This window comes from Pseudomonas sp. DWP3-1-3b3 (assembly GCF_049896305.1).
Classification (GTDB): Bacteria; Pseudomonadota; Gammaproteobacteria; order Pseudomonadales; family Pseudomonadaceae; genus Aquipseudomonas; species Aquipseudomonas azotoformans_A.
The window spans coordinates 337,376-392,568 of sequence record NZ_JAFCUA010000002.1 but is presented as its reverse complement, the minus strand read 5'-3'; the positions used below and the strand labels follow the sequence as shown (position 1 = coordinate 392,568).

The 55,193-nt window shown below is 60.7% G+C and carries 52 protein-coding genes, 1 other RNA gene and 1 pseudogene (2 of these 54 running past the window's edge); 29 read left to right on the top strand and 25 right to left on the bottom strand.

Going from position 1 to position 55,193, the window contains the following annotated elements:
• On the top strand, nt 1–91 hold the end of the coding sequence (gene hemB / locus ACP7BX_RS08195) for a porphobilinogen synthase (protein WP_426127156.1). 923 nt of this gene lie to the left of the window's left edge; only the last 91 of its 1,014 coding nucleotides appear in the window; the start codon falls outside the window, past its left edge; its stop codon occupies nt 89–91.
• An 18-nt stretch (nt 92–109) separates the two neighbouring features.
• Nucleotides 110–2,332: a polyphosphate kinase 1 gene (gene ppk1 / locus ACP7BX_RS08190; RefSeq protein ID WP_028618415.1), complete on the top strand. Its 2,223-nt coding sequence runs from the start codon at nt 110–112 to the stop codon at nt 2,330–2,332.
• A gap of 193 nt (nt 2,333–2,525) precedes the next feature.
• Here the strand turns inward: ppk1 and ppx are convergent, their stop codons facing one another.
• On the bottom strand, nt 2,526–4,028 hold the full coding sequence (ppx, locus tag ACP7BX_RS08185; protein ID WP_033897523.1) for an exopolyphosphatase: 1,503 nt from the start codon (nt 4,026–4,028) through the stop codon (nt 2,526–2,528).
• Nucleotides 4,029–4,494: 466 nt separating this feature from the next.
• On the opposite strand from ppx, the gene ACP7BX_RS08180 reads away from it, so the two are divergent.
• From ACP7BX_RS08180 to ACP7BX_RS08165, 4 genes are all read left to right on the top strand, one after another.
• The gene (locus ACP7BX_RS08180) at nt 4,495–5,148 is read left to right on the top strand and encodes a DUF1120 domain-containing protein (protein WP_426127158.1); all 654 of its coding nucleotides are present in this window, start codon (nt 4,495–4,497) and stop codon (nt 5,146–5,148) included.
• A gap of 139 nt (nt 5,149–5,287) precedes the next feature.
• Nucleotides 5,288–5,980 (top strand): fimbria/pilus chaperone family protein, encoded by a 693-nt coding sequence (locus ACP7BX_RS08175; protein ID WP_426127361.1) that lies wholly within the window; start codon nt 5,288–5,290, stop codon nt 5,978–5,980.
• Between the two features lie 7 nt (nt 5,981–5,987).
• On the top strand, nt 5,988–8,510 hold the full coding sequence (locus ACP7BX_RS08170) for a fimbria/pilus outer membrane usher protein (protein ID WP_426127160.1): 2,523 nt from the start codon (nt 5,988–5,990) through the stop codon (nt 8,508–8,510).
• Nucleotides 8,500–9,030 carry a hypothetical protein gene (locus tag ACP7BX_RS08165; RefSeq protein WP_426127162.1) on the top strand — a complete coding sequence of 177 codons (531 nt, stop codon included), beginning with the start codon at nt 8,500–8,502 and terminating at the stop codon, nt 9,028–9,030. The genes ACP7BX_RS08170 and ACP7BX_RS08165 overlap by 11 nt, the downstream gene beginning before the upstream one ends.
• On the opposite strand, the gene ACP7BX_RS08160 is transcribed toward ACP7BX_RS08165, so the two are convergent.
• Genes ACP7BX_RS08160 through ACP7BX_RS08145 form a run of 4 tightly spaced genes read right to left on the bottom strand, consistent with a single transcriptional unit; the run spans nt 9,011 to nt 11,853 of the window.
• Complete coding sequence (locus tag ACP7BX_RS08160; protein WP_177110419.1) at nt 9,011–9,748, bottom strand: amino acid ABC transporter ATP-binding protein; 738 nt, start codon at nt 9,746–9,748, stop codon at nt 9,011–9,013. The two genes, ACP7BX_RS08165 and ACP7BX_RS08160, sit on opposite strands and share 20 nt — an antisense overlap.
• Complete coding sequence (locus ACP7BX_RS08155) at nt 9,735–10,385, bottom strand: amino acid ABC transporter permease (RefSeq protein ID WP_033897527.1); 651 nt, start codon at nt 10,383–10,385, stop codon at nt 9,735–9,737. Before ACP7BX_RS08155 ends, ACP7BX_RS08160 begins: the two co-directional genes overlap by 14 nt.
• Nucleotides 10,382–11,050 (bottom strand): amino acid ABC transporter permease, encoded by a 669-nt coding sequence (locus tag ACP7BX_RS08150; RefSeq protein WP_005792409.1) that lies wholly within the window; start codon nt 11,048–11,050, stop codon nt 10,382–10,384. The genes ACP7BX_RS08155 and ACP7BX_RS08150 overlap by 4 nt, the downstream gene beginning before the upstream one ends.
• A gap of 17 nt (nt 11,051–11,067) precedes the next feature.
• On the bottom strand, nt 11,068–11,853 hold the full coding sequence (locus ACP7BX_RS08145; protein ID WP_033897528.1) for a transporter substrate-binding domain-containing protein: 786 nt from the start codon (nt 11,851–11,853) through the stop codon (nt 11,068–11,070).
• A gap of 255 nt (nt 11,854–12,108) precedes the next feature.
• Between ACP7BX_RS08145 and ACP7BX_RS08140 the strand changes: the two genes are divergently transcribed.
• The 5 genes from ACP7BX_RS08140 to ACP7BX_RS08120 all read left to right on the top strand — a co-directional run bounded on the left by ACP7BX_RS08140 (nt 12,109) and on the right by ACP7BX_RS08120 (nt 17,342).
• Nucleotides 12,109–12,804 (top strand): FadR/GntR family transcriptional regulator, encoded by a 696-nt coding sequence (locus tag ACP7BX_RS08140; protein ID WP_426127165.1) that lies wholly within the window; start codon nt 12,109–12,111, stop codon nt 12,802–12,804.
• A 121-nt stretch (nt 12,805–12,925) separates the two neighbouring features.
• On the top strand, nt 12,926–13,255 hold the full coding sequence (trxA, locus tag ACP7BX_RS08135; RefSeq protein WP_015886460.1) for a thioredoxin TrxA: 330 nt from the start codon (nt 12,926–12,928) through the stop codon (nt 13,253–13,255).
• Between the two features lie 235 nt (nt 13,256–13,490).
• Nucleotides 13,491–14,750: a transcription termination factor Rho gene (gene rho / locus ACP7BX_RS08130; RefSeq protein WP_016973082.1), complete on the top strand. Its 1,260-nt coding sequence runs from the start codon at nt 13,491–13,493 to the stop codon at nt 14,748–14,750.
• Nucleotides 14,751–14,907: 157 nt separating this feature from the next.
• Nucleotides 14,908–16,374 (top strand): 4-hydroxy-3-polyprenylbenzoate decarboxylase, encoded by a 1,467-nt coding sequence (gene ubiD, locus ACP7BX_RS08125; protein ID WP_003176824.1) that lies wholly within the window; start codon nt 14,908–14,910, stop codon nt 16,372–16,374.
• Nucleotides 16,374–17,342: a CDP-6-deoxy-delta-3,4-glucoseen reductase gene (locus tag ACP7BX_RS08120; protein WP_426127167.1), complete on the top strand. Its 969-nt coding sequence runs from the start codon at nt 16,374–16,376 to the stop codon at nt 17,340–17,342. Before ubiD ends, ACP7BX_RS08120 begins: the two co-directional genes overlap by 1 nt.
• Nucleotides 17,343–17,379: 37 nt before the next feature.
• On the opposite strand, the gene ACP7BX_RS08115 is transcribed toward ACP7BX_RS08120, so the two are convergent.
• Nucleotides 17,380–17,862 carry a sn-glycerol-3-phosphate transporter gene (locus tag ACP7BX_RS08115; RefSeq protein WP_426127169.1) on the bottom strand — a complete coding sequence of 161 codons (483 nt, stop codon included), beginning with the start codon at nt 17,860–17,862 and terminating at the stop codon, nt 17,380–17,382.
• A 327-nt stretch (nt 17,863–18,189) separates the two neighbouring features.
• Between ACP7BX_RS08115 and ACP7BX_RS08110 the strand changes: the two genes are divergently transcribed.
• Together ACP7BX_RS08110 and ACP7BX_RS08105 are read left to right on the top strand one after the other, a co-directional pair.
• Entirely contained in the window at nt 18,190–20,577 is a 2,388-nt protein-coding gene (locus ACP7BX_RS08110) for a TonB-dependent receptor plug domain-containing protein (protein WP_426127171.1), read from the top strand.
• Nucleotides 20,578–20,603: 26 nt separating this feature from the next.
• Nucleotides 20,604–21,257, top strand: coding sequence for a gamma-glutamylcyclotransferase (locus ACP7BX_RS08105; RefSeq protein WP_095013950.1), 654 nt, complete (start codon nt 20,604–20,606; stop codon nt 21,255–21,257).
• Here the strand turns inward: ACP7BX_RS08105 and glpT are convergent.
• Entirely contained in the window at nt 21,254–22,591 is a 1,338-nt protein-coding gene (gene glpT / locus ACP7BX_RS08100) for a glycerol-3-phosphate transporter (RefSeq protein ID WP_133075523.1), read from the bottom strand. The two genes, ACP7BX_RS08105 and glpT, sit on opposite strands and share 4 nt — an antisense overlap.
• Nucleotides 22,592–22,782: 191 nt before the next feature.
• Nucleotides 22,783–23,760 carry an NADPH:quinone oxidoreductase family protein gene (locus tag ACP7BX_RS08095; RefSeq protein ID WP_177110425.1) on the bottom strand — a complete coding sequence of 326 codons (978 nt, stop codon included), beginning with the start codon at nt 23,758–23,760 and terminating at the stop codon, nt 22,783–22,785.
• Between the two features lie 150 nt (nt 23,761–23,910).
• Here ACP7BX_RS08095 and ACP7BX_RS08090 point away from each other — a divergent pair, with 150 nt between their 5' ends.
• On the top strand, nt 23,911–24,318 hold the full coding sequence (locus ACP7BX_RS08090; protein ID WP_016978962.1) for a flagellar basal body-associated protein FliL: 408 nt from the start codon (nt 23,911–23,913) through the stop codon (nt 24,316–24,318).
• A 17-nt stretch (nt 24,319–24,335) separates the two neighbouring features.
• Here ACP7BX_RS08090 and ACP7BX_RS08085 read toward each other — a convergent pair whose 3' ends face one another.
• The 4 genes from ACP7BX_RS08085 to ACP7BX_RS08070 all read right to left on the bottom strand — a co-directional run bounded on the left by ACP7BX_RS08085 (nt 24,336) and on the right by ACP7BX_RS08070 (nt 29,649).
• Nucleotides 24,336–25,451 (bottom strand): ABC transporter permease, encoded by a 1,116-nt coding sequence (locus ACP7BX_RS08085; RefSeq protein ID WP_426127174.1) that lies wholly within the window; start codon nt 25,449–25,451, stop codon nt 24,336–24,338.
• Nucleotides 25,451–28,168 (bottom strand): ribosome-associated ATPase/putative transporter RbbA, encoded by a 2,718-nt coding sequence (gene rbbA, locus ACP7BX_RS08080; RefSeq protein WP_426127176.1) that lies wholly within the window; start codon nt 28,166–28,168, stop codon nt 25,451–25,453. Before rbbA ends, ACP7BX_RS08085 begins: the two co-directional genes overlap by 1 nt.
• Complete coding sequence (locus tag ACP7BX_RS08075; protein ID WP_426127178.1) at nt 28,165–29,130, bottom strand: HlyD family secretion protein; 966 nt, start codon at nt 29,128–29,130, stop codon at nt 28,165–28,167. The genes rbbA and ACP7BX_RS08075 overlap by 4 nt, the downstream gene beginning before the upstream one ends.
• Nucleotides 29,131–29,199: 69 nt before the next feature.
• Entirely contained in the window at nt 29,200–29,649 is a 450-nt protein-coding gene (locus ACP7BX_RS08070) for an EVE domain-containing protein (RefSeq protein WP_426127180.1), read from the bottom strand.
• A gap of 195 nt (nt 29,650–29,844) precedes the next feature.
• Here ACP7BX_RS08070 and ACP7BX_RS08065 point away from each other — a divergent pair, with 195 nt between their 5' ends.
• Entirely contained in the window at nt 29,845–29,994 is a 150-nt protein-coding gene (locus ACP7BX_RS08065; protein ID WP_010207387.1) for a hypothetical protein, read from the top strand.
• 8 nt (nt 29,995–30,002) lie between these two features.
• Here the strand turns inward: ACP7BX_RS08065 and ACP7BX_RS08060 are convergent, their stop codons facing one another.
• The 4 genes from ACP7BX_RS08060 to ACP7BX_RS08045 all read right to left on the bottom strand — a co-directional run bounded on the left by ACP7BX_RS08060 (nt 30,003) and on the right by ACP7BX_RS08045 (nt 31,422).
• Nucleotides 30,003–30,632 carry a 5-formyltetrahydrofolate cyclo-ligase gene (locus tag ACP7BX_RS08060; RefSeq protein ID WP_033897543.1) on the bottom strand — a complete coding sequence of 210 codons (630 nt, stop codon included), beginning with the start codon at nt 30,630–30,632 and terminating at the stop codon, nt 30,003–30,005.
• A gap of 57 nt (nt 30,633–30,689) precedes the next feature.
• Nucleotides 30,690–30,868, bottom strand: a non-coding RNA gene (gene ssrS, locus ACP7BX_RS08055) — 6S RNA.
• A 30-nt stretch (nt 30,869–30,898) separates the two neighbouring features.
• The gene (locus ACP7BX_RS08050; protein WP_003176812.1) at nt 30,899–31,216 is read right to left on the bottom strand and encodes a cell division protein ZapA; all 318 of its coding nucleotides are present in this window, start codon (nt 31,214–31,216) and stop codon (nt 30,899–30,901) included.
• Nucleotides 31,213–31,422: a TIGR02449 family protein gene (locus ACP7BX_RS08045; RefSeq protein ID WP_007982902.1), complete on the bottom strand. Its 210-nt coding sequence runs from the start codon at nt 31,420–31,422 to the stop codon at nt 31,213–31,215. The genes ACP7BX_RS08050 and ACP7BX_RS08045 overlap by 4 nt, the downstream gene beginning before the upstream one ends.
• 138 nt (nt 31,423–31,560) lie before the next feature.
• Between ACP7BX_RS08045 and ACP7BX_RS08040 the strand changes: the two genes are divergently transcribed.
• The 9 genes from ACP7BX_RS08040 (at nt 31,561) to gcvH (ending at nt 40,904) form a co-directional block, all read left to right on the top strand.
• Nucleotides 31,561–32,118, top strand: coding sequence for a YecA family protein (locus tag ACP7BX_RS08040; RefSeq protein WP_021492630.1), 558 nt, complete (start codon nt 31,561–31,563; stop codon nt 32,116–32,118).
• Nucleotides 32,119–32,138: 20 nt separating this feature from the next.
• The gene (gene pepP / locus ACP7BX_RS08035) at nt 32,139–33,461 is read left to right on the top strand and encodes a Xaa-Pro aminopeptidase (RefSeq protein WP_426127182.1); all 1,323 of its coding nucleotides are present in this window, start codon (nt 32,139–32,141) and stop codon (nt 33,459–33,461) included.
• Nucleotides 33,458–34,645, top strand: a complete 1,188-nt coding sequence (ubiH, locus tag ACP7BX_RS08030) for a 2-octaprenyl-6-methoxyphenyl hydroxylase (protein WP_269132265.1) — start codon at nt 33,458–33,460, stop codon at nt 34,643–34,645. Before pepP ends, ubiH begins: the two co-directional genes overlap by 4 nt.
• Nucleotides 34,638–35,123: a DUF4442 domain-containing protein gene (locus ACP7BX_RS08025; RefSeq protein ID WP_016978971.1), complete on the top strand. Its 486-nt coding sequence runs from the start codon at nt 34,638–34,640 to the stop codon at nt 35,121–35,123. Before ubiH ends, ACP7BX_RS08025 begins: the two co-directional genes overlap by 8 nt.
• Before the next feature lie 9 nt (nt 35,124–35,132).
• Nucleotides 35,133–36,350, top strand: coding sequence for a 2-octaprenyl-3-methyl-6-methoxy-1,4-benzoquinol hydroxylase (locus ACP7BX_RS08020; protein WP_167351277.1), 1,218 nt, complete (start codon nt 35,133–35,135; stop codon nt 36,348–36,350).
• 95 nt (nt 36,351–36,445) lie between these two features.
• The gene (locus tag ACP7BX_RS08015) at nt 36,446–37,450 is read left to right on the top strand and encodes an extracellular solute-binding protein (protein WP_426127185.1); all 1,005 of its coding nucleotides are present in this window, start codon (nt 36,446–36,448) and stop codon (nt 37,448–37,450) included.
• A gap of 161 nt (nt 37,451–37,611) precedes the next feature.
• Nucleotides 37,612–39,228: an ABC transporter permease gene (locus tag ACP7BX_RS08010; protein WP_426127187.1), complete on the top strand. Its 1,617-nt coding sequence runs from the start codon at nt 37,612–37,614 to the stop codon at nt 39,226–39,228.
• Between the two features lie 156 nt (nt 39,229–39,384).
• Nucleotides 39,385–40,467, top strand: coding sequence for a glycine cleavage system aminomethyltransferase GcvT (gene gcvT / locus ACP7BX_RS08005; RefSeq protein WP_314529627.1), 1,083 nt, complete (start codon nt 39,385–39,387; stop codon nt 40,465–40,467).
• Nucleotides 40,468–40,520: 53 nt separating this feature from the next.
• A complete protein-coding gene (gene gcvH / locus ACP7BX_RS08000) occupies nt 40,521–40,904 on the top strand; it encodes a glycine cleavage system protein GcvH (RefSeq protein WP_033897550.1) in 384 nt (127 codons plus the stop codon).
• 42 nt (nt 40,905–40,946) lie between these two features.
• On the opposite strand, the gene ACP7BX_RS07995 is transcribed toward gcvH, so the two are convergent.
• The 7 genes and pseudogenes from ACP7BX_RS07995 to ACP7BX_RS07965 all read right to left on the bottom strand — a co-directional run bounded on the left by ACP7BX_RS07995 (nt 40,947) and on the right by ACP7BX_RS07965 (nt 47,035).
• A complete protein-coding gene (locus ACP7BX_RS07995) occupies nt 40,947–42,086 on the bottom strand; it encodes a DegT/DnrJ/EryC1/StrS family aminotransferase (protein ID WP_426127190.1) in 1,140 nt (379 codons plus the stop codon).
• Between the two features lie 153 nt (nt 42,087–42,239).
• A pseudogene (locus tag ACP7BX_RS07990) lies at nt 42,240–42,905 on the bottom strand (outer membrane protein).
• A gap of 188 nt (nt 42,906–43,093) precedes the next feature.
• The gene (locus ACP7BX_RS07985; RefSeq protein ID WP_003176799.1) at nt 43,094–43,408 is read right to left on the bottom strand and encodes a DUF2388 domain-containing protein; all 315 of its coding nucleotides are present in this window, start codon (nt 43,406–43,408) and stop codon (nt 43,094–43,096) included.
• Nucleotides 43,409–43,477: 69 nt separating this feature from the next.
• Complete coding sequence (locus tag ACP7BX_RS07980) at nt 43,478–43,924, bottom strand: NfeD family protein (RefSeq protein ID WP_033897552.1); 447 nt, start codon at nt 43,922–43,924, stop codon at nt 43,478–43,480.
• A 10-nt stretch (nt 43,925–43,934) separates the two neighbouring features.
• Nucleotides 43,935–44,855 carry an SPFH domain-containing protein gene (locus tag ACP7BX_RS07975; protein ID WP_010207363.1) on the bottom strand — a complete coding sequence of 307 codons (921 nt, stop codon included), beginning with the start codon at nt 44,853–44,855 and terminating at the stop codon, nt 43,935–43,937.
• 77 nt (nt 44,856–44,932) lie between these two features.
• Nucleotides 44,933–46,612: a GspE/PulE family protein gene (locus tag ACP7BX_RS07970; protein WP_426127192.1), complete on the bottom strand. Its 1,680-nt coding sequence runs from the start codon at nt 46,610–46,612 to the stop codon at nt 44,933–44,935.
• An 84-nt stretch (nt 46,613–46,696) separates the two neighbouring features.
• Nucleotides 46,697–47,035, bottom strand: coding sequence for a hypothetical protein (locus tag ACP7BX_RS07965; protein WP_426127194.1), 339 nt, complete (start codon nt 47,033–47,035; stop codon nt 46,697–46,699).
• A gap of 127 nt (nt 47,036–47,162) precedes the next feature.
• On the opposite strand from ACP7BX_RS07965, the gene ACP7BX_RS07960 reads away from it, so the two are divergent.
• Nucleotides 47,163–47,633: an Lrp/AsnC family transcriptional regulator gene (locus ACP7BX_RS07960; RefSeq protein WP_426127196.1), complete on the top strand. Its 471-nt coding sequence runs from the start codon at nt 47,163–47,165 to the stop codon at nt 47,631–47,633.
• 19 nt (nt 47,634–47,652) lie between these two features.
• Here the strand turns inward: ACP7BX_RS07960 and ACP7BX_RS07955 are convergent, their stop codons facing one another.
• The gene (locus ACP7BX_RS07955) at nt 47,653–49,020 is read right to left on the bottom strand and encodes an inorganic triphosphatase (RefSeq protein ID WP_033897556.1); all 1,368 of its coding nucleotides are present in this window, start codon (nt 49,018–49,020) and stop codon (nt 47,653–47,655) included.
• 158 nt (nt 49,021–49,178) lie between these two features.
• Between ACP7BX_RS07955 and argE the strand changes: the two genes are divergently transcribed.
• Both argE and argA read left to right on the top strand, forming a co-directional pair.
• Nucleotides 49,179–50,327: an acetylornithine deacetylase gene (argE, locus tag ACP7BX_RS07950; RefSeq protein WP_426127198.1), complete on the top strand. Its 1,149-nt coding sequence runs from the start codon at nt 49,179–49,181 to the stop codon at nt 50,325–50,327.
• Nucleotides 50,328–50,463: 136 nt separating this feature from the next.
• Complete coding sequence (argA, locus tag ACP7BX_RS07945) at nt 50,464–51,765, top strand: amino-acid N-acetyltransferase (protein ID WP_016978985.1); 1,302 nt, start codon at nt 50,464–50,466, stop codon at nt 51,763–51,765.
• A gap of 39 nt (nt 51,766–51,804) precedes the next feature.
• On the opposite strand, the gene tauA is transcribed toward argA, so the two are convergent.
• Nucleotides 51,805–52,791, bottom strand: coding sequence for a taurine ABC transporter substrate-binding protein (gene tauA, locus ACP7BX_RS07940; protein ID WP_426127200.1), 987 nt, complete (start codon nt 52,789–52,791; stop codon nt 51,805–51,807).
• Nucleotides 52,792–53,161: 370 nt separating this feature from the next.
• Here tauA and ACP7BX_RS07935 point away from each other — a divergent pair, with 370 nt between their 5' ends.
• A complete protein-coding gene (locus ACP7BX_RS07935) occupies nt 53,162–54,529 on the top strand; it encodes an OprD family porin (protein ID WP_314529608.1) in 1,368 nt (455 codons plus the stop codon).
• Nucleotides 54,530–54,820: 291 nt separating this feature from the next.
• Nucleotides 54,821–55,193: the 5' portion of a peroxiredoxin gene (locus ACP7BX_RS07930; RefSeq protein ID WP_426127202.1), read on the top strand. 266 nt of this gene lie beyond the right edge of the window; only the first 373 of its 639 coding nucleotides appear in the window; the start codon lies at nt 54,821–54,823; its stop codon lies beyond the right edge, outside the window.

The following is a 55,193-nucleotide window of genomic DNA, read 5'->3' as shown; positions in this document are numbered from 1 at the left end:
ATCCCTGACAGCCTTAAAACGCGCCGGGGCTGATGGCATCCTGACCTACTTCGCCGCCCGCGCCGCCCAATTGCTTAGAGAGCAACAATAGCCCTCACAGGAACATTCAATGAATACCGAAGGACTCTCAGAAGTTGCCGTAAAAGACGCTCACCCGGTGGTTGAACAAGTCACCGAGACCCCGCCGGAGCATGAGCCCGCCGCGCCTGCCGTGGTAGCCGAGCCGCCAGTGCCGGCCCCGGTGGCTGCGGTGACCAACCTGGATGACAGCAGCCTGTACATCCACCGCGAGCTGTCACAACTGCAATTCAACATCCGCGTGCTGGAACAGGCGCTGGATGAGTCCTACCCGCTGCTGGAGCGGCTGAAGTTCCTGCTGATCTTCTCCAGCAACCTGGACGAGTTCTTCGAGATCCGCGTCGCCGGCCTCAAGAAACAAATCACCTTCGCCCGTGAACAAGCTGGCGCCGACGGCCTGCAGCCGCACCAGGCCCTGGCGCGCATCAGCGAGCTGGTGCACGGCCATGTGGACCGCCAATACGCGATCCTCAACGACATCCTGTTACCGGAACTGGAGAAACACCAGGTCCGCTTTATCCGTCGCCGTCACTGGACCACCAAGATCAAGACCTGGGTGCGTCGTTACTTCCGTGACGAGATCTCGCCGATCATCACCCCGATCGGCCTCGACCCGACGCACCCGTTCCCGTTGCTGGTGAACAAGAGCCTCAACTTCATCGTCGAGCTGGAAGGTATCGACGCCTTCGGTCGCGATTCCGGCCTGGCCATCATCCCGGCCCCGCGCCTGTTGCCACGCATCATCAAGGTACCGGAAGAGGTGGGGGGCGCTGGCGATAACTATGTATTCCTTTCGTCGATGATCCACGCCCACGCCGATGACCTGTTCCAGGGCATGAAGGTAAAGGGTTGCTACCAGTTCCGCCTGACCCGTAACGCCGACCTGGCGCTGGACTCCGAAGACGTCGAAGACTTGGCCCGTGCCCTGCGCGGCGAGTTGTTCTCACGGCGCTACGGCGATGCGGTGCGTCTTGAAGTGGCCGACACCTGCCCGAAACACCTGTCGGACTACCTGCTCAAGCAGTTCAACCTGGCCGAATCCGAGTTGTACCAGGTCAACGGCCCGGTCAACCTGACGCGCCTGTTCAGCATCACCGGCCTGGACAGCCATCCGGAGCTGCAATACACGCCGTTCACGCCGCAGATCCCGAAACTGCTGCAAAACAGCGAGAACATTTTCAGCGTGGTGAGCAAGCAGGACATCCTGCTGCTGCACCCCTTCGAGTCCTTCACCCCGGTGGTCGACCTGCTGCGCCAGGCTGCCAAGGACCCGCACGTCTTGGCGGTACGCCAGACGTTGTACCGTTCCGGCGCCAACTCGGAAATCGTCGACGCCCTGGTCGACGCTGCGCGTAACGGCAAGGAAGTCACGGCGGTGATCGAGCTGCGTGCGCGGTTCGACGAAGAATCCAACCTGCAACTGGCCAGCCGCCTGCAAGCTGCCGGTGCAGTGGTGATCTACGGCGTGGTCGGCTTCAAGACCCACGCCAAGATGATGCTGATCCTGCGCCGTGAAGCCGGTGAAATCGTGCGTTACGCCCACTTGGGCACCGGCAACTACCACGCCGGCAACGCCAAGCTCTACACCGACTACAGCCTGCTGACCTCCGACGACGCCCTGTGCGAAGACGTCGGCAAGTTGTTCAGCCAGCTGATCGGCATGGGCAAGACCTTGCGCATGAAAAAGCTGCTGCACGCGCCGTTCACCCTCAAGAAGGGCATGCTCGACATGATTGCCCGCGAGACCCAGTTCGCCCTCGACGGCAAGCCGGCGCACATCATTGCCAAGTTCAACTCGCTGACCGATCCGAAGATCATCCGCGCGCTGTACAAGGCCAGCCAGTCAGGCGTACGCATCGACCTGGTGGTGCGCGGCATGTGCTGCCTGCGTCCGGGCATTGTCGGCGTTTCGCACAACATCCATGTGCGCTCGATCATCGGTCGCTTCCTGGAACACACGCGGGTGTTCTACTTCCTCAACGGCGGCGAAGAGCAGATGTTCCTCTCCAGTGCCGACTGGATGGAGCGCAACCTCGATAAGCGTGTCGAGACGTGCTTCCCGGTGGAAGGCAAGAAGCTGATCATGCGGGTCAAGAAGGAGCTGGAAAGCTACCTCACCGACAACACCCACAGCTGGAGCCTGCAGTCGGACGGCCGCTACGTGCGCAACACACCGACTGGCAACCAGAACCCGCGCAGTGCGCAGGCGACGTTGTTGGAGAAGCTGGGTAGCCCGATTCTAACGGTGAATTGAGTAGCGGTGTGTACGAGCAGGCTTGTGTGGTGAGCGGGCTTGCCCCGCGCTGGGTGGCGAAGCCGCCCCAATAAAAACGCCGCATTCTGTCAGGCAGAATGCGGCGTTTGGCTTTAGGGCTGCTTCGCAGCCCAACGCGGGGCAAGCCCGCTCGCCACAGCAAGCACAACCAGCCGCTCCGGCCGCCTGCGCGTTAGCGCAGGTTCAGGCTGAACCCCACCCGCGTCAACCACTCGGCTTCCTGGGCAAAGTCCGCCTGGGTCAGTTGGTTTTCATCCAGCCAGCCCTTCGGGAACACCACATCCAGGCTGTCGCCATTGGCGCGCAGGGTCACCTGGGGCATTTCCTGGGTGCCACGGATGTGGTGGAACAGGATCGCAAAGCGCAGCAGCACGCACAGGCGGATCAGCTTGATGCCTTCGTCACCGAACTCCGCAAACTTGTCCTTGGGGATGTTACGGCGATGGCCACGTACCAGCAGGGCGAGCATTTGCTGGTCTTCGCGGGAGAAACCGGCAAGGTCCGAGTGCTCGATCAGGTAGGCGCCGTGCTTGTGGTAATGGTAGTGGGCGATGTCCAGGCCTACTTCATGCACCTTGGCGGCCCAGCCCAGCAGCTCGCGCCAGACGCCGTCCTCCAGGTCCCAGTCCTCGGCCACCTGGTCGAAGGCGTGCAGGGCTTTGCGTTCGACGCGGGCGGCTTGTTCGAGGTCGACGTGATAACGCTCCATCAACGACGTGAGCGTGCGCTCACGCACGTCTTCGTGATGGTGGCGACCCAGCAGGTCATAAAGCACGCCTTCGCGCAGGGCGCCGTCACAGTGGTCCATTCGTTGCAGCTCAAGGGCGTCGAAGATCGCCTCGAGAATCGCCAGGCCGGCCGGGAAAATGGTGCGGCGATCGGGCTTGATGCCATCGAAGTCGATTTTCTCGGCGTCCCCCAGCTTGAACAGCTTGCGCTTGAGCCACGCCAAGCCTTCGGCATTCACTTCGCCGGTGCCATGGCCGCCGGCTTTCAGGGCCAGGCCGATGGCGCGAATGGTGCCGGACGAGCCGATGGCTTCATCCCAGGTCAGGCGGTGCAGGGCGTGCTCGATGCTCATGATCTCCAGCCGCGCCGCCGTATAGGCCTGGGCGTATCGCGCCGGGGTGATCTTGCCGTCCTTGAAATAGCGTTGGGTGTAGCTGACGCAACCCATCTGCAGGCTTTCGCGCAGCAATGGCTCGAACCTTTGCCCAATGATGAATTCGGTACTGCCGCCGCCGATGTCGGCGACCAGGCGTTTGCCGGGGGTGTCGGCCAGGGTGTGGGACACGCCCAGATAAATAAGACGGGCTTCTTCACGACCGGAGATGACTTCGACGGGATGCCCAAGAATCTCCTCGGCGCGGCGGATGAATTCGCCACGGTTGCGCGCTTCGCGCAACGCGTTGGTGCCGACGATTCGCACGGCGCCCAGGGGCATGCCGTTGATCAACTGGGCAAATCGCTTGAGGCAATCGAGCCCGCGCTGCATGGACTCTTCATTGAGCTGGCGCTCGTCGTCGATGCCGGCAGCCAGTTGCACTTTCTCGCCGAGCCGCTCAAGGATGCGGATTTCGCCGTTCTGGGCCTTGGCCACGACCATGTGAAAGCTGTTGGAGCCCAGGTCGATGGCGGCGATCAGGGACAGATTCTTGGCTTGGGATTGCGGCATGGTAAGGGGGTCTCGGTCGATAACCCAGCCATCGTGCCACGATCGACCTTTGGTGCCAACGCGTACGGCTTCGGTAATTTTTCTGCGGGTGTCTGTGAGGGATTCTTGTGGGAACTGTAGGGCGGTTTTCTAAGTTAAAAGAGAAGTTGAGGTTGTCTTTGTAGGATTTATTAACGACTGATTGTAGTAGTAGTATTTACGACTTTGCCTACGCGGTGGAAGTTATTGGCTTATCGGATTTTAGTTTAAACCTACTCGGTACTTAGGTTTGGCCCACTTTTTATTTTTACGCCTCCCACATTTATTGGCGTGTTCTCTGATTCATTAATGAGGTGCCAAAGCCACAGACTGTCATTCGGCAATTTCGCCGTGGTGTTATTTATTTATGGTCGAGTGTTTCCAGGGATTGTTGGATGCTCGGGCCATTTATAGAAAACACCTGCCTATTACAGATGACAGGTAAAACATGAAAAAAAATATGTTTGGTTTGGCAATTGGCACTCTTTGCTTGGTCGCGAGTATCGGTGCTCATGCAACTACAGCGGCTGAGCTGATTGTGCGCGGGACCATCAAGCCGTTGGCGTGCAACCTGAGCCTGGCCAGCGGCGGCATCGTCGATTACGGCGTCATTCCTTCCGGTAGTCTGTCTGCTACCGCCTTCAATCCTCAGGTAGAGAAACCTGTTAGCTTGACCGTCAGCTGCGGCAATACGCCTGCGAAGTTCGGCTTGACGCTGTCTGACCTGCAATCGGGCAGCAAGGTGACGGGGATCCTTGGCACTGGCTTCACCGAGGCGCAGAACTACGGGCTGGGCCTGGTCAATGGCAAGCGTACCGGTGGCTACTCCGTCACCCTCAAGAACCTGCGCTCATCCACCGGTACGCTGAACCCCCTCGTGCGCGTTGGCACTTCAGCTTCGTGGCAGAACAGTGACGGCAAAGTCGCTCAGCGACCTAGCCAGTATTCGTGGAGCAGCAGTACCAGCCCGGTGCCAGCCTCCATCACTCAGCTGACAGGCACGCTTGAAGTAAAAGCGGTTATCAACCGCGCGCAAGATCTGGATCTGACCCGCGATGTCACGCTGGATGGCCGCGCCACACTGGAACTGAGTTACATCTAAATACGTTATGAGCGGCCGACATTAAATCAAGAGTAGTTACCTGTCTTGGTTAATTGTCGGCTGTTTTTGCGTGAGCGTTCGTTAATTGTTGGCTTTGTGGTTGTGGGGGAATTCCGTGAAGGGTCTATCAAGTACAATGATGTCGTTGCTATGGGTTATAAGTGTGTGCCTTGGTTTATGTGGCATTGCAGTAGCTGACGGAATGCAGCCCGAGACAACGGTTGTCATTCTGAATGAGGAAGACGGGGAGGCGACACTTAATATAAAGAACACCGACCCTGGCCCGGCGCTGCTTCATTCTGTTGTACAAAATATCCCCGAAGACCAGGAGCCGTTATTAATTGTCACCCCCCCAATTACTCGGGTCGAAGCGGGTGACACGCAACTTGTTCGCTTCATCAGTACGGCGAAGGCCCCCCTCAAGACGCAGCGACTGAAGCGAGTGTCATTTGAAGGTATTCCCCAGGCCCGTACGCCCGGCGGTGCGACCATTGGTATCACCCTGCGGCAGAACCTGCCCGTGATCCTGCATCCCAAAGGCCTGCCCAGGAACGATGCGCCCTGGCAGCTGCTGACGTGGAAGCGGGAAGGGGACCAGTTGAACGTTCACAACGACAGCGCTTATGTGGTGCGCCTGGCGTTGGAGGTGCAGTTGCATCCGCAGGCACGCGTGGCGACGTTGCCTCGTACCTACATCCTGCCGGGCGAAGTGCTGACGGTCGGGTCGGCCGGCTCAGTGGCGGGAGTGACTGCCGTGGAGATCCAGCCCGCCACGGTCTACGGGTTCACGGTGGACAGCTACCGTGCACCCGTGACGGCTGGCGCGGACTGACTGACCTATGAAAAAGATCAGGCAGCCGAGTCGCGCAGCCACGCGTGCGTATAGCCATGGGTTTCAGGCGCACTCCAGGGTCCTGTTGGGTCTTGCGACGCTGTGGGGCCTGCCAGGCACCAGCGCAGCCGTGGGCCTGGGGGAAGGTTTTGACCTGGCTGCGTTGACAACCCTTGGGATTGATCCGCAGGTATCCGAATACTTTCGCAGCGAAGCGCGCTTTCGCGAAGGTGTTCATGTGGTCGGGCTACGGGTCAATGGCACCCCGCTGGGTCTGGTCGACGCACGTTTCGATTACCGGGGCCAGTTGTGCTTCACCCCGGCGTTGCTGGCCAAGGCCGGTCTGGTCACGCCGTCCAGGGTGCTGCGCGAGGGCATCACCCCTGATCAGGCCTGCCATGATTTTGTTGGCGAATACCCGGCGACCATGGTGCGCCTGCGCCCGAGCAGCGATGAAGTCACCCTGGTGGTGCCTACCCAATCCCTGCGCGCGCCAGAATGGGAGGCCGGGAATTTCTCCCAAGGCGGCGCGGCGGCCATCTTCAATTACGACGTATTGGGCTTCGATACCCACTCGCGCAGTGGTCCGAGCCGCTTCGTATCGGCCTATACCGAGGCCGGGTTCAACCTGGGCAACTGGATCGTTCGCAGCCGCCAGTTCTATATCTCCGACAATGGCCGCACGCGAACCGAGCAGGTAGACGCCTACGCCCAGCGTGATATCGCGGCGTTGCAGTCAACCTTCCAGGCCGGGCAGATCTCCAGCAATAACCCGATATTTGGCGGCGTTCAGTTGGCCGGCGTGCAGTTTTTTCCGGATGGCCAGCAGCGTACGAGTGCGGGCAATGGCGAGGTGGTGGTTGAGGGATTGGCCCAAAGCCAGTCACGGATCGAGGTTCGTCAGTCGGGCGCGTTGATCCACTCCACCCTGGTGCCGGAAGGTCCGTTCCGGCTGACCGGTTTGCCTTTGCTCAACAGCACCAGCGACCTCGATGTCAGCGTGATCGACGTGCGGGGCGCAAAGCGCAGTTTTGTCGTGCCTGCCGCGTCCTTCCGAGGTGGAGCACCCGTCACGCCGGGCTACTATTTTTCCCTTGGCAAGGTGCGTGATACATCTATTGATACGCGAGGGGTGCAAGCGCCCGTGGTTGCCATGGGGAGTGGAACCTGGGGGCTGGGCCAGCGTTCGTCGGTAGGTTTCGGGTTGCTGAGTACCGACGAGTATCAGTCGGCGGGAGGCACCCTGAGCAGTGTGTTTTTCCATCAGATGACGGTGGGCGTGCGCCACAATCTGTCCCGTGATGCGCTGGACGGGGTGGGAGGCGCGCGCAGCACGTTGTCGTTGAGCACCCCGTTGTTCGCCAACCTCGACATGAACCTAAGTGCGTCGTCACAGACCCGCGGTTACCGGGAGGTACTCGACGCAGGCCAGGCATCACGGGGGTATGACCTCGATGCACGCTTCAAGCGCCAGTACACGGCGGGGTTGGGCTGGGCGGACCCGTTCGTGGGCGGTTTTTCCCTCAGCTTTACCCGTAGCTCACAATTTGACGGGCGATCCACCGATCACCTCTTCGCGTCATGGAACAAGAACTTTGGTGGCGTTGATGTGGCGCTGATCGCCGACGCCCAGGTCGGCGGGGCCAGGCCTCGACGCCTGGACCCGGCGCCGGGTGGCCGTCGTGACGAAAGGCTGGACGAGGACACGTCGCTGAGGCTGCAGGTCACCGTGCCCTTGGGCGGGAACCGCCGGGTGAGTTCCTACGTCAGCCGCCGGGGTGATCGGCTGGACGCGGGTACCGCTCTCAGTGAGACGGTCAACGATTACGTGAACTATGAAGTCGGCGTGGATCGCGACGTGAACGAGCGTGAACAGAGCGTGCGTGGCCGTGTGGACCTGCTACCGCTTTATACCCGCGTGAGCCTGGGCGCCAGCCGTGACGCGTCAAACAGCAGCTATTCCGGCCAACTGCAAGGCGGCATCGTGGCCCATGAACACGGGGTGACGTTTTCGCCGTACGCGGTGCAGGACACCTTTGGCATTGTCTCGGTGGGCGATATCGGCGCGGCCAAGGTCTCGACGCCCTATGGCCCGGTATGGACCGACTTCAGCGGCCAGGCGGTACTCCCTGGGCTGCAGGCCTACGGCGATAACCATGTGCAGGTGCAGACCCAGTCGCTGCCCAAACGTGTCGACCTGAAGAACGGCACCAAAGTACTCGCCGCCGGTCGTGGCTCGGTCAATATCCTCGACTTTGATGTGGTGAAAGTCCGTCGTCTGTTGCTTGAAGCTCAGGATGAGCAGGGCCGACCACTGCCTCAAGGTGCCGCAGTATTCGGCGAAGGCAACAACTTTGTGACCAGCGTCGTGGGTGAGGGCATGATTTTCCTGAACAATATCGATGGGCCGCAAACCCTGAGAGTTTCACTGCCGGACTCCAAGTCCTGCCTGCTGCAAGTCAATCCTGAGCAAGAGCCTGACGATGACAAACTCTACGAAACCGCACCGGTGGTCTGCCATGTTCGCTAACCGTAGGAGCGTGTGGCTGTTGTGGGTGGCCCTTGTGACGAGCCAGGCCCAGGCAGAAAACTGCCGGATGACCCTGAGCGAGCCCCGGGTCGACTATGGGGTGATTCGCCCTTCGCAAGCATCGTCCGGTAGGACGACAATGACGCTGGACACGCCACGCACGCTGCATTTGAGTGTGCTTTGCACGGACCCTTCGGTGATGGCGCTGCGTTTCAGTGGTGTAGCCGCCGATGCCCAAGGCTTCCAGTTTGGTCGACAAGGGCGTTTTACCTTGAACCTGAGGCAGGCCCAGGTCGACGGCAGGCCGGTATCGTGGCAGACCGATGAAGCCTCCAGTGGGCAGCTGTTACCGGGGCGTGTGTTATCGGCGAGCGCAGGCGGTGCGCCGGTAATGGGCCGTCGGCTGACGGCCCAGGTGGAAATAGCGGTTCAATTGCCGGCCGATGCCCTCTCGGTACGTCGGGAGATGCTGCTGGAGGGGCGTGGCCAATTCGAACTGGTCAGCCCGGCTGTTCCGTAGAACCAATGAAGTTGGCCAGCTCGGCGGTTTGCGGGTTGGCGAACAACATTTTTGGGTCGCCCACCTCGTGCACCTTGCCCTGGTGCATGAACACCAGCTTGTCGCCGACTTCACGGGCGAAGCGCATTTCGTGGGTCACCATGATCAGGGTCATGCCGTCCTTGGCCAGTTGGCGCACCACGCTGAGCACTTCATTGACCAGCTCCGGGTCGAGGGCCGAGGTAATTTCGTCGCACAGCAGCACTTTGGGCGACATGGCCAAGGCACGCGCAATCGCCACGCGTTGTTGCTGTCCGCCAGACAGGCGATCGGGGAAGGCGTCGAATTTTTCGCCCAGCCCGACGCGCTCCAGCATTTGCCTGGCCAATTGTGCCGCCTTGGCCTTCGGCACTTTCTGCACCACTTGCGGCGCGAGCATGACGTTCTCGCCCACCGTCAGGTGCGGGAACAGGTTGAACTGCTGGAACACCATGCCGACTTTCTGCCGCAGGCTGCGCAGGTCGGCGCGCGCGGCATCAAGGTATTCGCCATCGACTTCGATCACGCCGTCGTTGATCGACTCCAGGCCATTGAGGGTGCGCAGCAAGGTGGATTTACCCGAACCGCTGCGGCCGATGATCGCCACCACCTGGCCTTCTTCAACGCTCAGGTCGATGCCCTTGAGTACATGGTGATCGCCGTAATACTTATGCAGGGCGGAAATTCTAAGCAGAGGCATGCAGTCTCCTTTCCAGGTAGCGCGCACTGAGGGACAAGGGGTAGCAGAGCAAGAAATAACCAAGGGCCACCAGGCCGTAGACCATGAAGGGCTCGAAGGTGGCGTTGGCGAGCATGCCGCCGGTCTTGGTCAGTTCGGTGAAGCCGATGATCGAGGTCACGGCGGTGCCTTTGACTACCTGCACCGAAAACCCCACGGTGGGCGCGACGGCAATGCGCAGCGCTTGGGGCAGGATCACGTAGCGCAGTTGCTCAAGCGGGTTGAGCGCCAGGCTGGCCGAGGCTTCCCACTGCCCGTGGGCGATGGAGTCGACACAGCCCCGCCAGATTTCGGCGAGGTAGGCGCTGGTGAACAAGGTCAGGGCAATCGCCGCCGCCAGCCAGGGCGATATATCCACACCGAGCAGGGCAATGCCGAAAAACACCAGGAACAGCTGCATCAACAGCGGCGTGCCCTGGAACAGTTCGATATAGGTGCGCGCCAGGTTGCGCGGGAAGGCCTTGCGGCTGATGCGCATCGTCATCACCAGCAAACCGATCACGCCTCCACCGATGAACGCCACCAGCGACAGCAACAGCGTCCATTGCAGACCCGTGAGCAGGTTGCGCACGATGTCCCAGAACGAAAAATCACTCATCGGCTATTCCTCATCACGAAGCGGCGGCCGATCCAGTTGAGCAACTGGCGAATCATCAGCGCCATGCACAGGTACACCAGGGTGGTCAGGGCATAGGTTTCGAATGCACGGAAGTTGCGCGACTGGATAAAGTTGGCGGCAAAACTCAGCTCTTCGGTGGCGATCTGCGAACACACCGCCGAACCGAGCATCACGATGATGATCTGGCTGCTCAATGCCGGCCACACCTTGCCCAGCGCCGGCAGCAGCACCACGTGGCGGAAGGCTTCGAAGCGTGTCATCGCCAGCGCGGCGGCGGCTTCCAGTTGTCCGCGCGGGATGGCTTGAATGCCGGCGCGGATGATTTCCGTGGAGTAGGCGCCCAGGTTGATCACCATCGCCAGCACCGCCGCTTGCCACTCGGTGATCTTCAGCCCCAGGGACGGCAGGCCGAAGAAGATGAAGAACAGCTGCACCAGGAACGGCGTGTTGCGGATCAACTCGACATACACACCGAAGATCCACGCAAACGGCTGGATCTTCCACGCCCGCACCACGGCGCCGACGGTGCCCAGGGCTACGCCGAGGAGGGCGCCGATGGCCGTCAGCTCCAGGGTGAACAGCGCGCCGCGCAACAGCAGGTCGGTATTGGCCAGCACCGGCACGAAGTCAAATTGATACGCCATGAGTCAGCTCCGTCGTTTCAGAGATCGGCGGGCAGTGGCTCTTTCAGCCATTGCAGTGCGTTTTTCTCCAGGCTGCCATTGGCCTTGGCCGCGACCAGGATTTGGTTGACCTTCTCCAGCAGCGCCGGCTCGTTCTTGTTCACGCCCACGTACACCGGCGAGTCCTTGAGCTTCACTTTCAGCGCCGGCACGCGTTTGGGGTTGCGTTCGCTGATCGCCACCATCACCACGTTGCCGCTGGCGATCAGGTCGACCTGGCCCGCCAGGTAGGCGGCGATGGTCGAGTTGTTGTCTTCGAAGCGCTTGATCGTGGCTTCCTTGGGCGCCACGGCGGTCAGCTCGATGTCTTCAATGGCGCCACGGGTCACGCTGATGGTCTTGCCCTTGAGGTCGTCGGTGCTGCTGATGGCCGCTTCAGGCGGGCCGAACACGGCCAGGTAGAACGGTGCATAGGCCTTGGAGAAGTCGATGACCTTTTCCCGCTCGGCGTTCTTGCCCAAGCTGGAGATCACCAGGTCGACCTTGCCGGTGGTAAGGAAGGGAATGCGGTTGGTGCTGTTGACCGGGGTGAGTTCCAGCTTGACCTTGAGCTGGTCGGCCAGCAGCTTGGCGGTGTCGATGTCCAGGCCACGAGGCTTCATGTCGGGGCCGACCGAACCGAACGGCGGGAAGTCCTGGGGCACGGCGACCTTGAGGGTGCCACGGGCGACGATATCGTCCAGACCGTTGGCCTGGGCGGGTGCCTGGCCCAGCATCAGGCTGGCAAACAGGGCAGTAAGCAGGGCGCTGTAGCGCTTGGTCATGGCAACTCTCCGAGAAGGGCGAAGGAATTTTCTGGATTTGCTCAGTGCACAGCCCATGCCATCACCCTGAAGAACGCCTGCAAGCCAGGGATTTGTTGAGTTTCGGTGGTCTTACTGGTCTGAACAGTTGCAACGGTTTTCGCACCCTTTTCGAGCGCCGGCAAAACCTCGCGAGCCCCTTTGGGGCGTGGCTTGCCGCCGGACGCGAATAGCTTTACAACTAGCCGCTCAGTTGTCTGGAACCTTGAGTTTTCTATGAATTCCATCGCCCAAGCCGTACCGGAAGCGGCCCTGCAGGCCATCCGCAAACTGATCAAGGAGCAAGGCTTCGGGCCGGGCGATGCCTTGCCGTCGCAACGGGACCTGGCGGTGCAGTTGGGGGTCAGCCGGGCGTCGTTGCGGGAGGCGTTGTCGTCCCTCAGCGCGTTGGGTGTGGTCAGTGTGCAGCCTGGAAAGGGTGTGTTCGTGCAGGCCACCGAGGAGTCGCCGGGGTTTGCCTGGCCCTTCGCGGCCCAGGCCACGCCACTGGATATCTTCCAGTTGCGCTATGCGCTGGAAGGGTTCGCGGCGGGGTTGGCGGCAGTGACGCTGACCATCGATGAGCTGGACAGCCTGGAAGATAACGTCGAGGCCATGCGCAAGGTACTCAAGGCCGGCGACTTCGAGGCGGCCGCACGGCTGGACTTCGAATTCCACCAGCGCATCCTGCTGGCCAGCGGTAATCAGGCGATGGTGAGCATCCTGAGTGCCAGTGCCGAGGTGTTTCTGGAGAGCCAGAAGCTACCGTTCATCCGGCCGGAGCGGGCGATGGAAACCTGGCAGGAGCACCGCCGGATCCTGCGCGCCCTGGCCCGGCGGGCCAGTGCAGCGGCGCAGAAAACCATGCAGGAGCACGTGCGCAACGCGGCGTTGCGCACAGGCATTGCCTTCGTGACTCCCGTCACGCCGTGAGTTGGGCTATACCCAAACTCATGCACCACCATAGCAAGACTCAATCAGAGGCGGCTTCCTGAACGGGGGAAGGGCGGCTATGATGGGCCACGTTTTTTTTGCTTACAATCCGGAGACATCCATGAGCAACGATCTTATCAAGCACGTCACCGACGCGACCTTTGAGGCCGAAGTACTCAAGGCTGCTGGCCCGGTGCTGGTTGACTACTGGGCTGAATGGTGTGGCCCTTGCAAAATGATCGCTCCAGTCCTGGACGACATTGCGACCACCTACGAAGGCAAGCTGACCATTGCCAAGCTGAACATCGACGACAACCAGGAAACCCCGGCCAAGCACGGCGTGCGTGGTATCCCGACCCTGATGCTGTTCAAGAACGGCAACGTCGAAGCGACCAAAGTAGGTGCGCTGTCGAAGTCTCAGCTGCAAGCTTTCCTCGACGCGAACATCTAAGCGTCGTCAAAAAAGCCCCGCAAATTAGCGGGGCTTTTTCGTGAAACAGGGCTAGACGCTCCGAAACTCAGGTGGTACATTCGGCCCCGCACTGGTTTCTCCACTGCCCCCTGCATGCCGTCGCCGACGCACTCCTTTTCGATTAGTACGCGATCCTGTCGCCTTCTCTGCGGCGCGGCCTCATTAAGCCAAAAGCTTAATTTCCCCCCTCCATAAATGATTACGTCATTCCTATATGAATCTGACTGAACTCAAGCAAAAGCCGATTACCGACCTGCTCCAGCTGGCCGAAGAAATGGGCATAGAAAATATGGCCCGTTCGCGCAAGCAGGACGTGATTTTCTCCCTGCTGAAAAAGCACGCGAAAAGCGGCGAGGAAATCTCCGGTGATGGCGTGCTGGAGATTCTCCAGGACGGCTTCGGCTTCCTCCGCTCTGCTGACGCCTCCTATCTTGCCGGCCCAGACGATATCTACGTCTCGCCGAGCCAGATCCGTCGCTTCAACTTGCGCACCGGTGACACCATCGTTGGCAAGATCCGCCCTCCGAAGGAAGGCGAGCGTTATTTCGCCCTGCTCAAGGTCGACACGATCAACTTCGATCGTCCCGAGAACGCGAAAAACAAGATTCTCTTCGAGAACCTGACGCCGCTGTTCCCGACCGTGCGCATGAAGATGGAAGCCGGTAACGGTTCCACCGAAGACTTGACCGGTCGTGTGATCGACCTGTGCGCCCCGATCGGCAAAGGCCAGCGTGGCCTGATCGTCGCACCGCCGAAAGCCGGTAAGACCATCATGCTGCAGAACATTGCAGCGAACATCGCACGTAACAATCCTGAAGTTCACCTGATCGTGCTGTTGATCGATGAGCGTCCGGAAGAAGTGACCGAAATGCAGCGCACCGTGCGCGGCGAAGTGGTTGCCTCCACGTTCGATGAGCCGCCAACCCGCCACGTGCAGGTTGCCGAAATGGTGATCGAGAAGGCCAAGCGCCTGGTCGAACACAAAAAGGACGTGGTGATCCTGCTCGACTCCATCACCCGTCTGGCCCGTGCCTACAACACCGTGATCCCGAGCTCCGGCAAGGTATTGACCGGTGGTGTCGATGCCCACGCCCTGGAGAAACCGAAGCGTTTCTTCGGTGCTGCGCGGAACATCGAAGAAGGCGGCTCGCTGACCATTATCGCCACCGCACTGGTTGAAACCGGTTCGAAGATGGACGAAGTGATCTACGAAGAGTTCAAGGGTACCGGCAACATGGAACTGCCCCTGGACCGTCGCATCGCGGAAAAACGCGTGTTCCCGGCGATCAACATCAACCGTTCCGGCACCCGCCGTGAAGAGTTGCTGACCGCCGACGACGAACTGCAGCGCATGTGGATCCTGCGCAAGCTGCTGCACCCGATGGACGAAGTCGCTGCCATCGAGTTCCTGGTCGACAAGCTGAAAACCACCAAGACCAACGACGAGTTCTTCCTGTCGATGAAGCGTAAGTAATACGACGCTTCAGGTCCGAAAGAATGGCGCCCTCAGGGGCGCCATTTTTTTTGTGCCGGTTTTTTAAGCATTCTCTGTACCCAAATGCACCGCGATAAGCTGCCAGCGGCCGCCATAGCAGGTAGGATGTACGCCTATTTTACGGGTGGCATGGTTAATGAAATTCAAGGATCTTCGGGATTTCGTGCAGCAACTTGAGCAGCGCGGAGAGTTGAAACGTATCCAGATGCCGATTTCCCCGGTGCTGGAAATGACTGAGATTTGCGACCGTACCCTGCGCAACAAGGGCCCGGCGCTGCTGTTCGAGAACCCGACCGGCTTTGATATCCCGGTGCTTGGCAACCTGTTCGGTACGCCCGAGCGCGTGGCCTTTGGCATGGGCGCCGAGTCGGTCAGCGAATTGCGCGAGATCGGCAAGTTGCTGGCCTTCCTCAAGGAACCCGAACCGCCCAAGGGGCTGAAGGATGCCTGGTCGAAGCTGCCGATCTTCCGCAAGATCATTGCCATGGCCCCCAAAGTGGTCAAGGACGCGGTGTGCCAAGAGGTCGTCATCGAAGGCGACGATGTCGACCTGGCCATGCTGCCGGTGCAAACCTGCTGGCCAGGCGATGTCGGCCCTCTGATCACCTGGGGCCTGACCGTCACCAAGGGCCCGAACAAAGACCGCCAGAATCTCGGTATCTACCGCCAGCAAGTGATCGGCCGTAACAAGGTGATCATGCGTTGGCTGAGCCACCGTGGCGGCGCGTTGGACTTCCGCGAGTGGTGCGAAAAACACCCCGGCAAGCCGTTCCCGGTTTCCGTGGCCCTGGGTGCCGACCCGGCCACCATCCTCGGCGCCGTGACCCCGGTGCCCGACAGCCTGTCCGAATACGCCTTCGCCGGCCTGCTGCGCGGTAATCGCACCGAACTGGTGAAGTGCCGTGGCAACGACCTGCAAGTGCCGGCCACGGCTGAAATCATCCTCGAAGGCGTGATTCATCCGGGTGAAATGGCCGATGAAGGTCCTTACGGCGACCACACCGGCTACTACAACGAAGTCGATAGCTTCCCGGTGTTCACCGTCGAGCGCATCACCCATCGCATCAAGCCGATTTATCACAGCACCTACACCGGCCGTCCGCCGGATGAGCCGGCCATTCTGGGCGTGGCGCTCAACGAAGTGTTTGTGCCGATCCTGCAGAAGCAATTCCCGGAGATCACTGACTTCTACCTGCCGCCTGAAGGCTGCTCGTACCGCATGGCCATCGTGACCATGAAGAAGTCGTACCCAGGCCATGCCAAGCGGGTAATGCTCGGTGTGTGGTCGTTTTTGCGACAGTTCATGTACACCAAGTTCGTTATTGTCACCGACGACGACATCAATGCCCGCGACTGGAACGACGTGATCTGGGCCATCACCACGCGCATGGACCCCAAGCGCGACACGGTGATGATCGACAACACGCCGATCGACTACCTCGACTTCGCCTCGCCGGTGTCGGGCCTGGGTTCAAAGATGGGCCTGGACGCCACTCACAAGTGGCCGGGTGAAACCACCCGCGAGTGGGGCCGGGTGATCGTCAAGGATGAAGCCGTCACCGCCCGTGTCGATGCGATCTGGAAAGAATTGGGAATAGATTGATGCGTGTAACCCTGCAACCTTCCGGCGCCGTGCTGGAGCTGGTCCCCGGCGAGCGAATCCTCGAAGGCGCGCGCCGCTTGGGCTACGAATGCCCCCAGGCCTGTCGCAACGGCGTGTGCCATGTGTGCGCCGCGCTGTTGGTGGAAGGCCGGGTTCAGCAGGCCGGTGAAGTGCGTGACCACGGCGAGTTCTACACCTGTATCGCCGAGCCGCTGGAAGATTGCATTGTGTTGTGGGATGGCGTGCTGGCGCCGGGAGAGTTGCCGTTGCGCAAGTTGTCGTGCCAATTGAGTGAATGCGTCGAGGTGGGTGGCGATGTGTGGCGCGTGCGCCTGCGTGCGCCGGCCGGCAAGGCGGTGCGTTACCACGCCGGGCAATACCTGATGATCGAACGTGAGAACGGCGAGAAGTCGGCGTTTTCCCTGGCCTCGGCGCCCCACGCCGGGCGCGAGCTGGAGCTGCATGTACTGGCCCGCGAGGACAGCGCGCGCACCTTGCTTGAACAACTGCAACGCAACCAGATGGCGCGCGTCGAGCTGCCTTTTGGTGATACCCACCTGGCCGAGCTGCCGGATGGGCCGCTGGTGTTGATCGCTGCCGGTACCGGCATGGCGCAGATGCACAGCCTGATCGAACATTGCCGAGCTTCCGGCTTCAAACACCCGGTGCACCTGTACTGGGGCGTGCGCCGTCCGGAAGATTTCTACGAGATTGAGCATTGGGACCAGTGGTTGCAATTGCCCAACCTGTTCCTGCACAAAGTCGTCAGTGACCTGTGCGGCTGGGAAGGGCGCTGCGGGCTGTTGCATGAAGCGGTGTGCGAAGACATCACCGACCTCAGGGCTATGCACGTCTACGCCAGCGGCTCACCGGCGATGATCTACGGCACGCTGGATGCGCTGGTCGAGGCTGGTATGGATGCGCACCAGATGCGTGCCGATGTGTTTGCCTACGCCCCCCGCCCCTGAAGCCTTACGCTGAACCCCTGTGGGAGCTGCACTGTGCTTAGAAGCACACACCGGTCGTGACCATCGCCGCATTGAACCCCAGCAACACCACCTCCGCCGCCACCGGCCCGTAATGCGCGCCCACCGACGGAATGATCACCGGCGCCACGCCGAATCGGTTCAACGGGATCTTGTCGCGGTACTTGCCGCGATAACCCTGGATCGCCCCGCCTGTCAGCTTCAAATACACCGGATAGTCGGCCATGTCGTAGCGCTTGCCCGCATACGCGTAGTACGAACGCTGCCGAAACGAGTTGCGAAACGTCGCCCCGCCATACACAAAGCCTGAGGCTTGATTGCGCTCCAGGCCGATCAGGTCCTGGTTGTTGTTGTGCTCGGGGTCGGGCGCGAAGTGCCGGGTGTAGACGCTGGTCTGCGCGTACCAGAAGCCCTTGTCGTCTTCAGTGGCCGGCGCTTCGCCTGCCAACGCGGTGGTGGCCTGGGCCAGGAACAGCAGGCCAGGCAGTCGGAATTTTTTCATGGGGGCGACCTCGGTAGTCGGTTTGATGGGCGGCTAAGTGGGTCGTGATCTGTGTCCTATTTTGAAGGCTTGGCACGTTTCCAGGCTGAACCGGGGCTGAAAGTAGCGGGATTGGCCCCTGCAATCCTGACGAATGGGCCATTTTGCTTATGCATTCGCTTATGCTTTAAAGGTATTTAATTTGTTACATAAATATCCTTAAGCTATATCGCAACGGACTACCGACTCAATCACAACCACCAACAACTGACCGCCACCGCCCGCCAGCCGGATCGATCGTATGAACTCAGAGCACGACGTTCTGGTTTTGGATTCAAGGGGAGCGGTATGGGGAGCTACAAGCAACACGCGCTGTACTCGGCGATTTTGTCGGCCAATTTGCTGACCGCCGTGGGTTTCAATCCAGTCTTCGCGGCCGAAACGTCCGCCACCGATGTGCCCAAGCTCGACACCGTGATCGTCACCGGCACCCGCGCCCAAGAGCGCACGGCCAGTGCGTCGCTGTCGCCGATCGATGTGATTTCCGGTGACACCTTGCGCAGTACCGGCTCGGATGAACTGGGTGCGGTGTTGGCACGGCTGATTCCATCGATCAACTTCCCGCGCCCAAGCCTGGTGGACGGCGCCGAACTGGTGCGCCCTGCGCAGTTGCGCGGGCTGTCGCCGGATCAGGTGTTGGTGCTGGTCAATGGCAAGCGTCGCCACACCAGTGCGTTCGTTAACCTGGGCGGGGCAGTGGGCCGTGGCTCGGCGCCAGCGGATTTGAATGCGATCCCGCTGTCGGCGGTCGACCATATCGAAGTGCTGCGCGATGGTGCCTCCGCGCGTTACGGCTCGGACGCGATTGCCGGGGTGATCAACGTGATCCTCAAGCACGCCGACCATGGCGGTTCGATCTCCTCCAAGTTCGGCGAGTACAAGAAGGGCGACGGCATCCAGCGCAACCTCAGTGGCAATACCGGCGTGGCACTGGGTGACAACGGCTTTATCAACCTCTCGGCCGAAGGCGCCGACAACGATTACACCAACCGCGCCGGCAAGGATTTCCGCTCAGCCAGCGTAGGCTCCACGACCTACGGCCAGCAGGTGTTTCGCCAGGGCGAGCCGGCCACCAATGAAGGCAAATTCCAGTTCAACTCGGAATATGCCTTCAACGATGCGGCCGAGTTCTACACCTTCGGCGGCTACAGCAAGCGTCGCGGCGAGACCGCGGCGTTCTACCGGGCGAGCAATGCGTCCAACAATATTCCGGCGCTCAACCCCAATGGCTACCTGCCGCTGATCAAGGGCAACCTGGAGGACACTTCCCTAGTGGTGGGCCTGCGCGGGCTGTTGGCCTATGACTGGCATTACGACCTGTCGGCCAACTACGGCAAGAACCAGTACGAGTTGAGCACCGAAACCATCAACACATCCCTGGGCCTGGCCACGCCACGCAAGTTCGACAACGGCACCCTGAGCAACGACCAGAAGCAAGTCAGCCTGGACCTGTCCCGTGAATTCGACGTGGGCTTCCTGCCGTATCCGGTCTCCGTGGCCTTTGGTGGCGAATACCTGCGCCAGGGTTATGAGATTGAAGCAGGTGAGCCAGCGTCCTACTACCAGACCGGCAGTTCGGGCCTCGGCGGTTTCCGTGATGCCGACGCCGGCAGCAGTTCGCGCCACAACTGGGCGCAGTACCTGGACCTGGAAACCAACTTCACCGAAAAACTCAGCGCCTCGGCTGCCGTACGGCATGAGGATTACAGTGACTTCGGTTCCAACGTCAGCGGCTCGCTGTCGGCCCGCTACGACTTCACCCCGCAGGTGGCCCTGCGCGGCAGCATTTCCAACGGTTTCCGCGCGCCGTCCCTGGCTCAGCAGAACTTTGCGTTCACCTCATCGCAGTTGATCGGCAGCGACATCCGCGAGGCCGGTACTTTCCCGGCCTCCAGCCAGGTCGCACGCCTGCTGGGCGCGGAGGACCTGAAGGCCGAGAAGTCACGTAACTACAGCCTTGGCCTGGTGTTGGAGCCCGCCAATGACTTGACCGTGACGGTGGACGTATACCGCATCGATATTCGTGACCGTATCAGCCTGTCGTCGAACCTCAACCTGGACCCGGCCACCCAGGCTTATCTGCGCGCCAATGGCGTGGGCAACATCAACTACACCACCGCCCGCTACTTCACCAACGCCACCGACACCAGCACCGACGGCGTCGATCTGGTGGCCAACTACCGCTACCAGTTCGATAACGGCATCCGTTGGAACAGCACCGTGGGCTACAACTACAACCACACCAAGGTCACCGACGTGAAGCCCAACCCGGCCATCCTCGACAGCCTGGGCGCCAACCTGGTGCGAGTGGATCGTCGTGAGAAAAGCGGTTTGCTGGGCGATACCACCCCGGAACACAAGTTGAGCCTGGGTAACGACTTCACCTTCGGCAATTGGGCGTTGCACAGCAACCTGGTGCGCTATGGTGAATTCACCAGCTACCAGGCTGACAAGGTCAACGACCAGACCTTCAAGGCGGCCTGGGTGCTGGATTTGTCGGCGGACTACAAGCTGAAGAACTGGACCTTCACCCTTGGCGGCGACAACGTCACCGATAAATACCCGGAAAAGGTCAATGCCTTCGCCAGCAGTGGTGGCAATTTGGCCTATAGCACTTTTTCGCCGTACGGTTACAGCGGCGCGTTCTATTACGGTAAAGTTGCCTATAACTGGTAATACACAGGAGACCTAAGCGATTTGCCATGACCGTCATTGAATCCGATCTTTTGCAATTGGCTTACCCTCCGCGGCTCGATCTTGGGCCGCAACTCACTCACGAACAGTTGATGAGCTCAATGCAGGCCACCATGGCCCAGCACAAGGGTGGGCCGGTCTGGCTTTTCGCTTATGGTTCGCTGATCTGGCGCCCTGAGTGTTCGTCCACCGAGCGGGTGCGGGCACGGGTCCACGGTTATCACCGGGGCCTGTACCTATGGTCCCATGAGCATCGGGGTACGCCGGAACTGCCGGGGTTGGTTTTCGGTTTGGATCGCGGTGGCTCTTGCAGCGGGTTTGCCTACCGCCTGCCGGAAGATCAGCTGGAGGCCTCGCTCTACGCCTTATGGCAGCGCGAGATGCCTTATCCCTCCTACCGGCCGCATTGGCTCAGTTGCCGTCTCGAAGATGGCAGCACGGTGCAGGCGTTGGGATTTGTCTTGGAGCGGCACTTGCCCAGCTACGCCGGTAACCTGCCCGACATCGTGCTGAACCATGTGTTGCAGAGCGCTTGCGGGCGTTACGGCACCACTCGCGATTATGTCGAGCAGACCGTCAACGCCCTGCGTAGCCACGCCATGCCAGATAAGAACCTGGAGGCGCGGCTCAAGCGTTGTGCAAAGGGTTGCTCAGGCGCTTAACGCGCCGAGCTGACGCTGTTGGTGTGCCACAGCGTTGGGATCAGGAAGGCGATGGCCAAGATACATGCGCCAATCAGCAGCACGAAACCACCGTCCCAGCCGAAATGGTCCACGGTGTAGCCCATGGCCGCACTCGCCGCCACCGAACCACCCAGGTAACCGAACAGACCGGTGAAGCCCGCAGCGGTACCGGCGGCTTTCTTCGGTGCCAGTTCCAGCGCCTGCAGGCCGATCAGCATCACCGGGCCGTAGATCAGGAAGCCGATGGAGAACAGCGCGATCATGTCGATCATCGGGTTGCCCGGCGGGTTTAGCCAGTACACCAGGGTCGCCACGGTCACCAGTGCCATGAACACAATGCCGGTCAGGCCACGGTTGCCACGGAAGATCTTGTCCGACATCCAGCCGCACAGCAGCGTGCCCGGAATACCGGCCCACTCATAGAAGAAGTACGCCCACGAGGATTTATCCACGGTGAAGTGCTTGGCTTCTTTCAAGTAGGTCGGCGCCCAGTCCAGCACGCCGTAGCGCAGCAGGTAGACGAACACGTTGGCGAAGGCGATGTACCACAGCATTTTGTTGCGCAGCACGTACTTGACGAAGATTTCCTTGGCGCTGAATTCGTCTTCGTGGCTGGCGTCGTAGCCTTCCGGGTAGTCGTTCTTGTACTGCTCGATTGGCGGCAGGCCCACCGATTGCGGGGTGTCGCGCATGGTGATGAAGGCAAAGGCCGCCACCAGCAGGGCCACAGTGGCCGGTACGTAGAAGGCTGCGTGCCAGTCGTTGAACCAGGCCATGCCCAGCAGGAACAGCGGGCCGATCAGGCCGCCACCGACGTTGTGCGCCACGTTCCACACGGACACCACGCCGCCGCGTTCTTTCTGCGACCACCAGTGCACCATGGTGCGTCCACTCGGCGGCCAGCCCATGCCTTGGGCCCAGCCGTTGATGAACAGCAAAATGAACATCATGGTCACGCTGGACGTCGCCCAAGGTGCGAAACCGAAAATGAACATCACACCCGCTGAAACCAGCAGGCCGAAGGGCAGGAAGTAGCGCGGGTTGGAGCGGTCGGACACCAGGCCCATGAGGAACTTGGACAGGCCGTAGGCAATCGCGATAGCCGACATCGCCAGGCCCAGTTCGCCACGGGTATAACCCTCGTCGATCAAGTAGGGCATGGCCAGGGAGAAGTTTTTGCGCAGCAGGTAGTAACCGGCGTAACCGAAGAAAATACCGGCGAAGATCTGCCAGCGCAGGCGTCGGTAGGTACTGTCTATTTTTTCTTCAGGCAGGGGCGCCTGGTGGGCGGCAGGACGAAAGAAAGCAAACATTCAAGAGCTCCAAATTTCTTGTTTTGACTGCGGATGCGAATGTTACAGTTTCGTTACCGAAAATAGCATCGCCTCTTATCTGCAAACACAGGAAATGAGAGCAATTGCATGTTCTCTTACGAACATGTCGCGAATAGATAAGTGGTGGTCGTTTTATCAGTGTGGGGCTGGCGAGCAGCCCCAACGACGGCTCAGCGGGTTTGAACGACCACTTTACCAACAGCCTTGCGCTGCCCCAGGTCATTGATCGCCTGGGCGGCCTGCTCCAGCGGGTACACCTGCGACACCAACGGTTTTAGCTTTCCTTCGCCATACCAACTGAACAACTGCTGGAAGTTCGCCGCATTGTCCTGCGGCTGGCGCTGGGCAAACGAACCCCAGAACACCCCGACCACCGCCGCACCCTTGAGCAGCGCCAGGTTCACCGGCAGCTCCGGGATGCGCCCACTGGCAAAACCCACCACCAGCAGGCGGCCGTTCCAGGCGATGGCGCGGATGGCCTGGTCAAACAGATCGCCACCCACCGGGTCGTAGATCACGTCGGCGCCGTTGCCGTCGGTGAGACGCTTGATCTCGTCTTTCAGGCTGGCTTCGCTGTAGTTGATCAGCTCATCGGCGCCGGCGGCCTTGGCCACGGCGAGTTTGTCGGCACTACTGGCGGCAGCGATTACCCGCGCGCCCATGGCCTTGCCGATTTCCACGGCGGCCAGGCCCACGCCACCGGAGGCGCCGAGCACCAGCAGGGTTTCGCCGGGTTGCAGGTGGGCGCGTTGTTTCAGCGCGTGCATGGACGTGCCGTAGGTCATGCTGAAGGCGGCGGCGGTATTGAAGTCCATGCTCGGCGGGATCGGCAGCACGTTGTAGCCGGGCACCGCGACCTGCTCGGCAAAACTGCCCCAGCCGGTCAGCGCCATCACCCGATCACCGACTTTCAGGTGACTGACCTTTTCCCCGACTTCACTGACCACGCCCGCCGCCTCGCCACCCGGCGAAAACGGGAAGGGCGGCTTGAACTGGTACTTACCCTCGATGATCAGCGTGTCCGGGAAGTTGACCCCGGCGGCATGCACGTCCAGCAGGATCTCGTTCTTCTTGATCGCTGGGCTGGCGACCTCTTCCAGCACCAGGGTTTCGGCAGGGCCGAAGGCTTTGCACAGCACAGCTTTCATCGGACTATTCCTTTTGGCGTCGTGGCCGATAAGTGTAGGAGGGTACGCCCGTGGGTCAACGAGCATGCCCTGGCCTGATAAGCCGCCATAAGCTTGTGCTCTGCCTTGCTAGCGTTATGCTACCCGGCAACCGAATGTGAGGAATGAACTGTGAAAGCGTGGATCCTGTTGATGCTGGCCCTGACGTTGCCCATGGCAGCCCAGGCCGAAGAAGCCAAAGAAGGCGAGGCGCCGAAGGTCAGCTATATCAGTCTGAGCCCGCCGTTCGTGGGCAACTACGGCCTGGATGGCACGGCGAAACTCAAGGTGTTCAAGGCCGACATCGCCCTGCGCGTGACCGGCCCCGAAGCGGCTGCTGCCGTCAAAGCCAACGACGCGTTGATCCGTAATCAGTTGGTGGCGCTGTTCACCCAGCAGACCAACGAGGCCATGAGTACCGTTGAAGGCAAGGAAAAACTGCGTCAGGAGGCCCTGAAGCAAACCCAGCAAGTGATGAATGACGAGACCGGCAAGCCGGTGGTGGAAGACCTGTTGTTCAACAACCTGATCATCCAGTAGTCGCTTTAGGGCACGGTTCAGGAAGCCAGGCTCTTCCTGAACCGCGCCAGTGCCACCGCAAAAAACAGCAACCCAATCCCCGCCAACGCCAGCAAATCCGGCCACACCACCCCCACCCCCGCGTCCCGAAACAGAATCGCCGCACTCAAACTCACAAAATGCGTCGACGGCGACCCCTGCATCACCCACTGCAACCACTCGGGCATGCTGTCCAACGGCGTACTACCGCCGGAGAGCAGCAGCATCGGGATGATCACCGGAATCGCCAGCAGGCCGAACTGCGGCGTCGATCGCGCGAGCGTCGCCAGGAAAATCCCCAAGGCCGTGCTGGCAAACAAGTACAACGCGGTCACGAACAGAAACAAGCTCAATGATCCGGCCAGCGGCACGCCGAGCAAACCTTTGACCACCACTTCCAGCGACAGCCAAGTGCACAGCACCACCACCAGCATGTTGCTCCAGATTTTCGCCAGCATGATTTCCAGCGCCGTCAGCGGCAGCACCAGCAGATGGTCGAGGGTGCCGTGTTCGCGTTCACGCAGCAGGGCGGTGCCGGTCAGGATAATGGCGAGGATGGTGATGTTGTTGACGATCTGAATCACCGCCAAAAACCAGCCGCCCTCCAGATTGGTGTTGAACAGCGCGCGCGTCGTGAGCAGGGCGGGCGCCTGGCTGGCGGCGGCTTGCCCGCTGTAGGCCAGCAATTCGCGCTGGAAAATCCGCCCGATGTAGCCCGCGCCCATGAACGCCTGGCTCATGGCCGTGGCGTCTACGTTCACCTGCACGCCGGGTTGGCGGCCGGCCAGCAGGTCAGCCTGGAAGTTCGCCGGCACATTGATCACGAAGGTGTATTCGCCGCTGTCCATGACCTTGTCCAACTGGTCGTACGCCAGAGGGGTGGGCGCTTGAAACTCGGGGGGCTGCAGCGCCTCGGCCAGTTGCCGTGACAGCGAGCTGTGGTCTTCATCGACAAACGCCACGCTGGCGTTGTGTACACCGATCACCGAGCCGGCGGCGGGCATATAGATGGCGACGGTGAAGGCGTAGAACAGAAACAGCAGCAACACGCTGTCATGGCGCAGGCTGGTCAGCTCCTTGATTCCCAGGCGCAGGATGTGCGTGAACTTATGCATCAGGCCTCCTGCTTCTTGAGCATGACCAGGCTCAGCCCGGTAAACCCGACAAAGAACCCGAACAGCGCCAGGCACTGCGGCCACAACTGGCGCAGGTCCAGGGCCTTGGTGAAGGTGCCCACGGCGACATCCAGGAAGTGCCCCGCCGGAAATAGCATGCCCATCAACGCCGCCGCGCCTTCCAGGGACGAGCGTGGCACGATCAGCCCGGAGAATTGAATGGTCGGCAGGCTGGTGATGATCATGGTGCCGAGGATCGCCGCGATCTGGGTGCGAGTGAACGCAGAAATCAGCAAGCCCATGCTGGTGGTCGCCAGCACATAGAGCAGGCCGCCGAACGCCAGCGTCAGGCCGCTGCCCTTGAACGGCACGCCGAACAGCCAGCGGTTCATCGCCACCAGCACTGCCAGGTTGACCAGGCTCACGGCCAGGTACGGCGCCTGTTTGCCGAGCAGGAATTCCAGGCGGGTCAGGGGCGTGGCGTAGAAGTTGGTGATTGAGCCCAGTTCCTTCTCGCGCACGATGCCGAGGGCGGTGAGCATCGCCGGGATAAACGCCAGGATCAGCGCCATCACACCGGGGCCGATGGCATTCACGCTGACTACGTCCTGGTTATAGCGAAAGCGCGTTTCCAGCTTGGCGGCTGCTGGATTGTTGCGCGGCAGGCTGCTCAGTTCGGCCAGTTGCTGCAGGTTCTCCTGGTGCACGGCCTCGACATAATTGCGGCTGGTTTCCGCGCGAAAGGGCATGCCGCCATCGAGCCAGGCGGCCACGCTGGGCTGGCGGCCGGCGTAGAGATCGCGGCCAAAGCCCGGTGGGATTTCCAGGGCCAGCTTGATTTCCGAACGTTGCAGGCGCCGGTGCAATTCAATTGAGCCCTGAATCGGCGGTTGCTCGGCGAAATAGCGTGAACTGCGAAACGCCTCCAGGTAGGCGCGGCTTTGCGGCGTCTGGTCCTGGTCGTAGACGGCGAAGGCGAGTTTCTCCACATCCAGGGAAATGCCGTAGCCGAAGATCACCATCATGAACATCGCGCCCAGCAACGCGAAGGCCATGCGTACCTTGTCGCGCAGCAGTTCTTTGCCTTCGCGGCTGGCCACGGCCAATAGGCGGGCCAGGCTGAAACCGCGTTTGCTCACGGGCGGCGCGCTGGTTTCGCTGACGGTTGCGGCGGGCGCCGTGGGCTCAGGTTCGCCTTGGGCCTGTTCCAGGCAGGTGACGAACGCCGCTTCCAAGGTGTCGCCCTGGAATTGTCGTTGCAGCGCTTGCGGCGTATCGCAGGCGAGCACTTTACCCGCGTGCATCAGGGAAATGCGGTCGCAGCGCTGGGCCTCGTTCATAAAGTGCGTGGACAGGAAAATCGTCACGCCTTGTTCGCGGGACAGCTCGATCAGCAGTCGCCAGAAATCGTCCCGCGCTGCCGGGTCGACGCCCGAAGTTGGTTCATCGAGGATCAGCACTTCCGGGCGATGCAGCACCGCCACGGCCAATGATAAACGTTGGCGCAGGCCGAGGGGCAGTTCGCCGGAGGGCTGTTCGGCCACGTCGCCGAGATCGAAACGCTGGATCAGCTCATCAATGCGCGGGCCGCTGTCGGCCTTGGGCAAGTCGAACAATTGCGCATGCAGCACCAGGTTCTGGCGCACGCTGAGCTCGCCATACAGCGAGAAACTTTGCGACATGAAACCCACGCGCTTGCGGGTCGCCAGGTCCTTGGCGTTCACCGGGTTGCCCAGCAGCGTCGCACTGCCTTCGGTGGCCGGCATCAGCCCGGTGAGCACCTTCATAGTGGTGGTCTTGCCGCAGCCGTTGGAGCCGAGGAAGCCGAAGATCTCGCCGCGGCCAATGGCGAAGCTGACCTTGTTCACGGCGGTAAAATCGCCGAAGCGCAGGGTCAGGTCGTGGGCTTCGATGGCGATATCGGTGTTGTTGCTTTCCCTGGGCGGAATCACCAGCGGCTGGTTGTTGTGGGCGCTGTCGCCCTGGAAGTGGGTGAAGGCGTCGTCCAGTTTGCCGCTGGCGGTCGCGCCCGCCAATTCACGGCTTAGGCCGTCTGCGATCAGCTTGCCGCGATCGAGCATCAGGCAATGTTCGAATTGCTCGGCTTCTTCCATGTAGGCCGTGGCCACCAGCAGCGTCAGTTGCGGGCGTTCTTGGCGGACGCTTTCGACCAGCTCCCAGAAGCGCCGGCGTGACAGTGGGTCGACGCCGGTGGTGGGCTCGTCGAGGATCAACAGGTCCGGGTCGTGGATCAGCGCGCAACACAGGCCGAGTTTCTGCTTCATCCCGCCGGAGAGCTTGCCGGCCGGGCGTTCTGCGAAGCGCGCAAGGTCGGTGGCCAGCAGCAGGTTGTGCATGCGCTGGTCGCAGTCGGCTTTCGACAGGCCAAACAGCGTGGCAAAGAAACGGATGTTCTCGCTGATGGACAACTCGGGATACAAGTTGCCGCCCAGCCCTTGAGGCATAAAGGCGATGCGCGGGTACAGGCTGTTGCGGTGGCGGCGGTCTTCAATCGCACCGCCCAGCACTTGCAGTTGACCGTCCTGGAGCTTTTTGACCCCGGCGATCAAGCCCAGCAGGCTCGACTTGCCCGCGCCATCCGGCCCGATCAACCCGCAACGCGTACCGGCCGGGAGGCTGAACGTGATGTCGACCAGGGCCTGTTGCTTGCCATAGCGATGGTTGATCGCCGTGGCTTGCAGCGCCAGGGCGGTCATTGCAGGTTGGCCGGCCAGTCGATATCAGCCGTGCGCACGTAGCCGGCGCCGGGCATGCCGGGTTTGGCTTGGGGCACGGCGCTGGGTTGGGTCAGGCGCAGTTTGACGCGGAACACCAGTTTCTGGCGTTCGTCGCGGGTTTCCACTTCCTTGGGGGTGAACTGGGATTTGGCGGCGACAAAGCTGATCTTCGCCGGCAGCGGTTGGTCGGGCAGGGCGTCGAGCAGAATGCGCGCGTCGCTGCTGACGGTGAGCCGGCCGGTGACGGAGGCTGGCAGGTAGAGGTTCATGTATTGATCGTTGGGGTCGATCAGCAACAGGACGCGCCCGCCCGCGCCGAGCACTTCGCCCGGCTCGGCCAGGCGCAGTTGGATAATCCCGTCGATGGGCGCGCGCAGGCTGCTGTCATCGATCTCACTGGTGAGCTGGGCGACCTGGGCTTCGGCGGCGCCAATCGCCGCCTTCACCGAATTGACTTGGGCTTGCGCGGCAATCACGGCGGCGTTGCCGGTGTTCTGCCGTGCCTGCTGTTGGTCAATCAACTGGCTGCTGGCGAAGCCGCGCTTGTACAGTTCCTGGGTGCGCTTGAGTTCCTGGTTGGCCAGCAGTTGCTCGCTCTGGCGCAATTGCACGTTGGCCTCGGCGGCCGCGAAGTTTTCCTTGGCGCGCAGCACTTCGGCTTCTGCCTGGGCGCGTTGGGCTTCCAGCGTGCGGGTGTCCATGCGTGCGAGCAGTTGGCCTTTGAGGACCTTGTCGCCTTCGTCCACGCGTACTTCGGCCAGGCGGCCGGGGATCTTGGCGGCGATCTGCACTTCGGTGGATTCCAGGCGGCCATTGCCCATGCTCAGGCCTTCGGGCAGGCGGTCCTGGGTGGAGCGCCAGTAACCGAAGCCGCCGGCGCCCAGCAACAGGGCAATGAGGGCGATGGCGAAAAGGCGTGAGGCGTGGTGGTTCGTCGACATGGCTGCTTCCTGCGGCATTAGCGTCCTAGTTTGAGCGGTTTGCCCCGGCGGGGCTTTGATACCGGTCAGTTAAAGCAAATTGATCACGGCGGCCCATTGCTCGGGCGTGACGGCCATCACTGAAAGGCGGCTGCCTTTTTGCACCAGGGGCAGTTCGGCAAGGGCGGTTTGTTGTTTGAGGTAGCCCAGGCCAAGCACGTTGGGGAAGGTCTGGACGTGGGCGACGTTGATCGCGCTCCACGGATTTTTTTCCGGAGTGGCCTTGGCGTCGAAGTAGTGGCTTTCGGGCTCCAGCGCGGTGGGATCCGGGTAGGCCGCCTCGACGATTTTGCCGATGCCGGCAATGCCCGGCTCCGGGCAACTGGAGTGGTAGAAGAAAAATTGGTCACCCACCGCCATGGCACGCAGGAAGTTGCGCGCCTGGTAGTTGCGCACCCCGTCCCAGCGCGCTTCGCCGAGCTTTTCCAGGCCTTTGATAGAGAGTTCGTCGGGCTCGGATTTCATCAGCCAATAGGCCATTTTTGGGCTCCTGAAAAAAGCAGTGGGCAAGTTGTCAGGCAATTTGATGACAAACCGACAGTCGGTTGGCGCCAAGGTTTGCGTGTTGGTTCACGTTACCGCAGAATGCCGGCTTTTAAAGCTTGACGCAGCTGCAACGGACTACTTTGGAACGTTGTTGTCATCGTGTACGAGGTGCCTGCAGGGGGGCAATCGATGCAACGTAAACCGGATTTACTATGGATTTTGGTGATTTTGTTTGGTCTGGGCGTCGTGACCACCGGGTATGCCCAAAGCTTATGGTCGAACAAGACCGATGCGCCCGTTGAACTGGCTCAGCAGCAGCCGCAACCGTTCAAACGCTGACTCTTCTTTCAAGGCGCCGCTGATTCCAGTGGCGTCTTCGCACTATACCAATGCTTATCGGTGACGGTGCCCGCCAACGGCACATCCCAGCTTGCCTGTATCAATCGATCGACCTTCTGACATTCATGGGCCAGGCCCAGCAGCGTCGGCTTGCGCCAGCTCTGGCGGCGTGCCAGGTAGGCCAGGCTGCGATCGTAGAACCCGCCGCCCATGCCCAGGCGTCCACCGGCATCATCGAACCCCACCAACGGCAGTAGCACCAGGTCCAAGGCCCAGACTTTGCGCTGGCGGCTGATATTCACTCGTGGCTCCAGGATGCGAAAGCGATTGGGCAGCAGCTTTTCCCCAGGCCTGACGCGCTGGAACACCATCTTGGTCCGTGGCCAGGCGCTGAGCACCGGCAGGTAAGTGGCCTTGCCCCGGCGCTGAGCGGCGCGCAGCAGCAGGCGCGGATCGATTTCACCGTCCGTCGGTAGATACAAAGAGATATGTTTGGCCCGGCGAAACAGCGGGTGCTGTGCCAGTTGCCGATACAGGCCCTGGGCGGCCTTGCGCTGCTCGCTTGGCGTGAGGGCGCGGCGGGCTTTGCGCAACATGCGTCGAAGTTGCGGACGGGAAAGCGGCGCAGGTTCGGTCATGGTTTCCGGCTCATAAAACAATGCCAGTCCGAGGACTGGCATTGAGTTTGGGAATTCAGGCTCCCCGACAGAGCCGCTGTCGACTTAGCCCTTGAACCCGAAAGTTCAAGGTGGAAGATGCAGTAGGCTTTAAGGCTTTCCGTCTAGCGGACATGCACACCAGCCCAACGTGCAACTTCCAGGGTAGTGCGAATCGGCTCAGGGACATCGCCGACTGGCAAACACGCCAGGGAGTGGGGCGAGTATACCTTAAACCGTCGCGGCAATCAGCCCTTGGGTGCGTCTGAATCGCTGGAAAGCACCAGATCGACACGCTCCAGCAGGTCACGCACCTGCTCACGCGTCGAGCCGCTGGCCTGCACGTCAGGGCGTTCCTGCTTATGCAGCAGATCGTGGGTAATGTTCAGCGCGGCCATCACGGCGATACGGTCGGCGCCAATCACTTTGCCGCTGCTGCGGATTTCACGCATCTTGCCATCCAGGTAGCGGGCGGCGCTCACCAGGTTGTTGCGCTCTTCCTGGGGGCAGATGATCGAATATTCTTTATCCAGGATCTGCACGGTGACGCTATTGCTTGAACTCATGAGTCTTGCTCCAGGGCCTTCAGGCGCGAAATCATCGATTCGACCTTACGCCGGGCGATTTCGTTTTTTTCAATGAGGTGAGCGCGTTCCTCGCGCCAGGTCTTTTCCTGAGCTAATAGGAGTCCGTTTTGGCTCTTTAGTTGCTCGACCCGGGTAATTAGCAATTCGAGTCTGGCCATCAGCGCTTGCAGGTCGGTGTCTTCCATTGGGTTCCACTGGATTTGTCTGATGAATGGCAACTGCAGGATAAACGATCTGACGCCCTTGATAGTCTTGGTACGTCTGCCGGTGCTAGGATACAGCGCTCCATTCTAGACATTGCGCCGTCTGGCGCCTAGCTCACCATGCCTATTCAGAACTCCCCGTACGACGCTTTTTCCAAACTGCTGAGCACCAGCGGCCACCCTTGCTCGCCTGCTGAACTGCACGGCGTATTGCTGGGCCGCAGCTGCACCGGCGTTGGCTTTGATGCCGACAACTGGCTGGCTGACGTGGCCGAGCTGCTTGAGACCGAGCCGACCGACAACGTGCGTAACGCGCTGATCGGCCTGCAAGAGATGGTCAAGGGCGAGCTGACCGGTGATGACGTCACCGTGGTCCTGCTGCTGCCGACCGACGACGCACCGCTCGCCGAACGCGCCGCTGCCCTGGGCCAATGGTGCCAAGGCTTCCTCCACGGTTTCGGCGTCAACGCCGGCGGCCTGGAACTGAGCACCGACGCCAAGGAAGTGTTGCAGGATCTGGCTGCGATCTCCCAGGTGCAAGACGCCCTGGAAGAGTCCGAAGACGGCGAAGGCGACTACATGGAAGTCATGGAATACCTGCGCGTCGCGCCGTTGCTGCTGTTCACCGAGACCAAGAAGTCCGCTGAACCCGCTGCACCCAAGCCGTCGCTGCACTAAGAAAGGAAGCCCATCTGCCCATGATCCATATCCCCCGAGCGGAATACACCCGACGCCGCAAGGCGCTCATGGCGCAGATGGAACCCAACAGCATCGCGACCCTGCCGGCCGCCGCCGTGGCGATCCGCAATCGCGATGTCGAGCACGTATACCGCCAGGACAGTGACTTCCAGTACCTGAGCGGTTTCCCCGAGCCGGAAGCGGTGATCGTGCTGATGCCCGGTCGCCAGCACGGCGAGTACGTGCTGTTCTGTCGCGAGCGCAACGCCGAACGCGAACTGTGGGACGGCCTGCGCGCCGGCACCGAAGGCGCGATCCGTGACTTTGGCGCCGACGACGCGTTCCCCATCACCGATATCGACGACATCCTGCCCGGCCTTATCGAAGGTCGCGACCGGGTGTACTCGGCCATGGGCAGCAATGCCGAGTTCGACCGGCACCTGATGGAGTGGATCAACGTGATCCGCTCCAAGGCCCACCTGGGCGCCCAGCCGCCGAACGAATTCGTTGCCCTGGATCATCTGCTCCACGACATGCGCCTGTATAAATCGGCGGCAGAAGTGAAGGTGATGCGCGAGGCCGCGCGAATCTCCTGCGCGGCCCACGTGAAGGCGATGCAGGCCAGCCGGGCCGGTCTTTATGAATTCAGCCTGGAAGCCGAGCTGGATTATGAATTTCGCAAAGGCGGCGCGAAAATGCCGGCCTATGGCTCCATCGTCGCCGCCGGGCGCAACAGCTGCATCCTGCATTACCAGCAGAATGACGCACTGCTCAAGGACGGCGACCTGGTGCTGATCGACGCCGGTTGTGAGATCGACTGCTACGCGAGCGACATCACCCGCACCTGGCCGGTCAATGGCAAATTTTCGCCGGAACAGAAGGCGATCTACGAAATTGTGCTGGCTTCCCAGGAAGCCGCGTTTGCCGAAATCGCCCCGGACAAGCATTGGAACCAGGCGCATGAGGCCACCGTGCAGGTGATTACCGCCGGTTTGGTGAAACTGGGGTTGCTGCAGGGTGACGTCGACGAGTTGATCGCCAGCGAAGCCTATAAAGCCTTCTACATGCACCGCGCCGGCCACTGGCTGGGTATGGATGTGCATGATGTGGGCGAGTACAAGGTGGGCGGTGAATGGCGGGTGTTGGAAGTCGGCATGGCGCTGACCGTAGAACCGGGCATTTATATTTCGCCGGACAACCCGAATGTGGCAAAGAAATGGCGTGGCATTGGCGTACGCATCGAGGACGACGTGGTAGTGACCAAGCAAGGCTGTGAAATCCTGACCGGTGGCGTGCCCAAGACCGTCGCTGAAATTGAAGCGTTGATGGCGGCTGCCCGATGAGCCGGGTCAACCTGGCAATCATTGGCGGCGGCCTGGTCGGCGCCAGCCTGGCGCTGGCGTTGCAGGCTGGGGCCAAGGCGCGCGGCTGGAAGATCGTGCTGATCGAACCTTTTGCGCCGGGCGACAGCTACCAGCCGAGCTACGATGCGCGTTCTTCGGCGCTGTCCTACGGCGCCCGGCAGATCTATCAGCGCCTGGGTTTGTGGCAAGAGATTTCGCGCCGCGCCGAGCCGATCAAGCAGATTCATGTGTCTGACCGTGGGCGTTTCTCCACCGCGCGCCTGTCCGCCATGGAAGAGGGCGTGCCGGCCCTCGGCTATGTGGTGGAAAACGCCTGGCTGGGCCAATGCCTGTGGCAAGGCCTGGACAAAGAGGTGGTCAGCTGGCGTTGCCCGGCCGAAGTCACACGCATGGAACCGCTGCCCGATGGCTACCGCCTGACCCTCAATGATGAAACCGTGTTGGAGTGCGACCTCGCCGTGCTGGCGGACGGTGGCCGCTCCGGCCTGCGTGAGCAACTGGGCATCGGCGTGAAAACCCGCCCGTACAACCAGAGCGCGTTGATCGCCAACATCACCCCCAGCGAATCCCATAACGGTGAAGCCTTCGAGCGTTTCACCGATGAAGGCCCGATGGCCCTGCTGCCGCTGCCGGACAACCGCTGCGCACTGGTGTGGACGCGCATCGGCATGGACGCGCAACGCCTGGCCAACCTTGACGAACGCAGCTTCCTTAGCGAGTTGCAGGGCGTGTTCGGCTACCGCCTGGGCACGCTGAAGCAAGTCGGCGCCCGTCATCTGTATCCGCTGACATTGGTGGAAGCCGAGGAGCAAGTGCGCTCCCACCTGGCGATCCTCGGCAACGCGGCCCACAGCCTGCACCCGATTGCGGGGCAGGGCTTCAACCTGTCCCTGCGTGATGCAAATGCATTGGCTGAAGCCTTGTTGGCCGGGCCGCAAGTGCCGGGTGACCTGGCCACCTTGCAGGGTTATCGCGAGCGCCAGCGCCTGGACCAGAAGCTCACCGTGGGTTTCTCCGACCAGGTCACGCGCCTGTTTGGCAGCGCCCAACCGCTGGTCGCCCTGGGCCGCAACATGGGCCTGCTGGGCCTGGACTTGCTGCCGCCGGCCAAGCGCTGGTTCGCGCGTCAGGCCATGGGTCTGGGTACCCGTCCCGATGCGTAACTGGTTGATTGAGCGCCTGGGCAAGGCGCGGTTATTGCGCTGGTTTCTGAGCCTGTACCCGCCGTACCTCGGCGCGGGTGTACGGGTGCAAGAACTGAGCGCGGACTTCCGGCATGTCAAAGTGCGCATGGGCCTGGGCTGGTACAACCGCAATTACGTCGGTACGCAGTTTGGCGGCAGCCTGTATTCGATGGTCGACCCGTTCTACATGCTGCTGTTGATGGAGAACCTTGGCCGCGACTACATCGTGTGGGACAAGGCGGCGAGTATCGATTTCATTTCGCCGGGCAAAGGCCCGGTGTATGCCGAGTTTTCCATCGATGATGCCTTGCTCGATGAGATCCGCCGGCAGACCGAAGGGGGCGAGAAGTACCTGCCCCACCTCAAGGTCCAGATTCATGACGGCTCCGGCACTCTGGTGGCGCGAGTCGACAAAACCCTTTACGTGCGGCGCAAGCCGCCAGCGAGACAGGCTTAAAGCATGGACATGCGCGCAGATGTGCTGATTGTCGGGGCCGGAATGGTCGGAAGCGCCCTGGCGCTGGCGTTGCAGGGCAGTGGCTTGCAGGTGCTGCTGCTCGACGGCAGCCCGCTGAGCGTCAAGCCGTTTGACCGCGAGGCCGCATTCGAACCCCGCGTGAGCGCCTTGTCGGCCGCCAGCCAGCGCATCCTCGAGCGCTTGGGCGTGTGGGACGGCATCGTCTCGCGCCGTGCAAGCCCTTATGGCGAGATGCAAGTGTGGGACGGCAGCGGCACCGGGCAGATCCATTTTTCCGCCGCCAGTGTGCATGCCGAAGTGCTCGGGCATATCGTCGAGAACCGCGTGGTGCAGGATGCACTGCTCGACCGTCTGCACGACTGCGACCTGGGCCTGTTGGCCAATGCGCGCCTGGAACAGATGCGCCGCTCCGGCGATGACTGGCTGCTGACCCTGGCCGACGGCCGCACGTTACGTGCGCCGTTGGTGGTGGCTGCCGATGGCGCCAATTCCGCCGTGCGCCGCCTGACCGGCACCGCCACCCGCGAATGGGATTACCTGCATAACGCCATCGTCACCAGCGTACGCAGCAGCCAGCCGCACCAACGTACGGCGTGGCAACGCTTTACCGACACCGGCCCGCTGGCATTCTTGCCGCTGGTACGGGACGGGCAGGAAGATTGGTGTTCGATCGTCTGGTCGACCACGCCGGCTGAGTCAGAGCGCTTGATGGCGCTGGATGATGAAAGCTTCTGCCGTGAGCTGGAGCGCGCCTTCGAAGGGCGGCTCGGCACGGTGTTGAGCGCCGACCCGCGCGTCTGCGTGCCACTGCGCCAGCGTCACGCCAAGCGCTATGTGGCCGAAGGCCTCGCGTTGATTGGCGACGCGGCGCACGTGATCCATCCCTTGGCGGGGCAGGGCGTGAACCTGGGTTTCCTGGATGCGGCGACACTGGCTGAAGTCTTGTTGTCTGCGACCGAGCGCGGCGAGCGCCTGGCGGATGTAAAGGTGCTGAGCCGCTACGAGCGTCGACGCATGCCGCATAACCTGGCGTTGATGGCGGCGATGGAGGGTTTTGAGCGACTGTTCCAGGCTGATCAACTGCCGCTGCGCTGGTTGCGCAACGCCGGTTTGAAAATGGTCGACCAGATGCCCGAGGCCAAGGCTGTGTTTGTGCGCCAGGCGCTGGGCCTGAGCGGGGATCTGCCGGAGCTGGCCCAGCCCTGAAACAGTCGTGCAACATCTGGTAACGCCTCCACCAAGCGCTACCAAATGTGAGTCCTTATCATTTGCCCTCTTTTTGCAAATGAGAGACCGCACCCATGTTGGCACCCAAGCGCCTCCTGACTGCCCTGGCACTCACCCTGATCGGCAGCACCACCGTGCAGGCCGCCGACGAAGTGGTGGTCTACTCCTCGCGCATCGACGAACTGATCAAGCCAGTGTTCGACGCCTACACAAAGAAAACCGGCGTGCAGGTGAAATTCATCACCGACAAGGAAGCCCCGCTGATGCAGCGCATCAAGGCCGAGGGCGAAAACGCCACCGCCGACCTGCTGCTCACCGTCGATGCCGGCAACCTCTGGCAGGCTGAGCAAATGGGCATCCTGCAACCGTTCACTTCCCCGGTGATCGACAAGAACATTCCCCTGCAATACCGCTCTTCCAAACACACCTGGACCGGCTTGAGCCTGCGCGCGCGGACCATCGCCTATTCCACCGACCGGGTAAAACCGGGCGACCTCACCACCTACGAAGCCCTGGCCGACAAACAGTGGGAAGGCCGCCTGTGCCTGCGCACGGCGAAAAAGGTCTACAACCAGTCGCTGACCGCCACCCTGATCGAAACCCACGGTGCGGCCAAGACCGAAGAAATCGTCAAGGGCTGGGTGAACAACCTGTCCACCGACGTGTTCTCCGATGACATCGCTGTGCTGGAGGCCATCAATGCCGAGCAGTGCGACGTGGGCATCGTCAACACCTACTACTATGGCCGCCTGCACAAACAGAAGCCGGACCTGGCGGTAAAACTGTTCTGGCCGAACCAGGGCGACCGTGGCGTGCACGTGAACCTGTCGGGCATCGGCCTGACCCAACACGCTCCGCACCCGGAAGCCGCCAAGGCACTGGTGGAGTGGATGACCACGCCTGAGGCGCAGAAGATTTTTGCCGACGTGAACCAGGAGTTCCCGGCCAACCCGGCCGTACCGCCGTCGCCAGAAGTCGCGAGCTGGGGCAAGTTCGTGGCGGACACCTTGCCGGTGGAAGTGGCGGGCAAGCGCCAGGCTGAGGCGATCCGGTTGATGGATCGGGCTGGCTGGAACTAAATTTTTAAAACGCCGCAGATCGAAATGTGGGAGCGGGCTTGCTCGCGAAAGCGTCGTGTCAGTCGATACATGTGTGGCTGATACACTGCATTCGCGAGCAAGCCCGCTCCCACATTGGTTAGCGGCGCCTTGAAAATCTTTATTATTCTGAGAGTTTCTCATTGGCCCACCCCGCCCAACGCCGCTGGTACCTGCCGGTCTTCACCGTCGCTGCCCTGGTGCTGCTGCCGCTGAGCGTGCTGTTGCTGTCCTGGCAAAGCATCGATGCACAAATCTGGTCCCACCTCTGGGAAACCCAGATGCCGCGCCTGCTGGGCAACACCCTGACCCTGGTGTTGGGTGTCGGCGTCGGCGTGACCCTGCTGGGCGTGAGCCTGGCCTGGCTGACCAGCCTCTGCGAGTTCCCCGGCCGGCGCTGGCTTGATTGGGCGTTGATGCTGCCGTTCGCCATTCCCGCGTACGTTCTGGCTTTTGTGTTTGTCGGCTTGCTGGATTTCTCCGGCCCGGTGCAAACCCTGCTGCGCGAATGGTTTGGCAGTGGCTTGAGGCTGCCTAGGGTGCGTTCCACCAGCGGTGTGATCATCGTGTTGGTGCTGGTGTTCTATCCCTACGTTTATCTGTTGGCGCGCACGGCGTTTCTGGCCCAGGGCAAAGGGCTGATGGAAGCGGCGCGGGTGTTGGGGCAATCGCCGTGGCGCGCGTTCTGGCATGTGGCCCTGCCCATGGCGCGGCCGGCGATTGGGGCCGGGGTGGCGTTGGCATTGATGGAGACCCTGGCGGATTTCGGCGCGGTCTCGGTATTCAACTTCGATACTTTCACCACCGCCATCTACAAGACCTGGTACGGCTTTTTCAGCCTGTCCAGCGCGGCCCAGTTGGCCAGCCTGTTGCTGTTGGTGGTGATGTTGGTGCTGTATGGCGAGCGGCGAGCACGGGGCGCCAGCCGACCGAGCAACGAACGGCCACGGGGCAAGGCGCTGTATCACCTGCGCGGTTTCAAAGCGGCAGCGGCGAGTAGTTGGTGTGGGCTGGTGTTCGCCTGTGCCTTTGTGATTCCGATGCTGCAACTGGTTGCCTGGTTCTGGCAGCGCGGTCGCTTCGATCTGGATGAACGCTACTCCGGCCTGATTGTTCACACGCTTTATCTGGGCGGGATCGCTGCCCTGATCACAGTCAGCGTGGCGTTGGTGCTGGCCTTCGCCAACCGGCTGGCGCCGACGCGGGCGATCCGCTCCGGCATCAGCCTGGCCAATGTCGGTTATGCCTTGCCGGGTTCGGTGTTGGCGGTGTCGATCATGTTGGCGTTCAGCTATCTGGACCGTGAACTGGTGGTGCCGCTGTCCGGCTGGCTCGGCGGGGCGGGCAAACCATTGCTGTTGGGCAGCCTGTCGGCGTTGGTGCTGGCGTATCTGGTGCGTTTCCTGGCGGTGGCCTATGGGCCGTTGGAAAACAGCCTGGCGCGCATCCGGCCCTCCTTGCCGGAAGCAGCACGCAGTCTTGGCGTCAGTGGCCCACGACTGTTTTGCAAAGTGTATCTGCCGTTGTTGCTGCCGGGGACCTTGAGTGCGGCACTGCTGGTGTTTGTCGATGTGCTCAAGGAAATGCCCGCGACCCTGCTGATGCGCCCGTTCGGCTGGGACACGCTGGCCGTGCGGATCTTTGAAATGACCAGTGAAGGCGAATGGGCAAGGGCCTCTTTGCCCGCGTTGACACTGGTGCTGGTCGGCCTGTTGCCGGTGATCGGGCTGATTCGACGCTCCGCCCGGCAAATCGGTTAGGTGCCAGTCCTACGGCTTGCGGCTACAATGCGCGGCATTCGGTGCGCTTCGTCTTTCGGAGCGGGTCGCTGGGCGTGGCTGCAGGCCTTGTAATTCAAGGTGTTCAGCACGAACAGTAGCTCCGCGCACCTTCGCCACGCCCGGAAGGAGAAACCCATGGGACAGCGTACGCCTCTGTATGACCTGCATCTCGCCCTCGGCGCGAAAATGGTCGATTTTGGCGGTTGGGATATGCCTCTGCACTACGGCTCGCAGGTTGAAGAACACCACCAGGTGCGACGCGACTGCGGGGTGTTCGATGTATCTCATATGACCGTGATCGATGTCACCGGCCTCCAGGCCAAGGAATGGCTCCAGTACCTGCTGGCCAATGATGTCGAACGCCTGCACGGCTGCGGCCGTGCGTTGTACAGCGCCATGCTCAATGAAAAGGGCGGCGTGGTGGACGACATGATCGTCTACCGCACCGAGTCCGCTTATCGGCTGGTGGTCAACGCCGCCACCCGCGACCAGGACATGGCCTGGATGCACGCGCAACTGGGCAATTACCAGGTGCAGCTGCATGAACGCCCTGAGCTGGCCATGCTCGCTATCCAAGGCCCTCACGCCCGGCAGAAGATTGCCGAGCTGGTGACCCAGTCGCGCGGCGCGCTCATTCACCAGCTCAAACCCTTCGAAGGCCAGGCCGACGGCGATTGGTTTATCGCCCGCACGGGTTATACCGGCGAAGATGGTCTGGAGATTGTCCTGCCGGCCGATCAGGCGCCGGGCTTTTTCAACGACCTGGTAGGTGCCGGTATTTCCCCCATCGGCCTTGGCGCCCGCGATACCCTGCGCCTGGAAGCGGGCATGAACCTCTACGGTCAGGACATCCATCAGGACGTTTCACCGTTGGCGTCGAACATGGCCTGGAGCATTGCCTGGGAGCCGGCCGAGCGCAACTTCATCGGCCGCGCCGCGCTGGAGGCGGAAAAAGCGGCGGGTGTGCAGTTCAAACTGGTCGGGCTGGTACTGGAAGAACGTGGGGTTTTACGTGCTCACCAGGTGGTTCGTATCGCCAATATTGGCGAAGGGGAGATCACCAGTGGTAGTTTCTCTCCTACGCTGAGCAAATCCATTGCCCTGGCGCGAGTACCGACGGCAACGGCTGATCGGGCCGAAGTGGAAATCCGCGGCAAGTGGTACCCGGTTCGAGTGGTCAAACCGACCTTCGTGCGCCATGGCAAAACCTTGATCTAACCTATTTCCGGCAGGCCAATGGCCGCTGACATTACTTCTTGAGGACACAGATTATGAGCGATATCCCTGCCGACCTGCGTTTTGCCGAAAGCCACGAATGGGCACGCCTGGAAGCTGACGGCACCGTGACCGTCGGTATTTCCGACCATGCTCAGGAAGCGTTGGGTGATGTGGTGTTTGTCGAGTTGGCCGAAGTGGGCGCGCAGTTCGACGCTGCCGGCCAAGCGGGTGTGGTTGAGTCGGTGAAGGCCGCCTCGGACATCTACGCTCCGGTTGCAGGCGAAGTGATCGCCGTCAATGAGGAGCTGAGCGGTAGCCCTGAGCTGCTGAACTCCGATCCGTACGGCGCGTGGATCTTCAAGCTCAAGCCGAGCAATCCGGCTGATCTGGAAAAACTGCTGGATGCTGCTGGCTACAAAGCCGCCATCGGCGAGTGATTCTGTTGCGGGAGCCGGTTATCCGGCTCCCGCAATGTGCTTTCAGCGCTGTAGAACCGCTTTCACTGCCGCTACCGACCGCTCGACATCCGCCTCTGTCATCGCCGTAAACATCGGCAACGACACGATCAAACGACCGACCTTTTCTGCCACCGGGAACATGCCTTCCTTGAACCCCTGTGCCCGATAGAGACTCAGCAGGTGGATCGGAGGGTAGTGATAGCCAATGCCGACGCCGTGGGCCTGCATCTGCTCCATGAAGGTGGCGCGGGCCGGCAGGCCGTCCTGACGCTCTGGCAGCACCAGTTGGAACAGGTGCCAGTTGCTGTTTTCGAAGTCGGCCGGTGGCAGTTGTGCGCCGTACTGCTCTTCAAAATCACTGCCAAAGCACTTGAAGTAGTGCCGCGCCAGGTTCTGGCGATGCGCGGTGATCTTCTCGATATGGGCAAACTGCCCCAGGCCAATGGCGGCGGCGATGTCGGTCATATTGAACTTGCCGCCCAGCACATCTACATCCAAGCCATCGAAGCCGGTGCGGGTGACGCCTTGCAGGCGATACTTCTCGGCCAGACGCGCTTCTTCGGCGTTGTTCAAGACCAGGCAACCGCCCTCGGAAGAGGTTATGTTCTTGTTGGCCTGGAAACTGAACGACACGAAATCACCGGTGGCGCCGATGCGCTCGCCATCCCAGCTCGAACCCAATGCCTGGGCCGCGTCCTCGACGATGCGCAGGCTGTACTTGTTTGCCAGTGCGTACAGCATCGGCATGTCCAGGGGCAGACCGGCCAGGTAGACCGGGATGATCGCCTTGGTGCGCGGGGTGATCGCGGCTTCCACCTGAGCCAGGTCGATGTTGCGGGTGACCGGGTCGATATCGGCAAACACCGGCGTGGCACCGACTTCCAGGATCACGTTGGCCGTGGCCACCCAGGAGATCGGCGTGGTGATAACTTCATCACCCGGCCCGATTCCGGCGATGCGCAAGGCAATCTCCATGGTGCAAGTGCCCGAGTTGAAGGTGCGCACCGGCCGGCCGCCAAAGTATTCCGACAGCTGAGCTTCGAATGCCTGCACTTTCGGCCCGCTGGTGATCCAGCCCGAGCGCAGTACATCGCCGACCGCCGAGATGGTGGCTTCATCGATGGTGGGTTTGGAGAACGGCAGGAAGGGCTGTTGGCTCATGACGACGAAGGCATCCGTTTCAGATTGGCGATGAGTAAGCGATCAGTACCGGTATGGTTACACGGTGTGACTGAATATAGCCTGTCGCCTGTGAATGAATCGTCAGTGTTCAAGTAAAAAATGCCGCTTCAACAGCGACATTCTCTACGGGCTTTAGAAGGCGTAGCGCGCTTCCAGGAACACATTTTGTTCCTTGAGCTTGCCTTTGAGTTGTTCATCCCTGGCGTTCACACGGTTTGCGAAGGTGTTGTAGCCGGTTTCAACATCGCCCATGGCGATATATCGATAACCAGCCCCCAGTGTGATTTGCTCACTGACCTTGGCTTCCAGCCCCATGCCTACACTGTAGGCAAAGTTGTGTTGGCGATTATTGGCAAAGCGGCGGGTCTCGTTGGTTTGATAGCCTTCGGCTTCAATGCGAGCGACACCCACACCGGCCATACCGTAGAACGATAACCATGGGTTGATCGGGATGTCTTTATAGCCATTGAGCATCAAGCGCTGGCTCTGGACCTGCATGCTGTTGACGTTGGCATTGAAGGGGGCCCAGTAGGATTTGAACGTCGAGTTGTTCGGCATTGTGTATTCCCCTTCCAGGCGTCAGCCATTCTCAAAGGCGTAACCTGCGGCGAAAGAGGCTACGAATGACTTGGTGCTATCTGGGGCGTCCACTCGTTCAGTCACACGAGGGCTGGTGAGCAGCGAGCTGGAAAGGTTCTGGCGGGCGTTGTTGAATTTTGCTGATCCGTACCAGCTTTCTGCCTGGGCGTAGGAGGTCGAAAATGCAGAGAGCAGCAGTACGTAGGCAATCTTGTGCATGGGCAGTGATCCGCTTTATTTAAAAAGGAACCCTTAGCTTGTTGCCCAGCAGGATGAGACTCGACAGGAGTTCTCTGTACTCCACATTGAAAGCAGGAACCTATGCGTAGTACTCGGTGGCGATAGCTGTAGGAACTCAAGACAAAAAAATGCCGCTGTTCAAAGCGGCATTTTTTATCGAGCCCGAGTTATTCGGTAACGGCGTTTTTCGCGAGGATGGCGTTGGCCAGCTCCATATCCGTGGCTTGCAGGCCAGGGTTATCGGCGCGGACTTTCTGCATCGCCGCTTCCAGGTACGGGCCACGGATGCCGCCATCGCTGGCAACAAAGCTGCCTGCGTCGTCTTGTGCGGCGACCACCAGCTTGTGGTCCTTGAACGTCAGGTACGTCGAGCCGGTAGTGGCGCCGGACGAGATGACGTTGCGCCAGAAACTGTCGGCCATGGCTGAACCGACAGGGAGGGAAAGCACAGCAAGGGTTGCGACAGCATATTTAAGACGCATGATGGGTGACTCCGGGTGGGTTATCTGTACTTTATGATTGTAGTTAGTCCAACCGAGTTCCATCACTGACTAAACAGTTTCAACCCTTAACACCACACCTTCCTGGCCAACTACCCGGACTTGAGCGCCTACGGGGCTGTCCGGTCCAGTGACCATCCACACGCCGTCACCCACCTTTACCTTGCCCCGGCCGTCGACAATCGCCTGATGCACCACGAAGGTGCGGCCGATCAGCTCCGAGCCGCGCTCGTTCAGCCCCGGCTGGTCGCTGACCTTGGCACTGCTGCGCTGACGCTTCCACCAATACACGGCTGTGACGATCGACAGCACGGCAAACAGTAGCAGTTGCCACTCCAGCCCCAAGGGTGGCACCAAAAACTTGATCACACCCACGGCCGCCGCCGCGATGCCCATCCACAGCAGGTAACCACCGGCGCCGAATACCTCAAGGATCAGCAACACCGTACCCAGCGCCAGCCAATCCCAAAACGACAGATGCTGCAGGAAATCCCACATGGCGCTGGCCTCAGCCTTTCTTGTTGTCGAACGTTGCCTTGACGATCTCGCCGATACCGCCGACTGCACCGATCACCTGGCTGGCTTCCAGCGGCATCAGGATGACCTTGCTGTTGTTGGCCGATGCCAGCTTGCCCAGCGCATCGATGTATTTCTGTGCGACAAAGTAATTGACCGCCTGCACGTTGCCCGACGCAATCGCTTCCGACACCACCTGGGTCGCGCGGGCTTCTGCTTCGGCCTGACGCTCACGGGCTTCGGACTCAAGGAATGCAGCCTGTCGGCTACCTTCTGCCTCAAGGATCTGCGCCTGCTTCTTGCCTTCGGCGGTCAGGATCGCTGAGGCGCGCAAGCCTTCAGCCTCTAGGATTTGCGCACGCTTGATCCGTTCGGCTTTCATCTGGCCCGACATGGCGGCCATCAGGTCGGCAGGTGGGCTGATGTCCTTGATCTCGATACGGGTGATCTTGATGCCCCATGGCGCGGTGGCTTCGTCCACGGTTTTCAGCAGTTTCTCGTTGATGCCGTCGCGCTGGCTGAGCATGGCATCCAGCTCCATGGAACCGAGCACGGTACGGATGTTGGTTTGCAGCAGGTTGCGGATGGCGTGTTCGAGGTTGTTGACCTCGTACGCGGCCTGGGCGGTGTTGACAACCTGGAAGAAGCACACGGCGTCGATCTGCACGGTGGCGTTGTCGGCGGTGATGACTTCCTGGGGCGGGATATCCAGCACGCTTTCCATCACGTTGATCTTGCGACCGATGCGGTCCATGACCGGGATGATGATGTTCAGGCCAGGCTTGAGGGTGTTGGTGTAGCGGCCGAAACGCTCGACTGTCCACTGGTAACCCTGGGGGACGACCTTGAAGCCCATGAACAGGATGGCGATGGCCAAGCCCACGAAAAGAAGCAGTACGGTTCCGATCTGCATAGCGATTCCCTATCTGAATGTGTCAGTGAAACGACGTTGGGCCGATTGTAACGGTGTTGTCACCGATAAGAACGGTTTCACTGCTGATCAAACAAAGGATTTGTTACCGAATCCCCAGGCGTTACTCGTAATACTTCCGCCATCGTGGTCTGCCCCGCCTCGACCTTTTGCAGGCCGGCCATGCGCAGGCTGCACATGCCTTGGGCAATCGCCGCCTGGCGCAGCGCCTGCACATCGGCGCCGGGCGTGATCAGCGTCTTGAGCGCTTGATTCAGCAGCATGATTTCGTACACACCGGCTCGGCCCCGATAGCCGCTGTGTCGACATTCCACGCATCCGACCGCCTCATGGACCCCACCCAGCGTCCGCTTGCAGTGAGGACATAAAACCCGTACCAACCGCTGTGCCATCACCCCCAATAATGTGGCCTTGATCAAATAGTGAGCAATGCCCAGTTCCTGCAAGCGGCTGATGGCGCTGGGCGCGTCGTTGGTATGCAAGGTCGACAGCACCAGATGCCCGGTCAGTGCGGCCTGGATCGCCATCTCGGCGGTCTCCTGGTCGCGGATCTCGCCAATCATGATGATGTCCGGATCCTGGCGCAGCAGGGCGCGGATGCCGCTGGCGAAGGTCAGGTCGATGTTGTGCTGCACCTGCATCTGGTTGAACGCCGGTTCGACCATCTCGACGGGATCTTCCACGGTGCACAGGTTGACCTCCCGGGTCGCCAGTTGCCTGAGCGTGGTGTAGAGCGTGCTGGTCTTGCCTGAACCGGTTGGGCCGGTCACCAGGATGATGCCGTGGGTCTGGCGCGTCATGGACTGCCAGCGTTGCTGGTCATCAGCCGACAAACCCAGCTGGTCAAAGCCCTTGAGCAGGACCTGCGGGTCGAAAATCCGCATCACCAGCTTCTCGCCAAACGCCGTGGGCAAGGTGGAAAGGCGCAGTTCAACTTCCGCGCCTGCCGGGCTTTTGGTCTTGACCCGGCCGTCCTGGGGCCTGCGTTTTTCTGCCACGTTCATGCGACCCAGGCTTTTCAGGCGGCTGACCACCGCCATCGTTACCTGGGCCGGGAACTGATAGACGTCGTGCAGCAGCCCGTCGATGCGAAAGCGCACACGCCCCTGTTCACGGCAGGGCTCGATATGGATATCGCTGGCGCGCTGGGCGAACGCGTATTGCAGTAGCCAATCGACGATGTTGACGATGTGCGCGTCGTTGGCATCCGGCTCCTGGTCGCTGGCGCCGAGGTTGAGCAGGTCGACATTGACCGGCGCCACGACCTTCTGATCGGCGCCGCTGACGGACTTCGCCAGCCGGTAGAACTCACCGATGCAGCGCGTAATGTCCTGAGGATTGGCGACCACGCGCGTGATCGAACGCTTGAGCACCTGCGAGAGCCCGGCTTCCCAGCTGGTGACATGGGGCTGGGCGCTGGCGACCGTGACGGTTTGCGCATCCACCGCCACCGCGAGTATGGCGTGACGCTGGGCGAATGCGTGGGACATCAACGGCACCACCGTCGCCACGTCGATCTTTAACGGGTCGATGCGCAGATAGGGTTGCCCGGCCTGTTGGGCGAGCCATTCGGTCAGGGTTTCCAGGCACGGGCCTTGGGCTGCGATGCTCTCCAAGGGGTGCTGGGTGTTGCTGGCCGGCAATGCCGACAAGCGTTGGGCGAGTTCAGGCGTGATCAGCCGCCCTTCGACCAAAGCCGGCAACAGCTGCTGCAGTTCCAATCGTTGATCAACCGGCATGAAGGTTTTCCTGGGTGGCAGTGGGTGTAAATCCCAGGCTAGCCAGCCGATGAATATCTGCCTCCCAGCGTGTATTGCAGGCTTTTACTGGGCGACCGCCACCACGGCTTGAGGCCCCATGGAGTCAGCCGACCACATATCCAGCGAGCACACGCTGATCAGGTTTCGAATCTTTTCACCGATCACTTGGGCGCGGTGCCAGCTCAGGCCATCCATCACGATGTCGATGCTCAGCACGTCATCTTCCCGATTCACCGTGACCTGTCGTGGCGTGAGGAATTGCAGCGCGAAATAGTTAAGGACCCTGCACAGCACGTCCGGCTCCGCCTCAGTGACTATCCGGTAATGCGCCTGGCAATGGGCGTTGCTGACGGCCCACGCATCGACGCGGGTAACGGGGTGGGTGGCTTCGACGGCGTGCATGGGAAAACTCCAGATTTGACAGGAGAAATTTTTACATTCGCTAACTGAGATTTCTTATCTAAGATGGGCCTGTTTCAGGATTAATCGAATTGAACAATTCAAGATAGGCTTTGTTAAAGGAATTTATATGCACAGCGAGTTGGATGCCTACGACCGCCGTATCCTGGCCCTGCTGCAACAGGACGCCTCGCTGTCGAGTGCGCAGATCGCCGAGCAGGTCGGTTTATCCCAGTCACCGTGCTGGCGGCGTATTCAACGTCTCAAGGAAGAGGGGGTGATTCGCGGTCAGGTGACGTTGCTGGACCGCAAGAAGATCGGCCTCAACACGCAGATTTTCGCCGAGGTCAAACTCAACGCCCACGGCCGCTCCAACTTCACCGAGTTCACTGACGCGATTCGCGGGTTTCCGGAAGTGCTGGAGTGTTATGTGTTGATGGGGGCGGTGGATTTTCTGCTGCGCATCGTCACCTCGGACATCGAGGCGTATGAGCGGTTTTTCTTCGAGAAGCTGTCGATGGTGCCGGGGATTCAGGAGGTCAATTCGATTGTGGCGTTGTCGGAGATCAAGTCCACCACCAGCCTGCCAGTATTGCGCTGACAGGCTGGAGACAGCGATTTTACAGACGCAGCAGCGTTTTCCACGCACGGTTCTGATACACCGCAATCGCTTGATGCATCCGCGCATCCAGCGACTCATCGGTGATCGGCTGGTTGGCCAGTTGCGCCAACTTGTTCAGCTCGCCGTACAGACGGTCCAGCTCCGGGATGTCGACCACCTGACGTGCATGGTGCAACCAGGCTTGGATGCGTTCGATGCGCGGCAGCTGCTCGGCCAGGTCTTCCGGTTGTTGCTGGTAGCGCGGCAGTTGCAGGGCGACGGCGTCGTCGGCCAGCAGGCGTGGCAGCCAGTTGGTGATTTGCGCAGCGCCTTGGCGGTTGCCACGCACGTTGCGGTCGGCGGTCCAGGTACGGGCCATCAGCCAGCGCGAAGCGTTCAGTGAGAACAGGCCCCAGCGCACGTCTTCCAATTCTTCAGCGAATTGTTCCGGTGCGGCTTTGCGGATGTCTTCGTCGTCGTCACCGGCTTGTACCAGTGGGCGCCAGTCTTCCAACAGGGCATCCAGTGCGCTGCGCAGTTCGCTGGTGGATTGGCGTGGCGCGGCTTGGCCGAGGCTGCCGATCAGGGCGCGCAGTTCGCCAAGGTTGTCGACCCAGTCTTGCAACAGGCGCCAGTGGCCATTGAAACGGTATTGCTCAGCCAGGCGCTGGCTGCTGCCCAGCAGGTGCCACATGATGGCGGCGAAGGCGTCGTCCAGCGGCATTTCAGCGTGGATCTGCGGCGCCGGCAGGCTCAGGGAATAGCTGCTGGCGTCGTACAGGCGGTAGCCGCGCTCGGCCTTGCTGATATCGCACGGCATCAGGGCCAGGGTGGCGGCCAGTTCGGCGGCCAACTCCAGCAGTGCAGCCGGTTCGCCTTCGCGCAGTTCCAGTTCCAGCTCGCAGATTTCTTCTTTTTGCTTGCCGACCACCACGTGGCCCAGGTCCAGGGCGGCTTCGATGACCACCTTGGCCTTGCCACGGCCCCAGGCGATTTCGGCGCGTTCACGCACGAAGTCGGTGGTGAAGATCGGCTTGAGGGTCTTTTTGTCCAGCTCGGCCAGTTGCTCGGGCCAGCATTCGCCGTCGAGTTTCTTCACGTCGAGCTTGGCTTTAGGCAGTTCCCAGTTGTACTCGTTGCGTTCCGACAAGCCGGCGACGCTTTGGCCACGGGTTTTGAGGGTCTGGATGATGTCGTCACCGTCCTTGCGCAGGCGCAGGGCGACTTTGGCCTGGGCCAGGTCGCGCTCGGGGGTGTCGAAATACTGGTTCATCAACTCACGGCGTTCCCAGCCACTTTTGTTGCGTTTTTTCAGCAGCGGGTGCTCACGCAGCGCGGCGAGGGTCTCGCGGCTGACGCGAAGCTTGATTTCAGTTTCTTTTTGCATGGCCGGTACATCCAGGATCGGGAGCGCAGCCGGGGAAAAGAGTGGCTGCCAAGGTCGTGCAGTGTACAGGACTGAGCCCGGCAACGTGCCGCAACGGTTTATTGTGTCGTGCAGATGGCTCTATAGTGGGGCTCATCCGGGAAGTCGAGAGGCCGCGCATGCCATTACCGTCCATGAAAGAGCAGTTCGCCGCGCTGATTGCCGCGCCGTCGGTCAGTTGCACCCAGGCCTCTCTCGACCAGACCAACCGCCCGGTGATCGACTTGCTCGCCAGTTGGCTGGGCGACATGGGTTTTGCCATCGACATCCAACAAGTCAGCCCCGGCAAGTTCAACCTCCTGGCCAGTTACGGCAGTGGCCCCGGCGGGCTGGTGCTGGCAGGGCATAGTGATACCGTTCCCTATGACGCCGCGTTGTGGAAGACCGATCCGCTCAAGCTGACGGAAGTCGACGGTCGTTGGGTAGGACTGGGCAGTTGCGACATGAAGGGCTTTTTCGCCCTGGCCATCGAGGCGGTGCTGCCGTTGCTGGACCAGCCGTTCAAGCAGCCGCTGTTGATCCTCGCCACCTGCGATGAAGAAAGCTCCATGTCCGGCGCCCGCGCATTGGCCGAAGCAGGGCGCCCGCTGGGCCGCGCAGCGGTGATTGGCGAGCCGACCGGGCTCAAGCCGATCCGCTTGCACAAAGGCGTAATGATGGAGCGCATCGACATCCTCGGCCAAAGCGGCCATTCGTCGGATCCCAGCCTGGGCCACAGCGCTCTTGAAGCCATGCACGACGCCATTGGCGAACTGCGTGGCTTGCGCCTGGCCTGGCAGCGCGAATACCGGAACCCGCAGTTCAGCGTGCCGCAGCCGACCCTGAATTTTGGCTGCATTCACGGCGGCGACAACCCCAACCGTATCTGCGGCCAGTGTTCCCTGGAGTTCGACCTGCGGCCGCTGCCGGGCATGGACCCGCAAGTACTGCGCGACGCTATCCGGCAGAAGCTCGTGCCCTTGGCCGAGCGCCATCAGGTCAAGATTGATTACGCGCCGCTGTTCCCCGAGGTGCCACCTTTCGAGCAGCCCGAAGATGCCGAACTGGTGCGGGTGGCGGAACGATTGACCGGCCATCGTGCCGAAGCAGTAGCGTTCGGCACCGAAGCGCCTTATCTTCAGCGCCTTGGGTGTGAAACCCTGGTGCTCGGCCCTGGCGATATCGCCTGCGCCCACCAACCGGGCGAGTACCTCGAAATGTCACGCTTGACGCCTACAGTGCGTCTATTGCGGGAACTGATCGAACATTACTGCCTGAAACCTGCATAAATTAACCCCAACCTGTTCGTACATAGAAAGGAGAGTGAGCGTGTCGCCAAGCCTGTTCCGACGATAACCATCAGCCCGCTGTGCGCTTTCACGATTCATCCTTTTTCGGCTGCTTTTTATTACAGGCCCAGGTTTTATGCCCGACTATGTTAATTGGCTTCGTCACGCGTCCCCTTACATCAACGCCCACCGCGACTGCACCTTTGTGGTCATGCTGCCTGGCGACGGCGTAGAGCATCCCAACTTCGGCAATATCGTCCACGACCTGGTGCTGCTGCACAGCCTGGGCGTGCGCTTGGTGCTGGTCCACGGTTCGCGGCCACAGATTGAAGTGCGCCTTGAAGCACGTGGCCTGATCCCGACTTATCACGAAGGCATGCGCATCACTGATGCGGCGACGCTGGAGTGTGTGATCGACGCGGTCGGCCACCTGCGCATCGCCATTGAAGCGCGCCTGTCGATGGACATGGCCTCGTCGCCGATGCAGGGCTCGCGCCTGCGGGTAACCAGCGGTAATTTCGTGACTGCACGCCCCATCGGCGTATTGGACGGCGTGGATTACCACCACACCGGCGAAGTGCGCCGCGTCGATCGCAAGGGCATCAACCGTCTGTTGGACGAACGCTCTATCGTGCTGCTGTCGCCGTTGGGCTACTCGCCGACCGGTGAAATCTTCAACCTGGCCTGCGAAGACGTTGCCACCCGCGCGGCCATCGACCTGGGTGCCGACAAGCTGTTGCTGTTTGGCGCAGACATGGGCCTGATCGATGAGAACGGTCGCCTGGTCCGCGAGCTGCGCCCCCAACAAGTGCCGGCACACTTGCAACGCCTGGGCAGCAGCAACTATCAGGCTGAACTGCTCGATGCGGCCGCCGAAGCGTGCCGGGGTGGGGTAGGGCGCAGTCATATTGTCAGCTACGCCGAAGACGGTGCCTTGCTCACCGAACTGTTCACCCGCGACGGCGGCGGTACGCTGGTGGCCCAGGAACAATTCGAGCAGGTGCGCGAAGCCGCGATTGAAGACGTGGGTGGGTTGCTCGACCTGATCAGCCCGTTGGAAGAGCAGGGCATCCTGGTGCGCCGTTCGCGGGAAGTGCTGGAGCGTGAGATCGAGCAGTTCAGCGTGGTGGAACGCGAAGGCATGATCATCGCCTGTGCGGCGCTGTACCAGATCGCGGATTCGGACGCCGGTGAGCTGGCGTGCCTGGCGGTGAACCCGGAATACCGCCATGGCGCGCGGGGCGATGTGTTGCTGGAGCGTATCCAGGCTCGGGCGCGGGCGCAGGGGTTGAAGACCTTGTTTGTGCTCACCACCCGCACCGCCCACTGGTTCCGTGAGCGGGGGTTTGTGCCGAGCAGCGTGGATCGCCTGCCGTCGGCCCGGGCCTCGCTGTATAACTATCAGCGTAATTCGAAGATTTTTGAGAAGGCCCTGTAACACTCCATTCTGTAGGCGCCATCCTGGCGCCTACAGATGTCAGGGCTTGATGAATTTATCGGTCACAAAGGCCGAATAGTCCGGCAACACCGCTTCAACCTTCCCCTGTTCCTTCAAGAACTTCGCCGTCTCCCCAATCGCCTTCGCCGTGCCGCCTTTGAGCAGCGCGTCAGTTTGCTGTGCCTGGGCATCGGGGAAGGTGGTACCGGCCAACAACTCCGGAATGTCGGCAGCATTCGAGCCTGTCAGTTTCGCGATTTTCTGCACCGGCTCGGAATCCACCGTCCAACCGTCTTTATGGGCCGCATACTCGGCAAACGAATCCAGGGTGACCTTGGCAAACTTGGCCACTACGTCAGGATGTTTTTCCGCGAAATCCTTACGCGCCACCCACACCTCAAACGTTGGTGCGCCCCACTGACCCACCTGGGCCGCATCTGTCAGCGTCTTGCCGGTCTTGCGGATTTCGCCCAAAGCCGGCGACCACACGAAGGCACCGTCGATATCGCCGCGTTTCCACGCGGCGGCAATCTCGGCTGGCTGCAGGTTCACCACCTTGACTTGTTTGGTGTCCAGTCCCCAGTGCTTCAGCGCGCCGAGCAGGCTGTAATGAGAGGTTGAGACGAATGGCGTGGCGATGGTTTTGCCGATCAGATCCTTGGGTGCGTCAATGTGGCTGCCGTTACGCACCACCAGAGCTTCAGAAGTATTGATCTGCGCCGATACGATGAACGCGACGATGGGTAGATTTCGTGAAGCCGCCGCCGCAAGGGGGCTGGAACCGAGGTTGCCGATCTGTACATCGCCGGAGGCAATGGCGGTGACGACTTCCGGCCCACTGTTGAACCGGCGCCAGGCGATTTTTTCACCGATGGCCTTCTCATAGAGGCCGTCGGCCTGTGGGACTTTGCTGGGGTCAATGCCGGTTTGGTAGCCGATGGTTAAATCGGCGGCTTTGACACCAAAAGAAAGTATTAGTGACACAAAAACTGTAACAAATTGACGGGAGGATGTGCGTTTGGCCATGATGGCGTCGCCTTTTTGATCGTGGGTGACGTATGCAACAGTACGGCCACACTAATCGATCTAAAAAAGCACTAACAAATACCCTTTAGGAATTAGCTTATGGAGCGGTTCGTCTACCCTGACTTGTCCGCATCATGGAAAGGCTTATTCCCAAATCGTATGAAAAAGAATGAAACAATTCTTTTTGGGTGTATGAAAAACTCATTACCCTGCAGGGACCAAATCAACTGCGATTAGACGAAGGTAGTAGACACACAAGGTTACGATTGACTTGGTAGTCACTATCTGGCGCTAATCGCGCATCTGTGGATCGAGGGCGTCAGACCCGAGACCAAAGAAATACAAAAATTAGAAATGAGAGGAGCGGTACATGAAGAAGTCAACATTGGCGTTGGCCGTAGCTTTGGCTGCGGTTGCCCAGCAGGCAAACTCCGCCGGTTTCATCGAAGACAGCAAGGCAACACTGGGGCTGCGTAACTTCTACATCAACACAGATAACCGCGATGGTCACCGTGGCACTTCCAACTCGGCGAGCAAAAACGCTGAATGGGGCCAGGGCTTCGACCTGCGTTTCATCTCGGGTTACACCCAAGGCACCGTCCAATTTGGTGTTGACGCAATCGGCCTGTACGGCGTGCGCCTCGATTCCAGCCATGCAGAACATGGTAACTACACCGGCACCGCTTCCGGCGGTACCGTGTTCCCAAGCGATGGCAACAAAGCCGTCAACGATTACGCCAGCCTGGGCGTGACCGGTAAGGTGAAAATCTCCCAGACCGAACTGAAGCTGGGCACCTTGCAGCCTAAGCTGCCGGTTATCGTGACCAACGATGGTCGTTTGCTGCCGCAAACCTTCCAAGGTGGCCAGATCACTACCAACGACATCAAGGATTTGACCCTGGTGGCCGGTCAGGTGGAGAAGGCCAAGGGCCGTAACTCCAGCAACAACGAAAACCTGTCGATCGGTGGCGCCAACGGTAGCTCCAACTACAACGCCGGCAAGTTCAGCAACAAGTTCTACTACGCCGGTGGTGACTACAAGCTGACCAAAGACCTGACTGCCCAGTACTACTACGGCAACCTGGAAGACTTCTACAAGCAGCACTTCCTGGGTCTGACCCACAACTGGGCAATCGGCCCGGGCGTTCTGAAGTCTGACCTGCGTTATTTCAACAGCTCGGACGATGGCAAGAACGGCGACACCGCCGCTTACTACTCCAGCGGTAACTACAACAACTTCAACGCCGGTAAAGGCAAGGTCGACAACAACCTGTACAGCGGCCTGTTCCTGTACACCGTTGCCGGTCACACCTTCGGTGGTGGTTACCAGGTCAGCAATGGCAGCAGCGACTTCCCTTGGTTGAACCAGGGTGACGGCTCGTCGGCTTACATCACTACCGACATGCAGATCCAGAAGTTCGCCCGTGCTGGCGAGCGTACCTGGCAAGCTCGCTACGCCTATGACTTCGCAAAAGTCGGTGTACCTGGCCTGACCGCTGGTGTTGTTTACCTCAAAGGTAGCGACATCGACACTATCGCCAACAACGCTGGTCGCGCCGAAACCACCGGTCAATCCGAGTGGGAACGCGACATCACCGTTGCCTACGTGATTCCAGAAGGCCCGCTGAAAAACCTCGGCTTCGCCTGGAAAAACGCTATGTGGCGTACCGATCTGGCGAACACCCGTTCCCAGGACGAAAACCGTCTGATCGTCAGCTACTCGCTGCCACTGTTCTAGTAGCGTGAAGCTGTTGTAAGTGTGTAATGCCTTGCCCGGTGCAACACCGGGCAAGGTGTCTTGCTTTCAAGTCGGGCTAAACCCCCGCAAGCCCTTCCTGAACCCCTCTTTGTACAGCGTCTCAAGGCCTTCTCGAACCTTGGAAACGATGGTGCTCCTCGCCTTCGGATACGTCCAATGAACAGATTTTTAATATTCCTTTATCGTCTAGATAAATCGATATTTATTCTTTTTAAATAATCCACAATCCATGCACAGTGGGCTCCATAAGCACTCACCAGGAGCCACACCATGAGCCTAAGACTGGGCGATATCGCCCCCGACTTCGAACAGGATTCCAGCGCCGGCAAGATTCGTTTCCACGAATGGCTGGGCGATAGCTGGGGTGTGCTGTTTTCCCACCCGGCGGATTTCACCCCGGTGTGCACCACCGAGTTGGGTTTCACCGCCAAGCTCAAGGACGAATTCGCCCAGCGTGGCGTCAAGGCCATCGCCCTCTCGGTCGACCCGGTGGATTCGCACCACAAGTGGATCGAAGACATCAACGAAACCCAGAACACCCTCGTCAACTTCCCGATCCTGGCCGATGCCGATCGTAAAGTGTCCGACCTGTACGACCTGATCCACCCCAACGCCAGTGACACGCTCACGGTGCGCTCCTTGT

What these genes read in the sequence shown, in the direction of transcription:
- ppk1 (WP_028618415.1), top strand. Translation starts at nt 110, where the DNA reads ATGAATACCGAAGGACTCTCAGAAGTTGCCGTAAAAGACGCTCACCCG.
- ppx (WP_033897523.1), bottom strand. Translation starts at nt 4,028, where the DNA reads ATGCCGCAATCCCAAGCCAAGAATCTGTCCCTGATCGCCGCCATCGAC.
- ACP7BX_RS08180 (WP_426127158.1), top strand. Translation starts at nt 4,495, where the DNA reads ATGAAAAAAAATATGTTTGGTTTGGCAATTGGCACTCTTTGCTTGGTC.
- ACP7BX_RS08175 (WP_426127361.1), top strand. Translation starts at nt 5,288, where the DNA reads ATGTCGTTGCTATGGGTTATAAGTGTGTGCCTTGGTTTATGTGGCATT.
- ACP7BX_RS08170 (WP_426127160.1), top strand. Translation starts at nt 5,988, where the DNA reads ATGAAAAAGATCAGGCAGCCGAGTCGCGCAGCCACGCGTGCGTATAGC.
- ACP7BX_RS08165 (WP_426127162.1), top strand. Translation starts at nt 8,500, where the DNA reads ATGTTCGCTAACCGTAGGAGCGTGTGGCTGTTGTGGGTGGCCCTTGTG.
- ACP7BX_RS08160 (WP_177110419.1), bottom strand. Translation starts at nt 9,748, where the DNA reads ATGCCTCTGCTTAGAATTTCCGCCCTGCATAAGTATTACGGCGATCAC.
- ACP7BX_RS08155 (WP_033897527.1), bottom strand. Translation starts at nt 10,385, where the DNA reads ATGAGTGATTTTTCGTTCTGGGACATCGTGCGCAACCTGCTCACGGGT.
- ACP7BX_RS08150 (WP_005792409.1), bottom strand. Translation starts at nt 11,050, where the DNA reads ATGGCGTATCAATTTGACTTCGTGCCGGTGCTGGCCAATACCGACCTG.
- ACP7BX_RS08145 (WP_033897528.1), bottom strand. Translation starts at nt 11,853, where the DNA reads ATGACCAAGCGCTACAGCGCCCTGCTTACTGCCCTGTTTGCCAGCCTG.
- ACP7BX_RS08140 (WP_426127165.1), top strand. Translation starts at nt 12,109, where the DNA reads ATGAATTCCATCGCCCAAGCCGTACCGGAAGCGGCCCTGCAGGCCATC.
- trxA (WP_015886460.1), top strand. Translation starts at nt 12,926, where the DNA reads ATGAGCAACGATCTTATCAAGCACGTCACCGACGCGACCTTTGAGGCC.
- rho (WP_016973082.1), top strand. Translation starts at nt 13,491, where the DNA reads ATGAATCTGACTGAACTCAAGCAAAAGCCGATTACCGACCTGCTCCAG.
- ubiD (WP_003176824.1), top strand. Translation starts at nt 14,908, where the DNA reads ATGAAATTCAAGGATCTTCGGGATTTCGTGCAGCAACTTGAGCAGCGC.
- ACP7BX_RS08120 (WP_426127167.1), top strand. Translation starts at nt 16,374, where the DNA reads ATGCGTGTAACCCTGCAACCTTCCGGCGCCGTGCTGGAGCTGGTCCCC.
- ACP7BX_RS08115 (WP_426127169.1), bottom strand. Translation starts at nt 17,862, where the DNA reads ATGAAAAAATTCCGACTGCCTGGCCTGCTGTTCCTGGCCCAGGCCACC.
- ACP7BX_RS08110 (WP_426127171.1), top strand. Translation starts at nt 18,190, where the DNA reads ATGGGGAGCTACAAGCAACACGCGCTGTACTCGGCGATTTTGTCGGCC.
- ACP7BX_RS08105 (WP_095013950.1), top strand. Translation starts at nt 20,604, where the DNA reads ATGACCGTCATTGAATCCGATCTTTTGCAATTGGCTTACCCTCCGCGG.
- glpT (WP_133075523.1), bottom strand. Translation starts at nt 22,591, where the DNA reads ATGTTTGCTTTCTTTCGTCCTGCCGCCCACCAGGCGCCCCTGCCTGAA.
- ACP7BX_RS08095 (WP_177110425.1), bottom strand. Translation starts at nt 23,760, where the DNA reads ATGAAAGCTGTGCTGTGCAAAGCCTTCGGCCCTGCCGAAACCCTGGTG.
- ACP7BX_RS08085 (WP_426127174.1), bottom strand. Translation starts at nt 25,451, where the DNA reads ATGCATAAGTTCACGCACATCCTGCGCCTGGGAATCAAGGAGCTGACC.
- rbbA (WP_426127176.1), bottom strand. Translation starts at nt 28,168, where the DNA reads ATGACCGCCCTGGCGCTGCAAGCCACGGCGATCAACCATCGCTATGGC.
- ACP7BX_RS08075 (WP_426127178.1), bottom strand. Translation starts at nt 29,130, where the DNA reads ATGTCGACGAACCACCACGCCTCACGCCTTTTCGCCATCGCCCTCATT.
- ACP7BX_RS08070 (WP_426127180.1), bottom strand. Translation starts at nt 29,649, where the DNA reads ATGGCCTATTGGCTGATGAAATCCGAGCCCGACGAACTCTCTATCAAA.
- ACP7BX_RS08065 (WP_010207387.1), top strand. Translation starts at nt 29,845, where the DNA reads ATGCAACGTAAACCGGATTTACTATGGATTTTGGTGATTTTGTTTGGT.
- ACP7BX_RS08060 (WP_033897543.1), bottom strand. Translation starts at nt 30,632, where the DNA reads ATGACCGAACCTGCGCCGCTTTCCCGTCCGCAACTTCGACGCATGTTG.
- ACP7BX_RS08050 (WP_003176812.1), bottom strand. Translation starts at nt 31,216, where the DNA reads ATGAGTTCAAGCAATAGCGTCACCGTGCAGATCCTGGATAAAGAATAT.
- ACP7BX_RS08045 (WP_007982902.1), bottom strand. Translation starts at nt 31,422, where the DNA reads ATGGAAGACACCGACCTGCAAGCGCTGATGGCCAGACTCGAATTGCTA.
- ACP7BX_RS08040 (WP_021492630.1), top strand. Translation starts at nt 31,561, where the DNA reads ATGCCTATTCAGAACTCCCCGTACGACGCTTTTTCCAAACTGCTGAGC.
- pepP (WP_426127182.1), top strand. Translation starts at nt 32,139, where the DNA reads ATGATCCATATCCCCCGAGCGGAATACACCCGACGCCGCAAGGCGCTC.
- ubiH (WP_269132265.1), top strand. Translation starts at nt 33,458, where the DNA reads ATGAGCCGGGTCAACCTGGCAATCATTGGCGGCGGCCTGGTCGGCGCC.
- ACP7BX_RS08025 (WP_016978971.1), top strand. Translation starts at nt 34,638, where the DNA reads ATGCGTAACTGGTTGATTGAGCGCCTGGGCAAGGCGCGGTTATTGCGC.
- ACP7BX_RS08020 (WP_167351277.1), top strand. Translation starts at nt 35,133, where the DNA reads ATGCGCGCAGATGTGCTGATTGTCGGGGCCGGAATGGTCGGAAGCGCC.
- ACP7BX_RS08015 (WP_426127185.1), top strand. Translation starts at nt 36,446, where the DNA reads ATGTTGGCACCCAAGCGCCTCCTGACTGCCCTGGCACTCACCCTGATC.
- gcvT (WP_314529627.1), top strand. Translation starts at nt 39,385, where the DNA reads ATGGGACAGCGTACGCCTCTGTATGACCTGCATCTCGCCCTCGGCGCG.
- gcvH (WP_033897550.1), top strand. Translation starts at nt 40,521, where the DNA reads ATGAGCGATATCCCTGCCGACCTGCGTTTTGCCGAAAGCCACGAATGG.
- ACP7BX_RS07995 (WP_426127190.1), bottom strand. Translation starts at nt 42,086, where the DNA reads ATGAGCCAACAGCCCTTCCTGCCGTTCTCCAAACCCACCATCGATGAA.
- ACP7BX_RS07985 (WP_003176799.1), bottom strand. Translation starts at nt 43,408, where the DNA reads ATGCGTCTTAAATATGCTGTCGCAACCCTTGCTGTGCTTTCCCTCCCT.
- ACP7BX_RS07980 (WP_033897552.1), bottom strand. Translation starts at nt 43,924, where the DNA reads ATGTGGGATTTCCTGCAGCATCTGTCGTTTTGGGATTGGCTGGCGCTG.
- ACP7BX_RS07975 (WP_010207363.1), bottom strand. Translation starts at nt 44,855, where the DNA reads ATGCAGATCGGAACCGTACTGCTTCTTTTCGTGGGCTTGGCCATCGCC.
- ACP7BX_RS07970 (WP_426127192.1), bottom strand. Translation starts at nt 46,612, where the DNA reads ATGCCGGTTGATCAACGATTGGAACTGCAGCAGCTGTTGCCGGCTTTG.
- ACP7BX_RS07965 (WP_426127194.1), bottom strand. Translation starts at nt 47,035, where the DNA reads ATGCACGCCGTCGAAGCCACCCACCCCGTTACCCGCGTCGATGCGTGG.
- ACP7BX_RS07960 (WP_426127196.1), top strand. Translation starts at nt 47,163, where the DNA reads ATGCACAGCGAGTTGGATGCCTACGACCGCCGTATCCTGGCCCTGCTG.
- ACP7BX_RS07955 (WP_033897556.1), bottom strand. Translation starts at nt 49,020, where the DNA reads ATGCAAAAAGAAACTGAAATCAAGCTTCGCGTCAGCCGCGAGACCCTC.
- argE (WP_426127198.1), top strand. Translation starts at nt 49,179, where the DNA reads ATGCCATTACCGTCCATGAAAGAGCAGTTCGCCGCGCTGATTGCCGCG.
- argA (WP_016978985.1), top strand. Translation starts at nt 50,464, where the DNA reads ATGCCCGACTATGTTAATTGGCTTCGTCACGCGTCCCCTTACATCAAC.
- tauA (WP_426127200.1), bottom strand. Translation starts at nt 52,791, where the DNA reads ATGGCCAAACGCACATCCTCCCGTCAATTTGTTACAGTTTTTGTGTCA.
- ACP7BX_RS07935 (WP_314529608.1), top strand. Translation starts at nt 53,162, where the DNA reads ATGAAGAAGTCAACATTGGCGTTGGCCGTAGCTTTGGCTGCGGTTGCC.